The following is a 55186-nucleotide window of genomic DNA, read 5'->3' on the forward strand; positions in this document are numbered from 1 at the left end:
GTCAGTGCGGGCACCTGGTGCTGCTCCCAGATCCGTCCGCCGCCGCCCGCGCCCGCGACCAGCAGCACCGGGAGTTCCCCCGTCCCGTGCAGGGTGTACGCCGTGCCCGCGGGCGTGCGTCCCGTCGTCCGGGCCTCGCATCCCCGGCGGAGCGGGCCCGGCCGATGGGCGGTCACGGCGTCATCCTGCGCAGCGCCGTCTCCACCCAGGCCGGTCGGCCCGTGTCCAGGCCGCGCAGGGCGACGTGGACCCACAGGAAGGATGCGCGTTCCAGGACGTGGGCCCGCATGCCGTCGCGCACCTCGCCGCCCGCCGCCCGGTAGGCCTCCAGCAGCCGATCGAGGACGGTGACGCCGCCCGCGTACAGCATGTCGACGAAGTCGACGGCGGGATCGCCGACCTCGGCGTTGGCCCAGTCCAGTAGGCCGGACAGGGTCGGCGGGCCGGACGGCGGACGCGTCACGAGGGTGTGGCCGGGGTGCACGTCGCCGTGGACGAGCGCGAGTCGCTCGGGCCACAGTCGGTCGTCGTCCAGCCAGGTCCGCCAGCGCCGTAGGCCGGCGGCCGGCAGCGGGAGTTCGGTCCGGGCGCGGGCCAGCCGGTCCGCGATCCGGGCGCGGACCTGATCCGCCGTCGCCGGGCGGTTCGGAAGCGGGTCCGGCGGGGTGGTGTGGATCGCGACCAGGGCCCGGGCGAGCGGCTCCAGGTAGTGGCCGGGGTGGGCCATCGGGTCCAGGGACCAGGCGTAGGCAAGGGTGTCCGGATCCTCGGCGCCGGCCGCCTCGCCGGGCAGCCGCGGGTAGGCGACCAGGTCGGGCGTGTGCAGGCGCCAGTGCGGGACCGGGACGGGCATCCGGTCGCGTACGGCGGCCAGTACGGCACCCTCGAAGGCCAGGCTCGCCGCGGCCTCGGGCCGGCGGGGCCGGCGCAGGATCCACCACGCGCCGTCGACCGCCCGGATGTGCGTGACCCGGAAGTCCCAACCGCTGTCGTCGGCCCGGGCGGTGGCGGGGTCGAGGTCCAGGCCCAGACTCCGGGAGGCGCGCGCGGCGAGGCCGACGGGGTCGGTGAGCTCCGGCGCCCCCGTCGCGGCGCTCATCGGCCCGGCCCGGCGCCGGTCAGGTACCGGTCGCGGGTGGCGGTGCGGTCCACCTTGCCGGTGTGGGTGCGCTCCAGCTCCGTGACCGGCACCAGCAGGCTGGGCACCAGGTGCGGGGCGGCGGTGGCGGCGAGCCGTGCGCGGACGCCCTCGGTCACCCCGCCGGGGTCGTGGTCCGGCAGCGGTACGAAGAAGGCGGCCAGCGTGGTGTGTTCGGCCCGGTCCACCCGGACGGCCGCCACCTCCCGCACTCCCTCGCAGCCGCCGACGAGGGCCTCCACCTCGATCAGGTCCACCCGGTGGCCCCGGATCTTGACCTGGTGGTCGGAGCGGCCCCGGAAGACCAGGGAGCCGCCGGGTGCCACGGACACCAGGTCGCCGGTGCGGTACCAGCGGGTGCCCTCGTGTTCGGTGAAACGGGCCGCCGTCGCCCCCGGGGCGTCGTGGTAGCCGAGCGCCAGTCCGGGCCCGGACACGTACAGCTCGCCCGAGCCGTCGACGCGCTGGCCCACGTGCGGCAGGGGCAGCCCGATGGGCAGGTCGCCGTCGGCGTCCGGCAGTTCGGGGGCGTCCGGGCCGGCCAGTCGCACGGCGTGGGTGACCAGCGCCGTCTCGGTGGACCCGTACGTGTTGAGCAGGCGCACCCCGTCGGCGCCGAGCCGGCGCCAGCGCTCCAGCATGTCCGGGCGCACCGCCTCGCCGCCGATCACCACCGTGCGCAGGGACGGCGGGAGGCCGGCGCCCCGGTGCAGCAGGTCACCGGTCAGGCCGTGCCAGAAGCCGGTCGGCAGGACCGCGACGGTGACCTCCTGGTCCTCGGCGACCTGCGCGAAGCCTTCGCGCGCCGTGTCGTCGACGACGAGGGCGGCGCCGGCCGTCAGGGTGGGCAGGATCTCCTCCAGGCTGGTGTCGCCGCCGGCGCCGTGGAAGTGCAGCACGGTGGCGTCCGGGCCGATGTCGTACAGGGTGCGCAGCGGCGGCACCACCGCGGCCAGGGCGCCGTGCGGCACCACGACCCCCTTGGGCGTGCCGGTGGAGCCCGAGGTGAACAGGACGTACGCCGGATCCTCGGGCCGTACGCCGGAGTCGGGGAGCGGGTCGGCGGCGGGCGCCGCGCCGGCGGGTGCCCAGCGGGGTCGGATCACCTTGGCGACCGGCGGTTGCCAGCCGGTGTCCGCGGTCGCCACGGCCTCGTGGACCCCGAGTCGGCCCAGGATCGACTCCAGTCGGGCCGCCGGGTGTTCCGCCTCCAGCGGCACGTAGGCGCGACCCGCCGCGAGGACGCCGAGCAGGGCCGCCACGTCGCGGGCCGAGTGGTGCACGACGACACCGACCGGCGGCTGGGGGTGGCCGGTACGGGGTGCGACGGAGCGGGCCACGTCCGACACCCAGGCGGCGAGGGTGCCGTAGCCGACGACGAGTCCGTTGTCGACGACGGCCGGGCGGCCCGGATCCGAGCGTGCCGTCCCGAAGAACGGTTCCAGGAAATGGATTCCGGAGGACTGCATTGTGAATTCCCTCGTCCTGATGGAATATGGGCGGGTGCGAATTGTCATGGAACACGATCTGAAAATACCCATGCGCGACGGCACCTTATTGAATGCCGACCTCTATCGGCCGGAAACCGCCGATCCGGTGCCGGTCCTGGTACGCCGGACGCCCTACGGGAAATCCGGCGGCCCGGGGGGCGCCTCCGTCGACGGTCTGCGCATGGTCCGCTCCGGGTACGCGCTGCTGGTGCAGGACGTACGCGGCCGGTTCGACTCCGGCGGGACCTTCGAGCCGTACTGGCGCGAGGCGCGGGACGGCGCGGACACGGTCGCGTGGGCGGTGGAGCAGCCCTGGTGCGACGGCTCGGCCGGGTTGTTCGGCCGGTCGTACGAGGCGATGGCCGCGCTGCTCGCCGCGGCCGAACGACCGCCCGGGCTGGGCGCGATCGCCCCGCACGTGGCCGGTTCCGGCTTCGACGAGGGCTGGACCCGCCAGGGCGGGGCCTTCCAGTTGGGCTTCGTCCTGTACTGGGTGCTGTACGACCTGCTGCTGGAGGGGGCCGGGCTGACCGGGCCGGAGCTGGCCGAGGTGACCCGCGCCGTCGACGGGATCGACGGGCTGTACCGCGATCCGGATGCCGCGGCCGAGCTGCTGGACAGGTTGGCCCCGTACTACCGGCAGTGGCGCGAGCACCCGGGCTGCCACCCGTACTGGCGGCGCGCGTCGCCCCGCGCGTCCTACCCGGCGATCGAGGTCCCGGTACTGCACCTCACGGGCTGGTACGACATATTCCTGGCCGGCGCCCTTGAGAATTACCGCGGAATCAAGGATTGCGGAATCCCGTCCCGACTGGTGATCGGTCCGTGGTCCCATTGCGTGACCGGCGGAATATTTCCGCAGCGTCGTTACGGGATCGCCGCCGACGAACGCAGCATCGATGTCACCGGCCTCCATCTGGAGCATTTCGACCGGTATCTGCGGCGGCTCGGGGAAGGTGGCCCGGAAGTCGATCCGGTGCGGCTGTTCGTGACCGGCGCCGACGAGTGGCGCTCCTTCCCCGACTGGCCCGTCCCCGGCACGCGGGACCTCGCGCTGTACCTCCGGGGCCGGAGTCTGACGTCCGGCCCGGCGCCGCGGGCCCCGGGAGTCGACCGGCTCCGGCACGACCCGGCCGACCCCGTGCCCACCACCGGCGGGGCCACCGCCCTGCCCGGCCAGTTCACCGGCGGCGACTGCGGCCCGCTGGACCAACGCGAGGTCGAGCGGCGCCCCGACGTGCTGTGCTTCACCGGGGAGCCGCTCGCCGCGCCGCTGACCGTCGTCGGCGACACCGCCCTGACGGTGTACGTGACCCCGGACGCGGCGGGCGCGGACGTGACGGGCAAGCTCGTCGACGTCCACCCCGACGGCCGGGCGGAACTGCTGTGCGACGGCGTGCGCCGCCTGGAGCCGGGAGCGGACGCGGAGCCCGCTCCCGACGGGCCGGTCGAGGTCACCGTCGCGTTGGGCGCGCTCTGCCACGTGTTCCGGGCGGGCCACCGGATCCGTCTGGAGGTCGCGGCGAGCAACACCCCGCGCTTCGACGTCCATCCGCGGACCCTCGCCCACCACAGCGTCCACCACGGCGGCGACCATCCCTCACACCTGCTGCTGCTGCGGCGGCTGCCCGGAGGCTGACGGGGCGCCCGGGCCGGCGGCGTCCGGGTGGAAGACCGACAGGTCGGCCACCCTCTCGATCCGCCGGCCCGCCTCCCAGTGCGCCCGCCGCAGCCGGCGCAGTTGGGCACCGGTCAGCCTGGTGCTGTGCTGCGGGATCGACCGGACCATCCGGGCCCGTTTGGCCGGGCCCGGGTAGCGGTCGCGGACCCGGTAGGGGTCGTTCAGCAGGTGGTGGGCGGTGCCGGTGTGGAAGGCCGCCTTCAGCAGGGCGTAGTAGGCCGCCGCGGCCACCCCCTTGTCCCGGGCGCAGTGCACCAGCGTGCGGGAGGCTTCGAACACTCGCCAGACCACCGGTACCGCCGGGGTGGTGAAGACGCCGGTCTCCTGGGCGATGCCCTCGCCGACGCCGTAGCGGAAGTAGCTGCGCATGTTGGCGAAGCCGTGCTGGGCGTCGTGGAAGATCCGCGCCTGCGGCAGGTACACGACGGGGATCCCCGCGAGCTGGAGCCGGAAGTCGAACTCCCGGTCCTCGCACCAGTGGATCAGCTCGTCGAAGTGGTAGCCGCCGATGTGGGCGACGATGTCGCGGTTGTAGATCAGCGGCGGGGACAGCGCGCTGACGTAGTCGCCCTCGTCGAACTCCCTCACGCGTGCGGTGAGTTTGCTGAGGAGTCCGTCCGACTCGCCGTACACCACCTGGCCCTTGACCACCGGCTCGGTGAGCACCGCGCGGACCATGTCGCGGACCACCCCCGGGGCGAAGGTGCAGTCGGAGTCCATGAGCAGCAGGTACTGCCGGTCCGTCGCGGCGGCCCCCGCGTTGTAGGCGGCGCCCAGGTTGCCGACGTCCTCGATCTCGGTGACGGTCAGCGGGCGGGGATGATCGGCGATCAGTTTCAGGACCGCGTCGCTGGGGCCGTTGAGCGCCAGGACGATCTCGACGTCCTCGTCGATCGACGCGATGCAGTCGGCGATCCGCAGGTCGTCGCGCAGGGCGATGACCACGGCGGTCCGGGCGATGCCCTTGTCGACCGCCGCCTCGTCCACCATGTCGGTGGCCATTGCTGTTCTCCCTCGTCAACTCGTGTGCGTTCGGGGTTCCCGCCGCGCCCGCGCGGTCACGGGGACGCGGCCTTGAAGCGCAGGGGCAGGGCGCGCAGGGTGCGTTCGGCGATGGCCTCGGCCTCCGCGGGCTGCTCGGCGTGGGCGATCACCCCGGCCAGTACGTCGGCTCCGCCGCGGTAGGGCGGCACCACGGTGCCGGGGGTCAGGTCGAGTCCCCAGAACACGTCGTGCACGCCGGTCCGGCGGGCGACGTCCCGCGGGTCGCCCACCCACTCGACGACGCCGCCGTCCGCCGGGGCGAACCGCTGCACCACCGCCCGGAGGTGCCGGGGTACGAGTTCGGCCGGCCGCAGCGGCTTGCCCAGGGCCAGCCGGACCACGTTGGGCAGCGGGTCGACCCCGGTGGCCAGCCGCATCACCTCGGTGGCGATGCGGGCACCGGTCAGCCGGCAGGTGATCTCCAGGAGGACGACCCGTCCGTCGTGGGTGCGCAGGACGTCGGTGTTGATGACCGCCGGGTCCAGGCGCAGGGCGCGCGCCCCGCGCCGGACCGTGTCGGTCACCTCCTCGATCTGTGCCGGGGTCAGCCTGCTGGGAAGGGTGTCGCCACCCTCGAAGAAGTGGGGGGCGAACTCCTCCTTGCGGCCGTACTCCCGGTCCGCGAACCCGAACCGGTGCAGTTCGCCGTCGACCATGAAGGCCGCCAGGGTGTGTTCGGTGCCCTCCAGGAACTCCTCGATGACGATCCGACCGCCGGGGCTGAGCCGCAGCGCCTCCTCGGCCAGGGTGCGGACCCGCGCGGCCGACTCCACCTTCAGCACGCCCAGCGACCCGGTCTGGTCGCTGGGTTTGATGACGGCCGGCAGGCCGATGTCGGCGGCCGCGCGGACCGCCTCGCCGACGCTCTCGGCAGTGGCGAACCGGGGCAGGTCGAGCCCGGCGGCGCGCAGGATCCTCAACCGCCGGTCCTTGAGCGTGCAGTCGAGGGCCGTCTCCAGCGGCAGCCCCGGGCAGCCGAAGCGACCGGCGAGCACGCTGATCACCGGCGGGTTGTCCGCGCCCAGCGAGAACACCCCGTCGAGACGGTCGATGCCGGCGGCGGACAGCTCCGCGAGCACCGCCACGGCGTCGTTCGGATCGCATACGAGCAGGAGGTCCGCGGCCGCCCGGGCACGGTCCGTCGGGTGGTCCGTGGCCACGATCAGTTCCCACTGCGGGGACCGCAGTTCGATCAGGGAACGGTCCATGCCGGAGCCGATTCCGCAGACCAGCAGGCGGTCAGTCATGACCGCCTCCCCCGGGGTCGGTGACGGCGGGGACCGTGGCCGGCGGGGCGCCCAGGCTCAGCACCTGGAACACCTCCGCGTGCCCGGATCCGGCCGAGACCGCGCCCCGGTAGCGGGCCAGGCCGCGAATGCCCTCGTCCCACGCGGCGTGGCGCAGCTGGGAGACGTACGCGCGCATCGCCTCGACCTTGGTCTCGATCTGCCCGTCGATCTCCTCGACGTACTGGAAGCGCGCCATCGGAGCCCACACTTCGTAGCCGAGCACCAGCCGGGGTGCGGGGCTGGGCGGGCCGCCCGCCTCGTGGAAGAACTCCGACTGCGCCATCCACAGTGCTTCCAGGGCGAGTTGGTGCACCATGCGGTGCTCGACGTCGTCGTCGTTGTCGTGCGGCAGGTACACCACCTGGGGTCGCACCTCCCGCAGGACCCGTACGAGGTCCAGATGGACCCGGCGGGAGAGGACGAAATCCCGTGAGGGTTCGTCGAAGCGGACGCAGCGGTGCACGCCCAGGGCCTTGGCGGCGGCTTCGGTCTCGGCCGTGAACTCGGCGTCGGTGACCGCGTCGTCGAGGGCGCTGCGCTCGCGGCCGATGACGATGACGACCGTCACCCGGGCCCCGTCCCGCACGTGTTTGGCGATGGAGCCGCCGCAGCCGATCACGTCGTCGTCGGGGTGGGGCGCGACCACGAGGACGTCGGTGACGCCCGTCACGCGCCGGCTCCCGGCAGTTCCCCCGCCCAGCGGGCCCACTCACCGGTCGGCACGGTGGCCCCGGCGAAGGGGGTGCGCGCCGTGAAGCCGAGGATCCGGCGGGCCTTGTCGTAGTCCGCGCGGGCGGTCGAGCGGTACAGCTCCAGCTCCCAGTCGGCGACCGGTTCCGCGGCCGTCGCCGGCTCCCCTGCGGACGCCGCCGCGGGAGCGCCGAGGCCGCGCAGGGTGCGGACCGCGTCGAAGAAGGTGCCCCAGCGCAGCTCCTCGGGGTGGCCGACGAGGAAGCGTTCGCCGGCGGCCGCCCCGGTGTCGACGGCGAGCAGGACGGCTTCGGCGAGGTCGTCGACGTACACGGCGTTGCACACGCCTCCGTCGCCGCCCGCCGGGAGCTGCGTGAAGTCGCTGTCGGGCCTGTGCAGTTGGGCGGTGGTCCATTGACCGCCCCACGGGCCGTGGACGACTCCGGGCTGGAGCACGACCGTCTCCAGGCCGTCGCCGTGGGCGTCCAGGACGAGCCGTTCCGCGGCGAGCTTCTGCTGCTCGTACTCCCGGTCGGCGGGGTCGGCCGGGCGGGCCGGGGAGTCCTCGGTCAGGGCGCCGGTGACGGCCGGGTCGTAGACGTCGATGGTGCTGAGGTGCACGACGCGACGGACGCCGGCGGCGCGGGCGGCCGCCAGGACGTTCGCGGTGCCCTGGACCGAGGCGTCCCAGCGGTCGGACTCGTCGCCGGAGCTGCCGAACGCGCAGTGCACGACGGTGTCGCAGCCCTCGAAGGCGCTCCGGAGCGTGTCGGGGTCCACCAGGTCGCCCCGGCGGAACTCCAGCCGGTCCTGCGGGAGGACGGACAGTCGCGCGGCCCGTCCGAAGCCGCGGACCACGGGTCGGACGCGGGCCTCGGTACCGAGGACCAGCCGCTCCACGAGCCGGCCGCCGATGAAACCGCTCGCGCCGGTCACCGCCACGGTGCGACCGCCGAGGGCGGGGCCCTCGGCGGCGCCGTCACCGTCGCCGCGCGTGGTCCACGGCTGCGCGGACGGCGTGCGGGCGGGGCCGTCGTAGCACTCCTGGATCAGCTCGACGACGCGTACGCCGTCCTGAGCCGTGGAGTGGGCGGGAGCGGCGCCGCGCACGGCGGCGGCGAAGTTGGCGAGCTGCTCGGTGAAGAGCAGCTCCCACTCGTCCTGGGCCGGGGTGACGGCCTCCACGTCGCCGCGGTGCAGTTCCACTCCGTCGGCGGTGATCAGGGTGCACTCCCCCGCCGGGAAGTCCGTGCCGATGGTGACGGTCGCCCTGGTGCCGGTGACCTTGCAGCTGATGCCGAGGTCGCGCACCCGGCTGAACCGGCAGTGCGCGTCGGTGCCGCCGAAGCGCAGGTGGGCGGAGGCGTCCGTCTCCACGCCGCCGAGGGAGTCGTCCTCGTAGCGGACCACCTCCACCTCGGGGCCCAACCACCACAGCAGGGTGTCGAAGACATGGGAGGCGGTGTCGGTGAGGACGCCGCCGCCGGCGAGCCGCCGGTCGAACATCGACCAGGAGACGGGCTCGTGGGCGTAGGGGTGGCCCTCCGACCAGTCGACGCGCACCACCTCGCCGAGTTCGCCGCTGTCGATGAGCCGCTTGACCCAGGCGTAGGCGGGGAAGAGCCTGCGCGGGTGGGCCATGGCCAGGACCGGCGCGCCGTCGGCCGCGGCGGTGGCCGCCAGGCCCTCGGCGTCCTCGACGGTGGTGGTCATCGGCTTCTCCAGCAGGACGTGCTTGCCGGCCGCCAGCAGCGCCCGCACGATCGGCGCGTGCAGCGTGTGCGGGGCCACGACCACGGCGGCGTCGTAGGCGTCGGCGGCCTCGGCCGGATCGGTGGCGAGGACCACCCGGTCGGCGTCGGTGCCGCCGAGTTCCCGGTACAGGGCGAGTGCGGCCTCGGCCTGGTGGGGGTCGCGGTCGATGAGCGCGGTCAGCTGCACGTCGCCCTTGAGCGGGGGCAGGGCGGGCAGGTGGCAGCCGCGGGCGGCGGCGCCGCATCCGACGATCGCGAGGCGTACGGGAGGCATGGGTCTCTCCAGGTTCGTCGAAGGGTTGTGACGCGGGGGCGTCGGGGGTCGTGGGGTCCCGGACCGGCTTACGGGCCGGCGGGGCCGGCTGGGTGGTGGACCCATACGTTGGGCTCGGCGTACGTGCCGTGGCCGTCCTCGGTGACGCGCAGCGGGACCAGGGCGCCGGGCAGCGGGTGGTCTCCCGGGCCGGGCAGCGGATGTCCGAGGAACTCCGCCCACCGGGCCACGGGCTGACGGATCACCAGGGACCTTTCGGCGATGCCCAGTCGGCGGGCCCCGAGGTCGAGGTGGGTGCGCAGCCAGGGGTCGAAGCAGCGTCCGTCGGGCCGGCGCCAGGCCGCGTACTCGGCGATCGGGATCAGCGGGTAGCGCGGCTTTCGGGTGGGCCGGACCGGGATGATCACCCCGCGCGGGGCGTCGGTCGCGGCCCGCCGCCGGACCTCGGTGAGCAGTCGTTCCGCGTGGCCCTCGGCCCGGCGGGCGGGGTCCACGGACACGGACAGCATGCACACGGCGTCCGGCCGGTCCGGCAGGCCGTGGTCGACGCCCTCCACCAGGACCTCGTCGCTGCCGGACGGCAGCGAGGCGGCGCTGCCGTCCCAGCGGACCGGCAGCCCGTTGGCGGCGGCGACCAGTTGCCCGTCCTGGTCCACCAGGCAGAGCTGGTGGGCGGGATAGCGGTCGTACATGCCGTGCCAGCGCCAGTTGCCGGGCGACTCCCAGCTCATGAAGGCGGGCATGTTGGCGCCGATGAGGGCGTCCACCTCGGGCAGCAGCCACGGGTCCCGGGCCAGGTCGGTCAGGGTGAGGGACACCTGCGGGTCAGCCCAGCAGACGGGTGTCGGCCGTGGCCCGCATCTCGCGGGAGCGGCGCAGGTCGGTCGTCACGCAGACCCGCTTCAGCCAGCGGTCGGTGCCGTCGTAGCGGGCCCGGAACGGCAACCGGCCGTGCACGGCCCGGTGGTTGTCGATGAAGAGCACGTCGCCCCGGTCCGCGACGACCTCGCGCATCCCGGCGTCCACCACCTTGAACAGCGCGTCGTAGGCGCGCCGCGCGTCGGTGTCCTCCTCGGGCACGGAGGTGAAGTACGGGTCGAGCCGCATGTACGGGTCCAGGCGCGAGCCGTAGAGCAGCGGGGCGAGCGGCCGCTCGTCGATCATCCGCTGGATGGTGGCGAACCGGGCCGCCTCCTCCGAGGAGGCGATCGTGTTGTTCTTCGGCAGGTGCGACTCGTCGGGCGCGATGTGGAAACGGGGCTCGAAGAGGATGTCGATGTCCTCGACGGACAGGGAGGACAGGTCGAGTTCGCCGACCGTCGTGGGCACGTGGTCGGGGTTGCGCAGCGCTCCGAGGATCAGGTAGTCGCTGCGGTAGGGGTGGAAGGCGTCCTCGGTGTGCCAGGTCAGCAGTTCCTTGCTGCCCATTCCGAGCTGGTCGTTCTCGTGCTGACGGATCGGGAAGATGTCGTGCACGAGGTGGCCGTCCTGCTGGGTGGCCCATCCGAAGGGCTCGCCGAGCAGCGCCGAGTACAGCATCAGCAGCAGTTCCTCGGGGAACTCGGGCCCGGGCCGGCCCCGGCCCCGCCAGTGGTCGGGGGTGGGGCCGATCCGCCGCTGGTCGAAGTCGTGGCCGCGGATCACGGTGTGGCCCCGGCGGTCGGCCAGCTTGAACTCGCGCAGGAAGTGCTGCACGCCTTCGGGGAGCCGGGCCGCGAGCCGCGGCAGGTCGCGCAGCAGCACGGGATCGCCGAAGGACGGGTAGTGGGCGGCCAGTTCGAGACCGAGTTCCGCGATGGCGGAGGCCTCGTCGGCCGTGAGGGTGTAGCCGGGCGTGGACTGGTCGGTGAGGTTCGACATGCCAACTCTCGCTGAGTGGTCGGGATGGGTTGCTGCCCGCGGGGCGGCCGGAGCCGGTTCCGCGGGCCCTCGGGTGGTACGGGCCCTCGGGTGACGGGCCCCTCCGGTGGTGGGGACGGGCAACTGGTGCGGGTGGCCGGTGGGTACGGATTGCGGATGGGTACGGGTTGCGCGTGAGTACGCGTTGCGCGTGAGGAGGGGTTGCCGGGGGCGCGGACGACGGCGACCCGGCGCTGCGGCCACGCGCCGCTGCGGTGACGCGGTCGTCAGGCCCCGGCCGTCGCGCGGTCGGCGAGGGCTCCGGCCAGCCGGCGTGGGGTCGGGTGGGTGAAGAGGGCGCTCGCCCGCAGTCCGGCGGCGCCGGGATGGGACTCCCTCAGCCGCGTGAGCAGGCGCATGGCGAGCAGGGACTGCCCACCGTGGTCGAAGAAGTCGTCGTCGGGGCCGAATCCGGGGGCGTCCAGGACCTCGCGGAAGAGCGCCAGCACGGAGTCAGTCGGCTCCCCCCGACCGGAATCCGCGGCGCCCCGCGCGGGCGCGACCCGCAGGCCCGGTCCGGCCACCGATCCGGTTCCCTCTCCGTCTCCGTCTCCGGCTCCGTCTCCGGCTCCGGACCCGGACCCGGACGGGCCCGTCGCCGCGGGGGCGTCGCCGCGGGTGGTCGTGGCCGCCCACGCGGCCAGCCGCCGCTTGTCGACCTTGCCGTGCGCGTTCTTCGGCAGGACGGACACCCGGTGGAGCACCCGTGGCACGGCCCAGTCCGGCAGTTGCGCCTCCAGCGGGGTCACCAGCGCCTCCCGACCGGCGCCCGTGAGGCGTACGGCCTCGCCGGGCGGTGGCGCCGTCGCCGGATCGGTCGGCACGGTGAACGCCCACAGGACGGTGCCGGTCTGCGGATCGGGGAGGACCACCGCCTGGCCGACGTCGGGCAGCTCGCACAGGGCGCGCTCCACCCGGGCCGGCTCCAGCCGGTACCCGCGGATCTTGACCTGGTCGTCGACCCGACCGAGGAAGACCAACTGTCCGTCGGCGTCGATCCGGCCCAGGTCGCCGGTCACGTACAGGCGCGCGCCGGGCTCGGCGGCGTACGGGTCGGGTACGAAGCGTCGCGCGGTGGCGGCCTCGTCGTCCAGGAAGCCGCGGGCCAGCAACGGGCCACCGATGTGGATCTCCCCGCTCTCGCCGTCCGGCACCGGGCGGCCCTCCCGCCGGATGCTGATGTCCACGTCCCGCAGGGGGGTGCCGAGCGGCACCTCCTCGGCGTCGGCGGACAGCCGCCCGGTGTAGAAGGTGGAACTGACGGTGCATTCGGTGAGCCCGTACACGTGGGCGAGGGCGGCGGGTTGCCGCGCCTGCCAGGCGCGGTAGGGGCGGGGGTCCATCCGTTCGCCGCCCACCACCACCGTGCGCAGCGTGATCGGCGTGGTGGCGCCGCGGGCGTCGAGCCAACGGGCGTACTCCAGCCAGTACTGGGTGGACAGTTCCACCACGGTGGTCCGGGTCCGGGCGAGGGTGAGGTGCAGTTCCTCGGCGTCCAGGGCGTGGGTGTCGTCGCGGCACACGACGGCCGCGCCGGCGGCGAAGGCGGGGAACACCTCCTCGATCAGCACGTCGAAGCCCAGCGAGGCCACCTGGAGCCACCGGTCGCCCGACGTCAGCTCCAACCGCCGCGCGACGGCGTGCGCGAACCGGCGCAGCGCGTCCCGCTCGATGACGGTGCCCTTGGGCCGGCCGGTGGAGCCGGAGGTGAACAGGACGTACGCCACGTCGGACCCGGCGGCCCGTCGCGCCCCGTCCGTGGCGCCGGAACCGGCCGCGTCGAGCGCCGCTTCGTCCGGTGCGTACGCCCCTTCCGGCGCGTGCCGGCCGTCGCCGAGCCACACCTTCGCCGCGGTGCGGGCGACGAGCTCCGCGCGGGCGGTGGGCGGCAGCCGGTCGTCCAGGACGGTGAACCCCGCTCCGGCCTTCAGCGCCGCCAGCATGCCGAGCACGGTGCGCGCGGGGTCGCCGAAGGCCAGCCCCACCAGCTCCCCCGGGGCGGCGCCGCGCCCCGCGAGGGAGGCGGCCCAGGCGTCGGTGAGCCGGTCCGCGTCCCGGTAGGTCAGGACCCGCCGGGGGGTCACGAGGGCGGGCCCGTCGGCGTGGTCGCGCACCGCGAGGTCCCACAGGTCGAGCGGATCGGAGCCGGTCGCAGCGGTCACCGTCCGGCCCCCCGGGTCCGCAGGAAGTCCGACAGGCCGGCGAGGCCGGCGCGGAAGTCCGCCTCGGGGCCGCCGAAGCCGAGCCGGACGCCGTGCGGCATCCCGAACGCGGTGCCCGGCACCAGCAGGGTGCGGTGGCGGGCGAGCAGCTCCAGGCAGAACCGCTCCACCGCTTCCGGTCCGGCCTGTGCGCGCTCGAGTTCGCGAAAGACGGGCAGCGCGCAGACGCCGCCCTCGGGCGGGGTCCAGTGGACCTGGTCCGCGTGCTCGGCCATCCATCGCGTCAGGTGCGCGAGGTTGCGCCGGGCCTCGGCCGCCCGTACGCCGATCAGCTCGTCGGCGTGGCGCATGGCCCGCTCGGCGACCAGCTCGACCAGCGGGGAGAGGAACAGGGTGGTCCGGTCGCGCAGCGGGAAGGTGGCGGTGATCAGTTCCTTCGGCGCAACGGCCCAGCCGACCCGCAGTCCGGGCAGGCCGAACGTCTTGGAGAAGGTGCCGTAGGACACCGTGTCGCCGCCCTCGGCGCCGGGGTCGGGGAGGACCTCCCAGCGGTGGGCGATCTCGGCGGTGGCGGCGTCCCACACGAGCACCGCGCCGGTCTCCGCGGTCCGTTCCGTCAGCGCCTTGAGGCCCTGGACGGAGAGGGTGACGCCGGTGGGGTTGTGCGGGAAGTTGACGATCACGGCCGCGGTGCCGGGGGTGATCACGTCCGTCAGCACGTCGGGGTCGATCGCGCCGTCGCGGACCGCCCGCGCCGGCAGTTCGACCAGGTCGCAACCGGCCGCCCGCGGGTAGTGGCCCAGGGAGTGGTAGATGCCCTCCTGGACGACGACCCGGTCGCCGGGGTGCAGCAGTGTGCCCAGTGTCAGTGCGATGGCCTCGCTGGACCCGTGGGTGACGAGCACCCGGTCGGCGTCGCCGCCCGCGTACCGGTCGGCGACGGCCCGGCGGACGCCGGCGCCGCCCTGGGAGACGCTGTCGTCCATGACGATCCCGTCGAGGTCGTCGACCGGGATCCGGCACAGGTCGCGTATCTCCGCGAAGGTGTACGGGTGGACGCCGCTGGAACTGATGTCGTGGATGTCCGGGCCGAGGTGGCGGCGGTACCACTCCTCCAGCACCGGCGGGTCTTCACGCCGTGGACGCAGACTGCTCATGACTGTGCAACTTTCCCTTCTCTACCCCTGACGGGCTTCCCGCCACCAGCGCTGCCCGGAGAGCGGGAGCGTGTCGATGGGGTCGTAGTAGTGGTAGGAGCCGCTGTGGGCGTCCGGGTCGGCCGCCTCCAACGGGGTGAGGTAGCTCTTGCTCCAGTGCGAGACCCCGAGGTCACGGTCGTAGGAGTCGACCTGGTCCACCCACCGTTTGCCGGCCAGCGGTACGTCGCACACCAGGCGGGGGGTGGAGAACCCCGGCAGGTAGCCCATGATCTGACGCTGAATCAATTGGGCCCGGTGCAGGGGAACCCGCCAGTGCTCGGCGTTCGGGATCATGTCGCACATGTAGAAGTAGTACGGAGTGATGCCGGCGTGGTCGACGAGCGCGAAGCAGAGGTCGAGCAGGTCGTGCGCGCTGTCGTTGATCCCGCGCATCAACACGCCCTGGTTGCGGACGTCGTGCAGGCCGGCGCCCAACAGGGCCCAGGACGCCCGCGCCACCGAGGGCGTCACCTGCTGCGCGGCGTTGGCGTGGGTGTGCAGCGCGACGCGCACCCCGCGGGCGCGGGCCTTTCGGGACAGGCGCTCGATCCCTTCCAGCACCGGAGCGGAGTTCCAGTACTGGGGCAGTCCGATCAGCCCCTTGCTGGCGAGCCGGATGTCGCGGATCGAGTCGATGTCCAACAGGCTGTCCACGAAGCGTTCGAGCCGGGGCCAGGGCAGGTTGGCGAGGTCTCCCCCGGACACCACCACGTCCCGGATGCCGGGAGAGGCGCGCAGGTGCCCCAGGATCCGCTCGGCCCGGTCGACCGGCTTGAGTTGGAGTTTGTTCTTGGTGACCTGGGGGGTGGAGGTGCCCACCAGGTCCATGCGGGTGCAGTGCCCGCAGTACTGGGGGCAGGTCGACAACAGTTCCGCCAGCACCTTGGTGGGGTAGCGGTGGGTGAGCCCCTCCACGACCCACATGTCCTGCTCGTGCAACGAGTCCCGGTCGGCCATCGGGTGCGAGGGCCATTGGGGATGCCGGTCGGAGAACACCGGCAGCATGTAGCGCCGTACGGGGTCGTCGTAGAAGGCCTTGGTCAACTCGCCCGGACGGGCCGCCGCGGTGTCGGGTGCGATGGTGTTGAGCATCTGGGGCGGTAGCAGCACCGACATGGTGGCCCGGTGCAGCCGGTCCTGTTCCCAGTCCTCGTAGAACCGCTCGTCGAGCAGGTCGCCGACGACCGCGCGCAGTCCCTTCGCATCCTTGACGCAGTGGGCCCGCTGCCACTGCGGGTCCGCCCATTCGGCCTCGGTGACCGCCCGCCAGCCGGGCAGACGCCGCCAGTCCGGCTCCACGAGCGGACTGTTCCGGTACTCGTAGACCCCTTCGAGTCGCGCCGGCTCCGTCTGGCCGTGTGCTGTGTCCACCAGCCCGCCACCCATTCCCGTCGGTTTCGGCCGTATCGGCTTACGGGAACCGATCTTGCAGAGCCCCGGCGTTGTACACGAGGGCGTGTTGTACGGGGTGCTCGGGCCCTGTGCCCCTGTACAACACGGCGCCGAAGGCGGATGGTTGTACGACCAACGAACGGCGTCGAGCCTTTGCGGCACAACGCGTCCCGACGAGAAGCGGAACGTTCGGGGAACGCGCCGGCGCGGGCTGTTCGCCGAAGCGGGTCCGCCCGGTCCGATCAGGACGAACCCGCCCGTCGAGTGGCCGGATCCATCGGCTGCCGATTGATGGAAATGTCAGTGGCATGTACCAATGTCCGAGAGGTCCGGTGCGGTGTCTTTCGGTTGCCTCCGGGCCCCCGAATCGGTCCTCGTCACGGATCCGTGCGCCACTGACCAGGTTGTACGGCACCACAGAACGTGCGCTTCGCTCGACACCACTTCACCACCAGGGGAGAAGCATGCCCAGGCCAGAGCGGTTGTTAGACCCCACAGCCGGACCGCTGGAGGAGTTCGCCCACACGCTGCGCGGTCTGCGCAAGCAGGCCGGCAATCCGTCCTACCGGACCATGGCGAAACGCGCCCACTACTCCGTGGCCACCCTCTCGGAGGCGGCCCGCGGACTGCACAAGCCCTCGCTGAAGGTGACGCTCGCCTACGTGGCCGCCTGCGGGGGCGATCCGGAGCCGTGGACCCGCCGCTGGTACCGACTCAGCAGCGAACTGGAGGCGCGCGACAACCCCGCCCGGGGCCAGCCGCGCGTCCCCGGCCGGCCCGCGACCTCCCCACCGGCCGCAGGCCGCCGCCCCGGGCCCGGCGAATCCCCCACCTCGGCGCGGCGGGCCGAGCCCCGCGCCGCCGCCCGGGCCGTCGCACCGCCCGTCGCCGCGGCGCGCCGGCCGGCCGGGGACGCGTTGAGCGCCGGCGAGCGGGCGGAACTGCGGCGGCTGCGCAGCGAGGTCGAGCAACTCCGGCACGCCAACGCGGTGCTGAAGGCGGCATCGGCGATCTTCGCCGCGGATCTCCGCACAAACTCACAGGTCGTGTACAACCCGGACGGCCGCCAAGATCCGTAGGCGAGACCGGACGCCGAGCGCCCTGCGGGCCCGAGGCGGAACCGGCGGATCCCGACCGACCTTTGGGGACTGACATGCGTGTGCTCGGAGTCAACGGCTGGCCCGGCGCCAGCCACGACGGTGCGGCCTGCCTCGTCGTGGACGGCGAAGTCATCGCCCTGGCCGAGGAGGAACGCTTCACCCGTCACAAGCACGCCTACGGGGAGGCCCCTCTCAACGCCGCCGCCCACTGCCTCGCCGAGGGCGGTCTCACCCTGGACGACATCGACGTCGTCGCCCACGGGTGGGACCTGCCCACCCTCTTCGCGGACCGCGGCCTGGACTGGTTCGACAACGACGCCGACTGCCTGGAACACCTGCTGCCCAAGGCCCTGTTCCCGCGCTCCCGCGACCCGCGGTTGACCTTCGTCGGCCACCACGTCGCCCACGCCGCCAGCGCCTACCTCCTCTCCGGGCGCGATCGCGGCGCGATCCTCGTCCTCGACGGACAGGGCGAGAACGAGAGCACCACCCTGGCCGTCGGCATCGACGGCGAGATCAAGACGCTGCGCGCCCATTCCCCCGGCTGGTCGCTCGGCTACTTCTACGCCGCCGTCTGCGAGTACGCCGGACTCGGGGCGGACGCCGCGGGCAAGATGATGGGCCTGGCCTCCTACGGCACCCCCGGCGACCTCACCTTCGGTGGCGCCTTCGCCTTCGCCGACGATGACTTCACCATCGGCGTCGTCCCGCCCGACCTGCGCTCCACGGGCACCACGGACGAGGAGACGGCCACCATCCGGTACTGGCTGGAGCACTTGGAGAAGACCCTCCCCGACGCGCCCAACCGCGCCGTGCGCCGCTTCGACGCCCGCGCCGGCCGGTACGCCAAGGTCACCGACCGGGACCCCTTCGAGTACCGCGACGTCGCCGCCACCGCGCAGGCCGCTCTGGAGCGGGCCGTCATGGGCCTGGTACGCGGGCTGCTGCGGGAGACCGGTGAGACCACGCTGCTGATCGCCGGCGGCGTCGGCTTCAACGCCACCCTCAACGGCAAGATCATGCGGATGCCCGAGGTGCGGGACCTCTTCGTCCAGCCCCTCGCCGGCGACCAGGGCGTCTCGCTCGGCGCCGCCGTCTGGGTCGCCGCCCAGGAGGGCGACCGCATCCGGCCCATGACGGGGACGGTCGCCTGGGGCCCGCAATGGTCCCCCGACGAGATCCGGCACGTCCTGGACGCCTCGGGCACCGCGTACACCGAGCCCGCCGACATCGCCGCAGCCACCGCCGACGTACTGGCCGCGGGCGGGGTCTCCGGCTGGTTCCAGGGCCGGGCCGAGGCCGGCCCCCGGGCACTGGGCCACCGCAGCATGGTCGCCGTGCCCGATCCCGAGGCCACGCGCGACCGGGTCAACGTGCGCATCAAGGACCGCGAGGCGTGGCGCCCGTTCGCCCCGAGCATGCAGGAGGAGGTCGCCGAGGCCCTCATCGGCACCGCCACCCCGCTGCCGTACATGATCGTCACCACCCCGGTGACCGAGGCCGGGGCCGCGGCCATGCCCGCCGTCGTGCACAGCGACCGCACCACGCGCCCGCAGACCGTCTCCGCCGCGGTCGACCCGCTCTACCACCGCCTCATGGGCGAGGTCGGCCGGCACACCGGCACCGCCGTCATCATGAACACCTCCTTCAACGGGCGTGACGAACCGGTCGTGTGCAGCCCCCGCGACGCCCTCGCCACCTTCCACCGGTTGCCGCTGGACGCCCTCGCCCTCGGGCCGTTCCTGGTGCGCCGCCCCTCCGGTCCGCTCGGGGAGGCCGGCGCGTGAGCGCCCCGGTCCGTCCGCGCACCGCCGAACCGGCCCCGGCGGCAGGGCGGTCGGCTCCGCCCGGCCCGTCCGCCGAGGAGGTCCGCGTCAAGCTGGTGGACTGGCTCGCCGAGGCGGTCCTGACCCCCGACGCCGACCCCGACGCACCGCTGCGCGACCTCGGCGTGGATTCGCTCGACCTGATCCGCACCGCCCGCCGCGTCGAGTCGGCCTTCGGCGTACGGGTGCAGCTGCGCGAGCTGTTCACCCCCGGGCTGACCACGGCCGGCCTCGCCGGGATCGTCGCCGAACGGGCCGCCCTGCGCGGCGCGACCGAGGCGGTGCCACCCGGCACCGCGCACGACCCGGTCGTCCTCACCCCCTCCCAGGAACAGGCCTGGGAGGAGCAGACGGGCGAGCGCAGCCAGTGGAACCAGGCCCTCCTGTTCACCACCCGGCCGGACGTCGACCCCGAACGGTTCGCCGAGGCCGTGCGCCGACTGGTCGCCGGCCACGCGTCGCTGCGCCTCGCCGTCGAGGAGCGCCCGGCCCGCCGGCCCCGCCAGCAGGCGTCGGCGCTGGACACCGACGGCCCCGCGGCCACCGCCCTCGGCCCGGTGCTCGACACCGTCGACGTCCGCGCCCTCTCCGACGCGGACCTGACGGCCGCCGTCACCCTGCGGTGCGCGGCCGAGCAGCTCTCCCTGGACCCGCACGCCGGACGCGTGGCCCGCTTCGTGCGCTTCGACGCCGGCCCGTCGCGGCCGGGCCGGCTGCTGATCGTCGTCCACCAGCTGGCGATCGACATGGTCTCGTGGTCGGTGCTGCTCGCCGATCTGGAGGAGGTGTACACGGCGCTGGAGGAGGGCCGGTCCGACGTGTGGCCGACCGAGGGCACCTCCTACCCGGAGTGGGCGCGGGCCCTCGCGGCCCACGCCCGCACCCCCGAGGCGCAGGAGCAGGCGCAGTGGTGGACGGATGTGGCCCGCACTCCCGCCGCCCTGCCCCCGGACCGCCCCGTGGCGGACGCCCGGGCCGTGAACACCGCCGCGTCCGCCGCCACCCACCGCGAGGAGTTCCCCGCCGAGCTCACCGCCCGGCTCCACGCGGTGGCCCGCGCCCACCGCGCCCACCCGGGCGACCTCGTCCTGCACGCCCTGGGCGAGGTACTGGCCGAACGGCTCGGCGAGCCCGCGGTCCGCGTGGACGTACTGCGCCACGGCCGCGAGGAGACCATCGGCGACACCCAACTGGCGCGCACCACCGGGTGGTTCACCACCACGGTCCCCGTACGTCTGGACCTGGCCCCCGGCGCCCCCGCCGAGCGCCTCGCCCGGACCGTGGGCCACCTGGCGGCCCTGCCCGGCGGCGGCGTGGGCCACGGAGCGCTCGCCCGGCACGGCCGGCCCCGGATCGCCGCGGCGCTGCGCGCCGCTCCACCCGGCAACGTCTCCTTCGACTTCGAGGGCGACGACGCCGACGCGCTGCCCCTGGGCACCCTCCTGCCCGACATCGCCCCGGAACCGGTCGGCGACATCACGGCCCCGCACTGGACCCGCCCGCACCCGGTCGAGGTCATCGCCACCACCGACGACGGAGCGCTGCGCGTCGAGTGGTGGTACTCCACCGCCCTGTACGGGGAAACGACCGTGCGGGCGCTCGCCACCCGCCACCGGGAGGCCCTCACCGCTCTCCTCCACGCCCTGACCGGTTCGGACGCCGCCTGGGCCGTCCCTTTCGGATCGTCCTGACCGGCAAGATCCGAGAGAGACGACCCAGGGCGTGCGCGCAGCCGCCAACAACCCCACGGACGGACCGGAAGACGCCTGCCATGAGCCTGCCCAGCGTGCTGGACCCCTTCTTCGCCATCGCCCACGCGGACCCGGACCGACCCGCGGTGGTCGACAACGGTGTGACCGTCGGATACGGCCAACTCGCGCGCTGGGCAGGGGCGGTGGCCGACCTGGTGGCCACCCGCGCCGCGGCCGGGGCGCCGCCGGTGGCCATCCACACGCACCACAGCGTCCGCGACATCGCGGCGGTCCTCGGCACGCTCGCCGCCGGCCGGGGATACGTCCCGGTCGGTGACGGGCCGGCCGGCCATGCCGACCGGGCCCTGAAGGCCCTCGGTTGCCGGGAGATCATCACCACCGCCGGGACCGATCGGATACCGGCCGTCGACCGCGTGCTCCGGCCCAACTGGGCCCGCTCGCAAGGCCCGCCGCGCCCGGCCGGCGAGCCCGTACGGCCGCAGGACCCCGCGTACGTGCTGTTCACCTCGGGCTCCACCGGCGCCCCCAAGGCGGCCGTGGTCCCGCACGGCGCGCTGCACGCGGTCCTGCCGCACCTGAGCCGGCAGTACGGCGTCGGGCCCGGCACCGTCGCACTCAACTTCCACCGGGTGGACGGCGACACGAGCCTGGAGGAGATCCTGCCGACCCTGCTGGCCGGTGGTCTCGTCGTCCTCGACGAGGACAGCGAGGCGGACCTCGACCGGGTCCTGACCGATCACGAGGTCACCCTCGTCAACCTGCCCGTCGACTACTGGCACCTCCACACCCGCCACCTGCTGGACACCGGCCGCTCCCTGCCCGAGTCCGTCGAGACCGTCGTGATCGGCGGCGAGGCCGTCCGGCCCGACATGCTGGAGCGCTGGCGACTGCTCGGCGCCGACCACGTCGTCCTGCTCAACACCTACGGGTCCACGGAGACCGCGCTGGTCACCCACAGCGCGGTCCTCGCCGGACCGGGCGCGCCCGCGGACTTCCCCGACGGGCTACCGATCGGCCGCCCGTTGCCCTCCGTACGGCAGCGCGTCGAGCCCGGGCCGGACGCACCGGACGGGCCGGGCGAACTCCTCGTCGCCGGACCCCAGTTGGCCACGGGTTACGTCGACGACCCGGAACGCACCGCCGCCCGGTTCGTCGAGTCGGGTCCCGACGGCGCGGCCGAGCGGTGGTACCGCACCGGGGACCTCGTCACCGAGGGCGCCGACGGCTCTCTCGTCTTCCACGGCCGCGTCGACCACCAGGTCAAGATCCGCGGCCACCGGGTGGACCTGCTGGACGTCGAGGGGGCCGTGGGCGCCCTGCCGGGCGTGACGGCCGTCGCCGCCGCGGCGCACGACAAGGGCGAACACACGGTCCTGGTCGCCTTCGTGGTGCTGGCGACGGAGCCGCAGGACGTACGGGCGCCGGCCGCGGGCGGGGCGCCCCCGGACGCCGCGGCCACCGCGGCGGCCCTGCGCGAGCGGCTGCGGGCCACCGTCCCCGGCCCCTTCGTCCCCGACCGGATCTTCGCGGTGCCCGAACTGCTGCACACCCGCACCGGCAAGGTCGACCGCGCGGGCACCCGGGACCGGTACCTGTGAGCAACCGACTCTTCGACGCCTCGGTCGACCCCGCCGACGTTCCCGAGGCGGATGCCCGCGGCCCCTGGGCCTACCTGTGGTGGCTGGCCCGGATCCGCCCCTGGCCGCTCGTCCTCGCCGCCGTGCTCGGCGCCCTCTGGATGGTCCCCCTCGCCCTGATCCCGCTGGTCATCGGGCGGGCCATCGACGAGGCGGGCCGGGCCGACGGGCAGGCCGGGCTGTACCTGTGGTCGCTGGTCACCCTCGGCCTCGGCTTCCTCCAGGCCGCCGCGGGCGCGGGCCTCATCCAGGCCGCCGTCGGCGCCGAGGCGCACGCCCTGTCCCTCACGCACCGGGTGCTGATGCGGCAGGTCGTACGCCTCGGCGCGGCCCTGCGCGGCAAGGCCCGCTCGGGGGACGTGGCCGCCTCCGCGACCGCCGACGTGGAGAGCATCGGCAACGCCTTCGAGGTCGTCGGCCGCACCATCGGGGCGGTCGTCGCCGCCGTCCTGGTGGCGGTGGCCCTCACGGTCACCTCACCCGTCCTGGGACTCGCCGTGCTCATCGGGGTCCCCGCCGCCGTCCTCGGCATCGGCCCCCTGTTGCGACCGCTCCAGGAGCGCGACGAGGCGCAGCGCGAACAGATGGGCATCGCCACCTCCCAGGCCGGCGACATCGTGGCCGGCCTGCGCATCCTGCGCGGCATCGGCGGCGAGGCCGGTTTCGCCGAGGGGTTCCGGCGCACCAGTCAGCAGGTGCGGCGGGCCGGTGAGTCGGCGGGCCGGATGGAGGCCTGGCTCCAGGCGGCCGGCGTGCTCCTTCCCGGGCTGGTCACCGTCGGCATCGTCTGGCTCGGGGCCCGCCTCGCGTTGGAGGGGACCATCACCGCCGGAGAACTCGTCGCGTTCTACGGCGCTTCCGCCTTCCTCACCCTTCCCGTCAGTACGGCCACCGAGGCCGCCGAGACCCTCAGCCTCGCCAAGGTCGCGGCCGGTCGCGTCTGCGCCCTGCTGCGGCTGACCCCCGAGGCCGTCCGTCCCGCCCGGCCCGCACCGTTGCCGGCCGGCGCCCTCGCGGTGGTCGACGCGGACACCGGCATCACCGCCGCCGCCGGTCACCTCACCGTGGTCACCGCGCCCGCCGACCGCACCGGCGAGCTGGCCGACCGGCTGAGCCGCCCCGGCGTCGGCGGCGCGGGCTCCGCGCAGGCCGTCCGGCTGGGCGGCGTACCCCTGGAGCGGGTCGATCCCGATGAGCTGGCCGCCCGGCTGCTGCGTTCGGGCCCCGCCGACGTCCTGTTCAGCGGCACGGTTCGGGAGGAGCTGACGGCCGGGTCCGCCCGGTCCCGGGAGGCCTTGGCCCGGGCGCTGTTCGCGGCCGATGCCGCCGATGTCGTCGACTCGTTGCCCGGGGGCCTGGACGCCTGGTTGGACGAGGGGGGCCGCACCCTGTCCGGCGGGCAGCGCCAGCGGTTGGTCCTCGCCCGCGCCCTGCTCGCGGCCACCGATCTGCTGATCCTGGAGGATCCCACCGCCTCCGTGGACGCCCACACCGAGGCCCGGATCGTCGACCGGGTCGCCGCCCTGCGCGCCGGCCGGACCACGGTGGTCCTCAGCGACAGCCCGCTGTGGCGGGGCGCCGCCGACCACGTGGTCCGCCTCGACGCCCAGCCCGCCCCCGGCGGCCCCGACCGCTCCTCAGGAGTGCCCTCATGACCACCACCCCCGTCCGGGCACCCGCTCCGGGTTCCGACACCGACGAGGAGCCCCTCGCCGCACCCGGTGGCGCCGACCGGCTACCGCTCGCCGACCGCGCCGAGGTCCGCGCCTGGATCCGCGTGTTCCTCCGGGGCGAGGCCCGCCGACTGGCCGTGACCTTCGGGTTGTTCGCCGCCGCCCTGGTGGCCGGCCTGGTCGGCCCCCGCCTGCTCGGCCACCTCGTCGAGTCCGTCAAGAACGGCACCACCACCGGCCGGGTCGACGTACTGGCCCTCGCCTTCGTCGCCGTCCTCGTCGGACACGCGCTGCTCGCCCGCGCCGCCCGCACCCGGGCCACCCTGCTCGGCGAACGCGTCCTCGCCCGCACCCGCGAGAACTTCGTCGGCCGGATCCTCGGGCTGCCGCTGTCCGAGGTGGAGGCGGTCGGTACGGGCGACCTGCTGAGCCGCGCCACCACCGACGCCGACCGGCTGAACGAGAGCATCCGGCAGGCGGTGCCGCGCATCGTGCTGGCCGCCGTCACCCTGGTCTTCACCTTCGCGGCCATCCTGCTCACCTCGCCACTGCTCGCCCTCGGCCTGCTGGCCGGCGTACCGTTCGCCGCGCTGTCGACGTGGTGGTACCGGCCGCGCGCGACCCGCGCGTACGAACGCCTCCTCGCGCAGGAGGCCGACGTCCTGGCCGTCACCCACGAGAGCGCGCGCGGCGCCGCCACCGTCGAGGCCCTCGGGCTCGGCGCGCGCCAGGTCCGGCGCCACGGCAAGGCCGTGGACCGGGTGGTGCGCACCCGGCAACGCACCACCTGGCTGCAGACCATCTGGTTCCCGAGCCTGGACCTGGCCACGATGGTCCCGATGGCGCTCACCCTCCTCATCGGCGGGCTCGCCTACCAGCGGGGCGAGGTGGGGCTGGCGGAGCTGACCGCCGTCGTGCTCTGGGTCCAGGCCCTGGGCGAGCCCCTGAACGACCTGCTGACCTGGACCGACGAACTCCAGATCGGCAACGCCGCGCTCCGCCGCATCCTCGGCGTCGAGCGCCTGCCCCGCGAGCTGCCGCAGCCGCCGGCGGCCACCGATGGTCACGCCATCAGCCTGGAAGGGGTCGACTTCGGCTACGGACCGGGCCGTCAGGTCCTCACCGGCATCGACCTGGAAGTCGCCGCCGGTGAACGCCTGGTGGTCGTGGGGGCCTCCGGTGCGGGCAAGTCCACCCTCGGCAAGGTGCTCGCGGGCGTGCACCACGCCACCCGCGGGACGGTACGGATCGGTTGCGCCGACGTCACCACCCTGCCGGTGGAGCAGCTTCGGCGGGAGATCGTGCTGGTCACCCAGGAGCAGCACGTGTTCACCGGGACGGTACGGGACAATCTGCTGCTGGCCCACGAGGGCGCCGCGGACCCCGGGGCCCCCGGGCGCGGCGCGGCGGACGCGCGGCTGTGGTGGGCGCTGGAGACCGTGCTCCTCGCGGACTGGGTCCGCTCCCTGCCGGAGGACCTGGACAGCGACATCGGGCCGGGCGCGGCCCTGGTGTCCCCGTCACACGCCCAACAACTGGCCCTGGCACGGCTGCTGTTGTCGGACCCGTACGCGTTGGTCCTCGACGAGGCCACCGCGCTCCTGGACTCCTCGGCCTCGCGCCGGGTCGAGCGCTCGCTCGCCGCGCTGATCGAGGGGCGTACCGTCATCTCGATCGTGCATCGCCTGGAGTCGGTGCGCGACGCCGACCGCATCGCGGTCATGGACGGCGGCCGCATCGTCGAGCTGGGCAGCCACGACGAACTCCTTTCGGCCGACGGCGCCTACGCCGCGCTGTGGCGCTCCTGGGACTCGGCACGCCGCACCTGAGGTCGGCCGGCAGGGGCGCGGTCAGCTCGCGGCAGCGGCGGCCCACTGTTCCAGCAGCTCGTCGGTGGTGACCACGGACGCGACGAGGACGAGCGAGTTGCGGATCACCTCGGCGGTGCAGGAGGCGGGTACGCCCGCGATGGCGTCCGCCGGTACGACCACCCGGTAGCCGAGGTTCACGGCGTCGAAGACGGTGTTGGGGATCGCGATGTTGGAGGAGACCCCGGTCACGACCAGGGTGCGGACGCCGAGGTTGCGCAGCAGCGCGTCCAGGTCGGTGCCGGACATCGGGGAGAGCCCGTGCAGCCGGCGCACCACCAGGTCCTGTTCGGCCACCACGATCGGGGTCGCGATCTCCACCGCCCGACTCCCGGACAGTTGGCGTACGGGGAGTTTCCCGGCGGCGCGGAACAGCCGCGCGTTGGCGTTGGCCCCGCGCCCGTCCGGCCGCCGTTCGGCGACCGCGTGCACCACCTGTACGCCGGCCGGGCGTGCGGCGTCGACCAGCGCGGCCACCCGGGCCAGCATCCCGGAGTCCCGTGCCTCCTTGGCCAGTTCGGGCAGGGCGCTCTCCTCGCCGACGACGCCGTTCTGACATTCGACGGTGAGCAGCGCGGTGGTGGCGGGATCGAGATCCGGCATGGCTCCCCCTGGTGCGGCGACGGATGAGCCCCCATGATTCCTGACACGTAGTCAGATGTGAAGGGACGTGGGCGGATGGACGGCACCCAACGGCGGGGACGCCGGATCATGATGACGGACGGGGAGGTCGACGCCTTCCTGCGCGAGCAGCGGACCTGCCGGGTGGCCACGGTCTCCCCCGACGGGCGCCCGCACGTGGGCGCGCTGTGGTTCGTCTGGGACGGCACGTCGCTGTGGCTGTACTCGATCACGCGCAGTCGGCGCTGGTCCGACCTGCGGGCGGATCCGCGGATCTCGGTGGTCGTCGACTCCGGGGAGTCCTACGACGAGCTGCGCGGGGTGGAGCTGTCCGGCAGCGTCACCTTCGTCGGCGAGGCGCCCCGCACCGGGGAACCCTGTCCGGAGCTGACCGAGGCGGAGCGGCTCTTCCCGGTGAAGAATTTCGGGATCGAGGAGATGCCGCACGACGGCCGGCACGCGTGGATCCGGCTCACCCCGGAGTCGGTGGTGTCCTGGGACTTCCGCAAGATCTGACGGCGCCCGGGGCCGCCGGGCCACTACCCGACGCCGGCCGCCGCCTCGTGCAGCGCCTCGACCGCGGCCCTGATCGAGGGCCTGCGGCCGGCGTCGGCCCGCCAGACGGCGTACACGTGGCGGCGTACGGTGTCGCAGACGGGGAGCAGCCTGACGCCGGGCGGGACGGGGCCGCGGCCCAGCCGGGGGGTCACGCACACGCCCAATCCGGCTTCCACGAAGGCCAACTGGGTGTGGTGTTCCTCGGCGATGTGCGGGATGCGCGGTTCGACGCCGGTGCCCCGCAGCGTGAAGACCAGCCACTCGTGGCAGAACTGCCCCTCGTTCCAGGAGATCCAGTCGTCGTCGGCGAACTCGGCCAGCGAGATGTCGGCCCGGTCGGCGAGCGGGTGTCCGGCGGGGACCGCGATGTCGACGCCGTCGTCCATGAGATGGGTGCGGGTCAGCTCGCCGGGCACCGGCATGCGCTTGTTGTGCCAGTCGATGGCCAGGGCCATGTCGAGGTCCCCGCGCACGACGGCGGCCATGCTGTCCTCGGGCTCCCGCTCCCGCACGAGGACCCGCAGTTCTGGATGGCCCTCGCGCAGGGAGGTCAAGGTGCGGGGCAGCAGTCCGCGCATGGCCGTGGGGAAGGCCCCGATCCGCAACTCCCCGACGGCGCAGCCACGTTGGGCTTCGACATCGGCCTGGGCGAGCTCGACCTGGGAGATGATCCGGGCCGCGTGGCCCGCGAGCAGCCGCCCGGCGTCCGTGAGCCGGACCCCGCGCCCGTTCTTGGTCAGCAGGGGCTGACCGACCTCCCGCTCCAACTTGGCCATCTGCTGGGAGACGGCGGAGGTGGTGACATGGAGGCCGCCGGCGGCCCCGCTGACGGAACCGTGGCGAGCGAGGGCGTCGAGGGTGCGCAGGCGCTCCAGGTTCAACATGTAAGCGATGCTACGCCGTCACTCGCAAGAAGTCTCGCTTGTCCTACGAGGTCGCGCGCAGGAGAGTAAGCCGCATGAGCGCACCCGCCCCCTCCCGCCCCGCCCCTTCGCCCTCCCCCGCCGCAGCGCCGGCCGCGCCCCCTCCCGGCCGGCCCCGCACCGCCGGATCCCGGCTGGACTGGCGGCTGCGCTTCGCGCTCCTCTCCGTGATCTGGGGCTTCAGCTTCCTCCTGATCAAGGTGGGCACGCAGGCCTACGCCCCCTTCCAAGTCGCCCTGGGTCGGGTCTTCTTCGGGGCGCTGGCCCTGCTCGCGGTGCTGCTGGTGCGCCGCGAGCCGCTGCCCCGCACCGCGCGCACCTGGGCCCACCTGACGGTGGCGGCGCTGCTGCTGAACTCCGTCCCGTTCTCGCTCTTCGCCTACGCGGAGCTCAGCATCCCGTCGAGCCTGGCCGGGATCTGCAACGCCACTTCCCCGCTGTGGGGCATGGCCCTGTCCCTGGTCGCCCTCTCCGAGGACCGTCCGACGCGACGCCGGTTCGCCGGGCTGGGCCTGGGCTTCCTCGGCGTCCTGACCGTGCTCGGCGCCTGGCAGGGCTTCGCCGGGGTCGACGCCAAGGGCACCGCGCTCGCCCTGCTGGCCGCCCTCTGCTACCCGATCGGCTGGATCTACGTACGCCGGACGCTGGCCGGCGCCCCCGGTTCCCCGGTGGCACTCACCGGTGCCCAGCTGCTGATCTCGACCGTCCAACTGACCGCCGTCAGCGCGGCGTTCACCTCGGCGCCCGTCTCGTTCCCGCTGTGGCCGACCCTCTCGGTGATCGCCCTGGGCGCCCTGGGCACGGGCATGGCCCTGCAGATGCAGTACCAGCTGGTGACGGAGGTCGGCCCGACCACCGCCCAGATGGTCACCTACTTCATCCCGGTGATCGCGACCACGGCGGGCGTCCTGGTCCTCGGGGAGCAACTCCACTGGAACACCCCGGTCGGCGCGGCCGTCGTCCTGGCCGGAGCCGCACTCACCCAGGCCCGCCCGAGGACCCGCGACCCGAAGGCCCCCCGCCCGGAGCGGGCCCGTCGGGCGGCCCTACCCTGGCGGCGATGATCACCGTACGTCTCTCCGGGGGGACACCTTGAGCCCAGCCCTCGCCCTGTTCGTCCTCGGCTCCGCCGCACTCGTCTGCGGAACCTGGGTGGCCACGAACCTGCGCGGCTCCGCCGACGCCCTGGAGCGGCGCGCGGCGGCCGCCGGCGAGCTGACGGCGCACGCGCGCGGGGACCTCGGCCCGCCCCGGCAGATCATGTCCGCCGGGGTCTACCGGTTCCTGGGCGGGGTCATCGGCTCCGCCGGCTTCGTCCTCCTCCTGGTGTCCCTGGTCGAATACGCGAGCTGAGGGGTCGGCGCCGCGCGGGGCCGACCCCGCGCGTCAGTCCCGGCGTCCGCCGAGTACGGGACGCACCGCCGACGCCACCGCGTCGGCCAGTACGGGAACTTCGGCCGGTGCGAGCCCGGAGACGGTGATCCGCACCGCCGGCCCCGAGTTCACCCGGAACCGGGCTCCCGCCGTCACCGCCCAGCCCGCCGTCAGCAGCCGCGTCACCACGGCCGTCTCGTCGGACACCGGCACCCAGACGTTCATCCCGCTGCGCCCGTGCGCCCGTACCCCCCGCTCGGCGAGTGCGGCGACCAGCGCGTCACGCCGGGCAGCGTACGAGCGGGCCACCACCGCCGGGTCGACGGCGCCGGTGGTCCACAGTTCCACCACGGCGTACTGGAGCAGCCGGCTCACCCACCCCGGGCCCAGCCCCTGCCGGCCCCGGACCCGGTCCATCGTCACCGCGTCTCCGGTCAGTACGGCCAACCGCAGGTCCGGGCCGTACGCCTTGGCCGTCGAGCGGATCAGCGCCCAGTGCCGGGTGGCACCGCTGAGCGCGCACAGCGGCAGGTCCACGATCCCGTGACCGTGGTCGTCGTCGATGACCAGCACGTCGGGCCGACCCGCCAGCAGCTCCCGCAGGACGGCGGCCCGCCCCGGGCCGACGACCGCGCCCGTCGGGTTCTGCGCGCGGGCCGTCACCACCAGGGCGCGGGCCCCTTCCGCCAGCGCCCGGGCCACCGCGTCCGGCAGCGGGCCGTCGTCGTCGACGGCGACGGGGAGCACCCGCAGCCCCAGCGCGGGGGCGAGGTCGAGCACGCTCCCCCACCCCGGGTCCTCCACGGCGACCGCGTCGCCGGGCCGCAGGTGGGCGGCCAGCACCCGCTCGATGCCGTCCAGCGCACCCGAGGTCACGGCCATGGCCCCGACCGGAATGCCGTCCGCCGCGAACCCGGCCCGGGCGAGGTCGGCGAGTTCGGGGACCACGGGGTCCTGCCCGTACAGGGTCGGGGCCCGCGCGTACCGACGGGCGGCCGCCGCGAGCGGCCCGTCCAGCGCGGGCAGCAGGGACACGTCCGGGTTGCCCTGGGCCGCGTCCCGCACCCCCTCGGGCACGGCCGTCCGCAGCGAGCTCCGGGGAGCGGTCGCCGGCCGACGGCGCACCCGGCTGCCGCGCCGACCGTCCGTTTCGATGACTCCGCGCTCGCGCAGGGTCCGGTACGCGGCGGCCACGGTGTTGGGGTTCACCCCCAACTCGCCGGCCAACTCCCGCATCGCCGGCAACAGCGCTCCCGGCTCCAGGGCGCCCGATCCGACGCCCTCTTCGACACTGGCCGCGATGTCCGATGCGCGACGCCCACTGATCCGATACTCTCCTAGCACAAACATCATTATGCACTAGTGCAACGGAGTTCGCACCATGACCACCACGCCCGCCGCCTACGAGCCCACCGACCGCACCGTCCCGAGCCGCTCCCGCGACCGGGCGCGCTACGACCGCGAGACCGTGTACTCGATACTCGACCAGGCCTACGTCTGCCACCTCGGGTTCGTCCGGGACGGCGCGCCGGTGGTCCTCCCCACCCTCTTCGGGCGGGTCGGCGACACCCTGTACGTCCACGGCTCCACCGGCTCCCGCCCGCTGCTCGCCGCGGGCAAGTCCGACCCGGGGTTGCCGGTCTGCCTGACGGTGACCCACGTCGACGGCCTGGTGCTGGCCCGCTCGGCCTTCCACCACTCCCTCAACTACCGCTCGGTGGTCGTCCACGGCACCGCCCACCAGGTCACCGACGAGGCCGAGTGCCGGATGGCGCTGGACGCCCTGGTCGACCACGTCGTACCCGGCCGCTCCGCCGACTCGCGGCCCGCGAACGCCCGGGAACTCGCCGCCACGGCCGTGATCCGGCTGGACCTGGAGGAGGTCTCCGCGAAGCTGCGCACCGGCGGCCCGAACGACGACGCCGAGGACCTGGACCTGCCGTTCTGGTCGGGAGTGGTCCCGGTCGCCCCGGCGTACGGGGCGCCGGTCCCGGCCGCCGATCTGGCCCCGGGCATCGCCACGCCGGACTACATCGCCGCGCTCTGAACCTCGGGGGTGGGCCGGTCCTCCACCGGCCCGCCGTCAGGCCGACCTTCCTCCGCGACCTCGCCCGCCGGCCTGTCCGCCCCGTCCGCCGGCCTGCGCGCCTCGGCGCCGATCAGCGCGCCGACGGCCGCGAGCAGCAGTACGGTGCCCAGCACCACGGCCCCGGTCAGCCGCTCCCCGAGCACCCCGACCGCGATCGCGGCGGCGCTCACCGGCTCGATCAGCATGATCACCGACACGGTCGCGGCACGCACCGCCGCGGCCCCGGTGAAGTAGAGCGCGTACGCCAGCGCCGTCGGCACGGTGGCGACGTACAGCAGCAGCCACACCACCCGCGCCAGGTCGGCCGTGTGCGGCACCAGTCCCTCCAGCACGGCGAGCGGCAGCAGGCACACCGTGCCCACCCCGACCGACCACGCGGTGGTGACGAGCGGGTCCCCGCCCTCCCCCCGACGCCCGAGCCCGCGCGTTCGCAGCGTCATCGCCGCGTAGCCGGCGGCCGAGAGCAGCGCCCAGAACACCCCGAGCGGCCGCACCTGCGCGCCGCCGGAGCCCAGCACGAGCACGGCCAACCCGGCGAGGGCGCCGCCGACGGCGGCCGCTCCGCCCCGACCCAGTCGCTCGCCCATCCAGTACCGGCCGCCGAGCGCGATCAGCACGGGCCCCGCGCCCAGGGTCACGACGGTGCCGACGGCGAGGCCGGTCTCCCGCACGGCGCCGAAGTACGCGGCCTGGAACAGGGTGAACAACAGGCCGGTCCCGATGAGCGAGGCGACGGACGGCCGGCCCACCCGCTCCCGGCCGCCTCCGGAACGGCGCGGGACTCCGGGGCGCGGGACTCCGGGGCGCCGTACGGCGAGCACCCCCAGCAGCACGACGAGCCCGCCCGCGCACCGCCAGAAGGACAGGGCGAGCGGGCCGAGGTCACTGGCCAGGAAGAGGAGGGAGGCGGCGGCCCCGGCGGTGCCCCAGGCAACTCCCGCGACGACGAGGTACAGCAGATCGCGCCCGGCAGCGGGCGAATGGTTCGACACGTGGTTCTCCGCGCATGCGTGAAGGATGAGAAAAGCGGGTCATCACTTCGCGGGCAGCACGAACCCGCCCCGGGCGGCCGAAGGGCGGCCGGGACGGGTGGTCCTCGAGGGAGCAGCCACCCGCGCCTGATCCTGCGCGGGAATCTCCGCGGGCACCCGCACGACGGGCGGGACCGCGAGAGCGTCCGGACAGGACCTAGGCGGCGGGAGGCGGAAGTACGGTCGAAGGCATGGTTCGCACCTTACGTGCTCCACCGCCGGCCCGACCAGGCCCGCGGCTCGGCAACCGCGTCACACCCGAGTGCGTTCCAGGTCCAGCACGGCGGGATCGACCGCGGCCGGCGGCGTCGGCCGGGAGGACTGCGCGATGAAGGCGCCGCTCAGCACCAGCGCGCCGCCGACGATCTGCGGGAGGGAGAGGTGTTCGCCCAGCAGGATCCACGCGAGGACGGTGGCGATGACGGCCTCCAGGCACGCCACCACGCCCGCCACCTGCGGGGAGAGCTTGCGCACCGACACCACTCCGGTGACGTACGCGAAGACGGTGGCGACCAGCACCACCCAGCCGAGCAACGCGTACGCGGGCACCACCAGGTCGTCAAGGGCCGCGTACCCGCTCAGCACCCGCCAGTCCATCTGCCACGGTCGGGCGATCACGGTCATCACCAGCGTGCCGATGATCATTCCGTACGCGATCACACCCATCGGGTCGGGTGCGTCCTCCCCGTCCGCGCCCTGGTCGGCGAAGACGAAGTAGAAGGCCTGACAGCAGGCGGCGGCGAGGCCGAGCAGCACGCCGAGCGGGTCCAGGCTCAGACCGGCCCAGATCTCGACGACGCAGGCCAGGCCGACGACGGCCACCGCCGCCCCCGCCGCCGCCGCCCGGGTCACGGGCTTGCGCTGGACGAAGCGGATCCAGCCGAGCAGCAGGGCCGGCCCCAGGTACTCCAGGAGGAGGGCCACGCCGACGGGAATCCGGGACAGGGAGGCGAAGTAGAACGCCTGCACACCGGCGACGGCGATGAGCCCGAAGCCGGCGAGGAGCAGCGGCTTGCGCCGTACCAGATCGCGGTGCCGCCAGGCCAGCGGGGACAGCACCAGCGCTGCCCCGGCGACCCTGAGCCACACGACGTGCAGCGGGTCCAGGCCCGCCTCGATCAGCGGCTTCGCCGCGACCCCCGAACCACCGAACGCGCACGCCGAGACGAGGGCGAGGCCCAGTCCGGCGTTCTTCCCTGACGCTTGCATCGGGCCATCATGGCAGGGCCGGTCAGCACCGTCACGCCCGTGACGCCTGTTGAGACGCAGCCGAGACCAGGGCACCGACGAACCTCCAGATCTGACAGGTCGTCAGTATTGAATGTTGAGGTCGCCGGGACTACCTTCCGCCGCACGTACCGGACGAGAAGGGGTGGACGCATGGCTGAGGTCACCGCGGAATCACGCATCGAGGCGCCCGCCGCGCAGCTGTGGGCCCAGCTGACGGACTGGGACGCGTACGGGCAGTGGAGCATGACCCACACCAACTTCCCGAAGGGCGGTCCCGAAACCCTCGCGCTCGGGGCCACCTTCGCCGAGAACATGAAGATGATGGGCTTCCCGGCCGAGGTCCTGTGGACCGTCTCGGAACTGGAGGACGAGCGCCTCTTCGCCATCACCGGCAAGGGCCCCATGGGCGTGGCCGTCCTGACGCGCTACACGCTGACCCCGAACGGCGACGCCACCACGGTCCGCATCGACGGCGAGTTCACGGGCGCCGCCGTGTCCCTGATGGCGGGCAAGCTCAAGGACTCGGCCACCGCGGCGCTGAACGAGTCGCTGCGCAAGCTGGCCGGACTGGTCGTCTGACGGCGGCGCCCGGCAACCGCGACCGGATTCGCCCCGCACGCATGACGGAGCGCCCCGCGAGAAACCTCGCGGGGCGCTCCGTCATACGGCCATTTCGTCACACCTGCGTACGGCGACCCTCGGGCCCGGGCGCCGGGCCGTTCAGTGCTCGTCCGCCAGGATCAGGTAGAGCTTCTTGCGGGCGTCGTTGATCACGGTGAGGGCCTTCTCGCGCTGCTCGGGCGAGCCGGTCTTGAAGACCTGACCGAAGGCCTCCATCAGGCCGACCCCGGCCGTACGGACCTCGTGCATCGCCTCGAAGTCGAAGCCCCGCCCGGCGTCCGCCCAGGGGGCGTCCGGACCGGACTCGGCCTCGCCGCGGCCGGCGTCGGTGAGGGTGAACAGCTTCTTGCCGCCCTCGCTCTCACTGACGATGAGCCCCTCGTCCTCCAGGAGCTGGAGGGTCGGGTAGACCGAGCCGGGGCTGGGCTTCCACGCCCCGCCGCTACGCTCGCCGATCTCCTGGATCATCTCGTAGCCGTGCATCGGCCGGTCGGTGAGCAGCGCCAGGATCGAGGCGCGCACGTCACCGCGCCGCGCCCGCCCCCGGGGCCCCCCGCGCCCGCCGCGCCCCCCGAACGGTCCACCGCCGAAGGGCGGCCCGAACGGCCCGAACGCGGCCCGGCGCTCCTGGAACTCCTCCCGACGGTCGGGCCCGCAGTGGCCGTGCCCCCGCCCGTGCTCGTGCCCATGTCCATGGTCGTGCTGTCCACGTGAACGCATCACTGCGCTCCTTTCGTCATCACTCGTCATCGCTGTCTTCGTCTCTCGACTCCTCTACTATCGCTGACCCATCGCGATGCGTCAACGATATATCGGAAACTATCGCCGACACTCGCCCTCACCAGCGGTTCGCCCCCTTCCGTCCCGGAGAGGAGCACCCCCGACGGCTTCGGCCTCCGGCCGGTCACCGATACCGACCGGTTCGGTTTCCGGGCCCCGGTCGTGTCGGTCGGCTGTCGGCGGGGCGGCGGGGCGACGGGCTGTCGGCGGGGACCGCGGGACCGGGCGTGGCCGGCCGCGAAGGCGCCGTCCCGCCGGCGTCCTGACCGTTGCGAGCCTCAGGGAGCCACCAAGTCCTCCGCATCCCAGGTCCCGTCGTGGGACGTCCACCGGCTGCCCACCGCCGAGGGGAAGAACTTCCTGGGTCACCGGCGGCAACGCGGGCATCGGGTGCTTCGTCGCCGAGCGACTCGCCGCCACCGGGGCCCTGGTCGCCGTCGCGCCCGCCCGTGCACGTCCGGACCACCGGGCAGCGACTGCGGCGGCCACCGCTCGGCCTGCTCCTCCAGGCCAAGGACGCCGCCGCCCGGCTGTTCGGGCCGTGCTCGACCCGGGCGCCCGCGGCGGCCGGCTGCGACCTGACCCGGCCACGCCCCGACGTTCACCACACCGACGCGGTGGGGTGGGAAGCCGCCGCCTTGGCCGTGTTCCGCCTTCCGACCACCACCCCGCAGCCGGCGCCGGCCGATCCCGAGGCCACCGCGAAAGCGCGACCCTCCCCCGCGACCAGGCCAGTCGGCCCGGATTGGCCTTTGTCCGCGCCCGGAGCACCGCCCTACCGTCGAACCCATGCGCATCCGAATCGTCGACGCCTTCACCGACCGCCCCTTCCACGGGAACCCCGCCGGAGTCCTGCTCCTCGACGGCCCCTTCCCCCCGGACGCCTGGCTCCAGCAGGTCGCGGCCGAGCTGAACCTCTCCGAGACCGCCTTCGCCCACCCCTTGCCGCCCGGCGGGGACGCCGACTGGGCGCTGCGCTGGTTCACCCCGGCCGCCGAGGTCGACATGTGCGGACACGCCACCCTCGCGACCGCCCACGTCCTCGCCTCGGGGGGGCTCGCGGAGGGCCTGATCCGCTTCGCGGCGCGCTGCGGCGTCCTCACCGCCCGGACCACCGGGGACGGCTCGATCACCATGGACTTCCCGACGTCCGCGCTGACGCCGCTCGACCCGGGCCCCGAGGTCGCCCGCGCGCTGGGCGCCGGGATCAAGTCGGTGCACGACACCTCCGACCACGTGGGCGACCTGCTGGTCGAGCTGGCCGACGAGCGCGCCGTACGCGAGCTCACCCCCGACCACGCCGCCCTGCGTGCCCACTCCCGCCGCGGGGTGATCGTCACCGCGGCGGCCGAGGACCCCTCCCGCGGCTACGACTTCGTCTCGCGCGGCTTCTTCCCCGCCCTCGGCATCGACGAGGACCCGGTCACGGGCAGCGCGCACACCGCGCTCGCCCCCTTCTGGGGCGCCCGCCTGGGCCGCACCGAGATGACCGGCCGGCAGGGCGGAGCCCGTACGGGTCTGGTCCGCGTCACCCTCGCCGGCGAGCGGACCCTCCTGACCGGGCACGCCGTCACCGTCCTGGACGGCGAGCTGCTCACCGCGCCCTGAGTCGGGGCCCGAACGCCGGCTCCGGGCTCCGGCCGGAGCCGGACGGGACGACCTACGGGGTGGGCAGCCAGTCCACCTTGCCCGCGAGCAGGGCGTATCCGCCGAAGGCGACGATGTCGAGCAGCGCGTGCGCGACGACGAGCGGCCCCACCCGGCCCCAACGCCGGTACGCGATGACGAAGACGACGCCCATCACCATGTTGCCGATGAACCCGCCGATGCCCTGGTAGAGGTGGTACGAGCCGCGCAGCACGGAGCTGGCCAGCAGCGCCGCCATCGGCGACCAGCCCAGCTGGTCGAGCCGGCGCAGCAGGTAGGCCAGCACGATGACCTCCTCCACGACGGAATTCTGCAACGCGGAGAGGATCAGTACGGGGAACTTCCACCACACGTCGGGCAGCGCCTCGGGCACGACCGTCAAGTTGAAGCCGGTCGCGCGGGCGGCCAGGTAGAAGGCCAGTCCGGCGCTTCCGATCCCGGCGGCCACGAGCGCCCCGCGGCCCAGGTCCTGCCAGGGTCGGGACCGGTCGAAGCCCAGGACGCGCAAACCGGGCGCCCCCTCGCGGGTCAGCAGGTGCGCCACCAGCAGTACGGGGACCAGCGCCGACGCGATGCCGAACAGCTGCCAGGCGAGGTCCAGCCAGGGCCGGCCGGGCGCGTACGAGCCGTTGAGCGTGGCGGCCTGGTCCTTCAGACCGCCCGGTTTGGTGAGCGAGCCGATGAAGCTGATCAGCGCCGAGACCCCGCTGGCGCCGAGCGACAGCGCGAGCACGAGCAGCGTCTCGGTGCGCAGGACCCCCCGCCGTCGCCCGTCATCGCCCAGCTCCACCACCACCGGCTCCGCGCGCACGCCCGACTCCCGTCCCGCCGTCCCGCTGCGAGCCATCCCGCCGCGACGTCCTGTTCCGACCACCCATACTGCCTCCTCGGTGGCCGAAGGGGATCATCACGGCGGGATCGGGGTGCCCGACCGACGCGGGGCGCGGACCGGCGGCGGACCGGCGGCGGACCGGCCCGACGCCCCGATCAGCGGCCGGCCACCGTGGCGGGGTCCACCTCCCGTTCCGATATGCCGACGGGCCAGGTGTGCACGGGGTCGCCCCGGTGCATCAGCTCGCTGTACCGGCGCGTGGTGGCGGCGAGCGCGGCGTCCCGCTCCAATCCGCCGGCGCGGGCCCGGTGGTAGGTGTCCACCTGCCAGGTCGCCCCGTTCACCCGCCGCCGACATCGCTCCTCGATGATCCCGAGGTAGTGGTCCCGGTCCGCGGCCGCGATCCCCCACGCGTCGAGCCCGGCGGCGGCCATCGGCAGCAGTTCGTCGAGCACCAGCCTCACCGCCGGTACGCTCACCAGCCCCCCGGCCCGCCCCCGCCGGGGCCAACGCAGCCGGGCGTCGATCCCGTACCGGCAGGCCGCGTCGAAGTTCGCCTCGGCCTCGGCGAACGGCATCCTGGTCCACACCGGGCGCTGTTCGTCGGCGAGGGTGCGCACGAGCCCGTAGTAGAAGGCCGCGTTGGCGACGACGTCGGTGACGGTCGGCCCGGCCGGCAGCACCCGGTTCTCCACGCGCAGGTGCGGCACCCCGTCGGCGACCCCGTAGACGGGCCGGTTCCAGCGGTAGACCGTGCCGTTGTGCAGGACCAGTTCCTGCAGGCCGGGCACCCCGCCGTCGGCCAGTACCCGCAGCGGTTCCTCCTCGTCGCAGATCGGCAGCAGCGCCGGGAAGTAGCGGAGGTTCTCGGCGAACAGTTCGTACGCCGAGTCCACCCACCGCTCCCCGAACCAGGTCCGCGGCCGCACCCCCTGGGCCTGGAGCTCCGGCGGCCGGGTGTCGGTGGCCTGCGTGAAGAGCGGTGGCCGCGACTCGCGCCACAGCTCGCGCCCGAACAGGAAGGGCGAGTTGGCGCCCACCGCTATCTGTACGGCGGTCACCGCCTGCGCCGCGTTCCACACGTCCGCGAACCGCGCCGGAGTCACCTGCAGGTGCAGCTGTACGGAGGTGCAGGCGGCCTCCGGCACGATCGACCCGGTGCTCCAGGTCAGTCGCTCCACCCCGTCGATGTCGAGGGTGAAGTCCTCCCCCCGCATCATCAGGATCTGCTCGTTCAGCAGCGAGTACCGGTCCACCGCCGAGAGGTTGGCCGGTGCCAGGTCCGCGCGGGACAGGGTCGGCAGGATGCCGATCATCACCACCCCCGCGTCGATCTCCGCGGCCTGCCGGTGGGCGTAGTGGAGCCCCGCACTCAGTTCCTCCGCGAGCTGGTCGAATACCCGGCCTTCGAGGCGGTGCGGAAGTACGTTGACCTCCAGGTTGAACAATCCGAGTTCGGTCTGGAAATCGGGGCTCGCAATCCGCTCCAACACCTGGGCATTCACCATTCGCGGCAATCCGTCGGCACCCGCGAGATTCAATTCGATCTCCAGCCCCATCATGTTCTTGGGGCGATCGAACCTCTTCTCCGCCAGAAGGCGCTCCAGTCCCTCCAGGCACTCGTGAAGCTTCCTCCGATACCGTTGCCGATCGGACAGGTCGAATCCGCCTGCCACGACCTTCTCCCCCATCGAAGCTTCCCTCCTCGACTGGCCCGGCCTTGTGCCCCCAGGCGCGCATGTACGGTCGATGATGCCCAGGCACCGTGATCGATAACGCCGATGACCACCCCTCGGACAGGAGCGCGCGCCGGTATGGCCGGATGGGCGCTTCGGCACATTCACCTGGCAAGTCTTCGTATGCACATTCCGCGTCGACTTTGCCGGTTCCGGATAACCGACGCTTTCCAGCCGAGCCCCCTTCCGGTAGCCTCCGAGGTCAGCGCGGCAGGTCTGCGCTCAGGCGTCATGAATGGCTTCGCAGCAGGGCCGGTAAGCGACTTGTCGGCAATAGCCGGGACAGCTAGCCGAAACACTGCGTGAACACGTGTCGTATAAACTCCGCAATCGAGGCAGAGAGTTGGCGCGCGGTCATTGCCCCTCAGCCCCCCTCTGGCCCCAGAATGCGACAGCGCCGTCCCGTTCCTTCCCCCGCACCCCAGGTCTCCCAAGTGAGAGGCGACCCACCATGCCGCTGCATGTCCCTCCGGCTCCCGCGCCCGCCCTGCGCAGCGTCCTCGCGGCACTCGGTTCCCCCACCGCCGTCCACGAGGCGCACACTCCGGCCCTGCGCACGGTCCAGGGCCCGTTGACCGCCGAACTGCCCCTTCCGGTGCACGTGATCGACCGGCTCCACACGTCCAACCTCGCTGCCGGCGGCAGGCCCCCGCGCACCCGGCTCACCGCGTGGCGGTTCCTCATCCGCAGCGGGGACCGCTTCGTCGCCGCGGCCGACACCCGCCTCACGGCGGACGGATGGACCTTCTCCCACTTCTTCGAGGGGCCCTACGTCACCGCCACCGAACGCGCCCTGCGCCAGGCCGAGTCACTGGGGACCGGCTACCAGCCGCGCCTGCTGTCCGTACCGGAGCTGTACATGTTGACCCTGTGGCTGCACGGCGCGGTCGGCGCCGACGCCGCGGCCGGCCTGCCGGCCGCCGCCGACCTGCTGGTTCCGCTCGCCCCGGCACCTCCCGGCATCGCGGCGTTCCGGCCGCACACCGTGTCCGAACTCCTGCCCGTACTGACGCACCGGCTGACTCGGCAGGCCCCTCCGGTGCCGCCCCCCGTAGCCGCACCGGCGGCCTGAACACAGCCACCCGGACGACCCATTCGGCCTAGTCCGCTGGGACCATTCGCGAACCATCCGAAATGACAGGGGAGTTGGCCTGAACCGCCCGCACGGGTGATGCGTCCTCAATCCATGAGGACAGCTGCCGGGAAATACCTGCGAAGCAGCCGTCCTGGGGGAAGACTGAGCCCATCCTCCCCGCAGGTGCGGGGACGACCCAGGGGGACGGCCATGAATCACGCATCGAGCCGTAGCGAACAGACCACACCGCAGCGAAAGAACGCATCCATGTGCCAGCACCAGCCTGCCTGCCCGTCATCAGAGTCCGCCGACCGGGAGGCCGCGCGCCCGGTGGCCAACCACCCGGAGCAGGGCTGGAGCCTGCTGTGCAACGGCGTCCTGCTCTTCGAGGACACCGGTGAACTCCTGCCGGACGGACAGATCATCGCGCCGCACCGCCCGCTCGCGGCGGCCTGAGCGGACCTGACGGAACGGAAGAAGGGGCCGTTCCCGGAGCATGTGCTCCGGGAACGGCCCCTTCAACGCGTCGGCCCGACGGGTCCGCGCCCCGTCACCGCGTCACGCGGGATCAGTTGTCGTACTCGTCCAGCGGCGGGCAGGAGCACACCAGGTTCCGGTCGCCGAACGCGCCGTCGATCCGGCGCACCGGCGGCCAGTACTTCTCGGCGGGCGTGACACCGGCCGGGAAGACGGCCTCGTCCCGGGTGTACGGGTGGTTCCACTCGCCGCCCAGCGAAGCCGCGGTGTGCGGGGAGTTGGCGAGCGGGTTGTCGTCGGCCGGCCACTCGCCGCCCGCGACCCGCTCGATCTCGCCGCGGATCGCGATCATCGCGTCACAGAAGCGGTCGATCTCGGCGAGGTCCTCGGACTCCGTCGGTTCGATCATCAGCGTGCCGGCGACCGGGAAGGACATCGTCGGCGCGTGGAAGCCGTAGTCGATCAGACGCTTGGCGATGTCGTCCACGCTCACGCCCGTCGACTTCGACAGCGGACGCAGGTCGATGATGCACTCGTGCGCGACCAGGTTGCCCGGGCCGGTGTACAGCACCGGGTAGTGCGGCTCCAGACGCTTGGCGATGTAGTTGGCGCCCAGTACCGCCACCTGGGTGGCGCGCTTGAGCCCCTCACCACCCATCAGGCGTACGTACGACCAGGAGATCGGCAGGATGCCCGCCGAGCCCCACGGCGCGGCCGAGATCGGGCCGACGCCCGTCTCCGGACCGGCCGTCGGCTGGAGCGGGTGGTTCGGCAGGTACGGGGCCAGGTGCGCCCGGACGCCGACCGGGCCCACGCCGGGGCCGCCGCCGCCGTGCGGGATGCAGAAGGTCTTGTGCAGGTTCAGGTGCGAGACGTCGCCGCCGAAGTGACCCGGCTTGGCCAGGCCCACCAGGGCGTTCAGGTTGGCGCCGTCGACGTACACCTGGCCGCCGGCCTCGTGCACCTGGGCGCAGATGTCGGCGACGTGCTCCTCGAACACACCGTGCGTCGACGGGTAGGTGATCATCAGCACGGCGAGCTCGTCGCGGTACTGCTCGATCTTGGCGCGCAGGTCGGCCGCGTCCACCTCGCCGTCGTCCGCCGTCTTGACGACGACGACCTTCATGCCGGCCATCACGGCGCTCGCCGCGTTGGTGCCGTGCGCGGAGGACGGGATGAGGCAGATGGTGCGCTGCTCGTCGCCGTTCGCCCGGTGGTAGGCGCGGACGGCCAGCAGGCCGGCGAGCTCGCCCTGGGAGCCGGCGTTCGGCTGGATGGAGACCTTGTCGTAGCCGGTCACCTCGCAGAGACGTTCCTCCAGCTCGGTGATGAGCGTGAGGTACCCCTGCGCCTGCTCGACCGGGGCGAACGGGTGCAGCTGGCCGAATTCGGGCCAGGTCACCGGCTCCATCTCGGTCGTCGCGTTGAGCTTCATCGTGCAGGAACCCAGCGGGATCATGCCGCGGTCCAGCGCGTAGTCCTTGTCCGACAGCTTGCGCAGGTAGCGCAGCATCGCGGTCTCGGAGCGGTGCTGGTGGAACACCGGGTGGGTGAGGACCTCGTCCGAGCGCTGCAGGGCCTCGGGCAGGGTCTCGGCCGTGGTGGCGTCCAGGGCCTCGAGGTCGGCGGCGACCCCGAAGGCGCCCCAGACGGCCTCGACGTCGGCGCGCAGGGTGGTCTCGTCACAGGCGACGGAGACCAGGTCGGCGTCGACCTGGAAGAGGTTGACGCCCGCGGCGCGGGCGGCCGCGACGACCTCGGCCGCCTTGCCGGGGACGCGGGCGGTGATCGTGTCGAAGTACGAGCCGTGCACGACCTCGACCCCGCCGGCCGTCAGGCCCGCGGCGAGCAGGGCGGCGTAGCGGTGGGTGCGGCGGGCGATCGTCCGCAGCCCGTCCGGGCCGTGGTAGACGGCGTACATGCCGGCCATGACGGCGAGCAGCACCTGCGCGGTACAGATGTTGCTGGTGGCCTTCTCGCGGCGGATGTGCTGCTCGCGGGTCTGCAGCGCCAGCCGGTACGCCTTGTTGCCGTCCGCGTCGACGGAGACGCCGACGAGGCGGCCCGGCAGGGAGCGGGCGTGCTTGGCCTGAACGGCCATGTAGCCGGCGTGGGGTCCGCCGAAGCCCATCGGGACGCCGAAGCGCTGGGTGGTGCCGACGGCGATGTCCGCGCCCAGCTCGCCCGGGGAGGTCAGCAGGGTCAGGGCGAGCAGGTCGGCGGAGACGGTGACGACGGCGCCGAGCTCGTGCGCCTGGTCGATGACCGGCTTGATCTCCCGTACGGCGCCGGAGGCACCGGGGTACTGGAGCAGCACGCCGAAGACGCCGCGCTCGGCGATCTCGGCGGGGATGCCGTCCGACAGGTCGGCGACGACGACCTCCACGCCCGTGGGCTCGGCGCGGGTCTCGATCACCGCGATGGTCTGCGGCAGCGCGTCGGCGTCGATCAGGAAGACACCGCCCTTGACCTTGCCGACACGGCGGGCCAGCGACATGGCCTCGGCGGCGGCGGTGCCCTCGTCGAGGAGGGAGGCGCCGGAGGTCGGCAGACCGGTCAGGTCGGCGACGACGGTCTGGAAGTTCAGCAGGGCTTCCAGCCGGCCCTGCGAGATCTCCGGCTGGTAGGGCGTGTACGCCGTGTACCAGGCCGGGTTCTCCATGACGTTGCGCAGGATGACCGGCGGGGTGAAGGTGCCGTAGTAGCCGAGGCCGATCATCGAGGAGAGGACCTGGTTGCGGTCGGCGAGCGAGCGGAGCTCGGCGAGCACCTCCGCCTCGGTCCGTGCCTCGGGCAGGTTCAGCGCCGCGGCGGTCTTGATCACATCCGGTACCGCGGCGGCGGTGAGCTCGTCCAGGGAGCCGTAGCCCACCTGGGCGAGCATCTTCGCCTGCGCCTCGGCGTCCGGGCCGATGTGGCGCTGCTCGAAGGGGATGCCTCGCTCCAGCTGGGAGAGCGGAATGCGGTTGGCGGTCATGACGGAGGCCTCCTGGTCGTATGACCTGCGAGGGGCACCACGGCGCGGGCACCCGGACGGCCTCCCCCTCTGTCATCTCAACCTGAGAGCTTCACCGGGCCACGAGGGGATCGCCCACGGGGTCCGGCTTTCACCGTCGGTGAGGAGAGGAGCCGGTACTGCGTCCCGGCACCGCTCCTGCTTTCCAGAGTGGCCTCTTCACGTGCGGTACGTATGCCTGAGAGATTCCGGGGAGGATTTGCTCCTTCGGCGCCTCCGTCGAACTCAATCGGAGGACTCTCCCGCACAGGGTCAACAGCCGTCACCCAGCCTACCAGCGAGGATCTGGACCCTCCCTCGAGTGGCCCCGTCTGCGGATATGCACTTTTGTAGTGATTACGGATGGAGTTGCGACCCAGTGGAGGGACCGTGCAGACCGACATCGATCCGCGCAGCCTGATCGGCCGCAAGGCATTCGACCGGAACGGCGCCAAGATCGGCACCGTGGACGAGGTCTACCTCGACGACGCCACGGGCGTTCCGGAGTGGGCCGCCGTACGGACCGGCCTCTTCGGCCGGGACGCCTTCGTCCCCCTGGAGCCCAGCGAGGTGGTGGACGACACCCTGCGCGTGCCGTTCGAACGTTCCCTCATCAGGGACGCCCCCGATTTCGGGGTCGGCCGTCACCTCTCCCCCGAGCAGGAGCTCCAGCTCTACCACCACTACGGCCTCGACGTGGTCCTCCCCTCGGAGTTCCAGCACGCCCCGCCCCCACCCGCCAAGAAGCGCCGCCGCGACGCCGGCCGGCCGGCCGGTTAGGCGGACACGCCCCCGGCCGGACCCACCAGGGGCAGCGGATCGGACGGCTCCAGCTCGGGGTCGTCCACCCGGAAGGTACGGGCCCGGCCCGGCGCGGAGCCGGGCCGCTCGAACCGTACGGTCACCCGGCCGACCCCACTGCCCTGGACCCAGCCGGGCCCGTACACCGCATGCCGTACGTCGCTCCCGGCCGCCCAGTACCGCACCACGCCCCCGCCCGGGTCCCCGGGCGCTCCTCCACCCTCCACGCTCCCTACGGCCCCTGCGGCCCCTCCAGGCGCCTCCACCTCACCGGCCCCGGACGGCACGTCCACCCGCTCCGCCCCATCCGGCGCAACGGTCCCGCTCTCCTGCGCGACGCCCGGGTCGCCGTCCGCCTCGGCGGCGCGCACCTGGGCGAAGAGGTCCTCCTGCGTGTAGTCCGCGAGGCCCGTCACCCCGACCCCCAGGAGGCGTACTCCTCCCGTGGTGTCCACGCCCTCCAGCAGCCGCGCGGCCGCCTCCCGCACCACGGCCGGGTCGTCCGTCGGGCCGCGCAGGGTCTCGGAGCGGGTCAGCGTCGAGAAGTCGTAGCGCCGCACCTTGAGGACGATGGTCCGGCCCGAGTGGCCGGAGGCCCGCAGCCGGCCCACGCACCGGTCGGCGAGCCGCTGCACCTCGTTGCGGATCCGTACCCGGTCGTGCAGGTCCACGTCGAAGGTGTCCTCGACCGAAACGGACTTCGCGTCGCGCTCCGCGACCACGGGCCGGTCGTCCAGCCCCAGCGCCATCCGGTACAGCCCCGCCCCGTGCGCCTTGCCGACCATCCGGACCAGCTCGTCCTCACCGGCTTCGGCGAGCTCCCCGACGGTGGTGATCCCGGCCCGGCGCAGGTGCTCCCCGGTGGCCGGCCCCACCCCGGGCAGGGTCCGCACCGACATGGGCGCGAGCAGTTCCCGTTCGGTGCCGGGTTCGATGAGCAGCAGCCCGTCCGGCTTGGCCTCCTCGGAGGCCACTTTGGCGAGCATCTTCGACCCGGCCAGCCCCACCGAGCCACTGAGCCCCGTGGCGGCCGTGATGTCGGCCCGCAGCCGCTCCCCCACCGCCCGGGCCCCGGCCGCGTCGAATGCGGCCCCGCCCGCCTCCAGGTCCACGAAGGCCTCGTCCAGGCTGAGCGGCTCGACCAGCGGCGACAGCGCCCTCAGCATGCCCATGACCAGCTCGCTGACCTCGCGGTAGAGGGTGAAGCGGGGGATCAGGCAGGCCCCGTTCGGGCAGAGCCGACGGGCCTGGGCCATCGGCATCGCCGAGTGGACCCCGAACCGGCGGGCTTCGTAGGAGGCGGTGGCCACCACACCGCGCGGTCCCAGCCCGCCGACGATCACGGCCTTACCGCGCAGGCTGGGCTTCGACGCCTGCTCCGCCGAGGCGTAGAAGGCGTCCATGTCCAGGTGCAGGATGGTCGGGGCGGATCTCACAGCCCGATGCTCCCCTACGGCACTGACAACGCCGCGGCCACCGCGACGGAGGCGGCGCCCTCGCGGTCCGCGAGGAGGCCGCGCCTCACCGGACCCGATCAGCCGGGCCGCATCGCCCGGCTGCGATGGGAGAGTCGCGATCGGAGAGCCGCGATCAGACGGCCCGGTTGCGGCGCGCGGCCAGTTCGTCGGCCGGATTCTGGCCCACCAGGGTCTCCCCGGTGTCCACGCGCTCCCCGTGCAGCTGCGACAGGGCGTTCTCCACGTCCCGCCAGACCACGCCCACCGCGATGCCGAAGACGCCCTGCCCGCCCTGGAGGAGGCTCACCACCTGGTCCGGTGAGGTGCACTCGTACACGGTCGCGCCGTCGCTCATCAGCGTCATGCGCTCCAGGTCGTGGAAACCGCGGTCCCGCAGGTGCTGCACGGCGGTGCGGATGTTCTGCAACGCCACCCCGGTGTCCAGGAAGCGCTTGACGATCTTGAGGACCACCACGTCGCGAAAGCTGTACAGCCGCTGCGTGCCGGATCCGTACGCGGGCCGGACGCTCGGCTCCACCAGCCCCGTCCGCGCCCAGTAGTCGAGCTGCCGGTACGTGATGCCGGCCGCGGCACATGCCGTCGGGCCGCGGTAGCCGACCTGCTCGGGCGCCGGGGCGTCGCTCACCGGTCCGACCGGCGTGGACGCCGGCTGACGGTGCGCGGACCCGGCCGCGCCGCCGTGCAGCGGGTACGGCCCACCATCACTCCGTGCGGGGGTGCCCCCGGTCGTACCGTCGCCCGTGATCCTCACGCCGACCCTCCGTCCTTGACCTGCCCACCTCGAAGGTAGGCAGTGACCAGGGGTGCGTCAACGATCGCCACACTCGGCACGCCGAGTGATAATCACCCTGAGAGTGGTTTCCCGTACCCCATTGCGGGGAAAGGCTACTCGAATGGGCTGAAAGTTCCCGGTGGGCGACGCGGCCGCGTTTCACGGCGCCCGCCCCCGCGACTCCCCTTCGCACCCCTCACTGCGGGCCGGTACCGAAGTCCTCCGGTGAGATCTGGTCGAGGAACTCGCGGAACTTCTCCACCTCGTCCTCCTGTTCGTCGGGAATGGCGATTCCGGCGTCGTCGAGCACACCGTCACTGCCGTAGATCGGCGTCCCCGTCCGCAGGGCCAGCGCTATGGCATCGGAAGGCCGCGCGCTCACCTCGACCCCGCTGGCGAAGACCAGCTCCGCATAGAAGACACCCTCGCGCAGATCCGTGATCCGGACCTCGGAGAGCTCCTCACCGACCGCTTCCAGCACGTCCTTGAACAGGTCGTGCGTCAGCGGCCGGGCAGGGGCCATTCCCTGCTGGGCGAAGGCAATGGCGGTAGCCTCCCCAGGACCGATCCAGATGGGGAGGTACCGGTCGCCTCCCACTTCACGTAGGAGCACGATCGGCTGGTTGGAGGGCATTTCCACCCGGACACCCACAACGTCGAGCTCGTTCACACAGCAACCCTAGGACCTGCCCGGCCGGTTTGGGTAGTCGGGGCCCCACGCCGACCAGCGCCGTCAGCGCAACCGGACGCCCAGAGCGGTCTGCACGAGGGCCTCGTGAAGCCGTACGGACAGCCCCGCGAGCTCCTTCAACGTCGCCTCGGCGTGCGCCCTGGTCTGCGGATTGCGGTGCCTGCGCAGGGGCGCGACGACCTGTTCCACCAGACCCGCCTCACGGTCGGCGGCGGCCTTCATGGCACGCAGGTGGCGCGGTTCCAGGCCGAACCGGCCGAGATCGGCGATCAGCCGGGCGACGGTGACCGTCTCCGCGTCGAACCCACCGCCGGGCGCCTCGGAGATGAGGCCGTACGACTCCCACTCCACGAGCTGGACCTCGTCCACCTCGGCGGCGGCGATCAACTCGGCCCGCCCCACCCGGGGCACGGTCGGCCGCTCCCGGCCCACCTCGCCGTACAGGGCGGACGGGCTCGCGGGATCCACGGACTCCCCGTGGGCGGTGGGCCCGGGGATGCGGATCTGCTCGCCCCGGTCGAGCGCGTCGAGCTGCTCCCGGATGACCTTCAGCGGCAGGTAGTGGTCCCGCTGGAGGCGCAGGATGTGCCCGAGCCGTTCCACGTCGCCGGTGCTGAACTTGCGGTATCCGGAAGGCGTGCGCCGGGGCTCGACGAGCCCCTCCGCCTCCAGGAAGCGGATCTTCGAGATGGTGACTTCGGGGAACTCGTCGCGCAGCGTGGTCAGCACCGTGCCGATGCTCACCAGCCGCCCGGTCTGGCCGACGGTGCCGGCGGTGCCGCTCTTCGGGGCACCGCCGGTGGGGGTACGCAGCATGGAACCTTCCCTGTGGTTCCCCCGGACCGGGTCCGGGGGAAGGGTCAGATGCCCCGCAGGCTCGCGTAGAAGACCAGCCGGTACTTGCCGATCTGCACTTCGTCGCCGTTGTGCAGGGCGACCGAGTCGATCGGCTCGCGGTTCACGTACGTGCCGTTGAGGCTGCCCACGTCGGAGACGGTGAAGCCGCCCTCCTGGCCCCTGCGGAACTCGACATGACGCCGGGAGACGGTGACGTCGTCCAGGAAGATGTCGCTCTGCGGGTGCCGGCCCGCCGTGGTCAGCTCACCGTCGAGGAGGAAGCGGCTGCCCGAGTTGGGGCCGCGTCGCACGATCAACAGAGCGGAACCGGGCGGCAGCGCTTCCACCGCGGCCTGGGCCTCGGGAGAGAGCGACGACGACGCGTGCGGCTGTCCCGACACCTCGGCCTCGTAGGCCTCGAGGCCCGAGATCGAGATCGTGGACGTGGTCTCCGAGGCACGCTCCGGCGTCAGGCCCGCCCGCAGCGGCGCTCCGCAGTTGGAGCAGAAGCGGCTGGCCGCATCGCTGCGGTGCCCACACCTGCTGCAAACCTGCTCGGCCGACATGGACGGCTCCTCGCGCCGCGGCTGCCCCGCGGAGGCATTGGTGGCATACGGGTCGGGCGCAAACCCTCCACCCGCACTTGAGGTTGATGGTTCACCGAAACCTATGCGTCCGGAACCGGCGGGGTCAACGTTCGACGCGCCCTGCGCGCCCGAATTGTCACCCTGGCCGGCCACCTCATCGCGGAAGAGCGGCCGGTCGCCCTGCCCTTCCCCGTCACCGTGTCCCGCACGGTGACGCGCGGCACCGCTGTCCTCGCGGTTCTTCTTGCCGAACAACTTCTCAAACAACTTCACGGGCGATTCCCCTTGACCGAAACAGACCCGCCCGTGGGGCAGGACGAACTCTGCATGCACACACCTGCCGACCCGGACATTCTCACAACGTCCGTAACCACCAGACAGTTTCCACCACGCACCGCGACTTCGGTGCGTCGACCCCCCGCAGGCATCCGCCCGCGTGAGCCGGTCCACGTTCCGCCCGACATCACGGCGATGACGACCGAGCGTAGTCAGGCTGCTTCGCAGCCCGCAAGGCATCCACAACGATCTTCGCCGACCGCGTGACGGCGACCGTCGCCTGTTCCTTCTCCAACGTCTGCACCACACCACCGGGGATGTTGAGCGCCGGCTCCAGATCCTGCGGCCTGCCGATCACCTTGAACTCATAAGGCTGTGTGATCTTCTTACCGTCGATCGCCACTCCACCGGCCTCGTCCGAGAAGAACGAGCTCGCCACCACGCGCACACCGTTGATCTGGATCGCCTCGGCCCCGGCCGCCCGCAGCTCCTGCAACGTGTCCAGGAGCTGGTCGGACTGCACCTGACCCTGCGGATCGGTGATGCGCAGGGTGATGCCGGGTCCCTGCGCTGCCACCGTACCGGCCAGGATGCCCAGTTGGCGTTCCTTCTCCACGGTCTGCCGGCGGGCCTCCTCCGCCTGGTTGGAGCTGCTCTCCAGCTCCTTGCGCTGGTCGTCGAGGCGCTGCTTCTCGTCCTCGAGGCGCGTGGTCCGCCCGTCGAGCTCGTCGAGGATCCGTACGAGGTCCTCCTGACGGGCGCCGCGCAGCGGGGCGCTGGAGTCGTTGTTCGACCGTACCTGGATCGCGAGACCCAGACCGAGGACGAACAACAGCAGCGCGACGATCAGTTGGGCCCGACTCACGCGGGGCGGCCACAGCCCGGCCGCGAGGCGCTGGCGACCGGTCTGCTCCCCGGCGGTCCCGGGGCCGCCGGAAGGTCCCGCGGAGGGCTCTGGCGCGGCCTGCGCGGCCGGTTCGTCCTTCGGGGGCCGCACCGGCTCCCCGGGCTCCCCCAGTGGGGTGTTGTCGCTGCTCATCGGCCTCACGCCCGGAAGACGTGCCGGCGGATGGCCGCGGCGTTGGAGAAGATCCGGATGCCGAGGACGACGACCACGCCCGTCGACAGCTGCGCGCCCACGCCCAGCTTGTCGCCGAGGAAGACGATCAGCGCGGCCACGACCACGTTCGACAGGAACGACACCACGAAGACCTTGTCGACGAAGATGCCGTCCAGCATCGCGCGCAGGCCGCCGAACACCGCGTCCAGCGCGGCCACCACCGCGATCGGCAGATACGGCTCGACGACGGCCGGCACTTCGGGCCGGACCAGAAGCCCGACCACCACTCCGGCCACCAGGCCCAGTACCGCGATCACGATGCACCCTTCTTCGGCTCTTCTGCTGTGGCTGTACGCACGGTCAGGCTCGATGCGGCCGGCACCTTCACCTCGTCCACGGCGGACAGGGTGTAGCGGATCCCGTAGCTCTCCTGCAACACGTGCAGGTACTGGCCGTCCACGGAGTCCTGGAAGGTGGTGCCGAGCCGCTTCTTGTCCCCCACGGCGAGGACCTCGTAGGGCGGCACCAGCGGCTTGTTGTCGACCAGTATCGCGTCACCGGCGGCCCTGATCGCCGACAGCGCCGTCAGCCGCTGTCCGTTGATCGAAACGGCCTCCGCGCCGGCCTGCCACAGTCCGTTCACGATGCGTTGCATGTCCCGGTCACGGACCCGACCGGTGTCGGAGAAGCCCGCGCTCTCGCGCGGTGCGCCGCCGCCGGCCGCCGCGCCCTTGGCGTCGTCCACGACCAGCTTGACGCCGGGACCCCGCACCTCGGTCGCGCCCGACAGCAGGGCCACGAGCCGGCCCTGGTCCCCGCCGTGCTGATTGAGCGCCGCGCCCTGCCGGTCGGCGACCTCGGTCCGCAACCGCTCGATGTCGCGCTCCAGCCCGTTCGCCCGACCGTCGGCACGCTCCACGCGGTCGATCAGCTCCTGGCGCTCCTTGGCCAGCACCGGCGCCGCTATGCGCGCCTGGGCGGCGCCGAGCGTGACGACCATGGCGGCGATGACCAGGCCGGCGGCCAGCGCCAGCTTCGCCCTGAGGGTCCGCGGCAGCCCTGCGGTACCGTCCGCCTCGCTCCGCGCCGCCGCTTCCGCATAGCCCTCGTCGAGGCTGTGGTCCATCACGTGCGTCAGCAGCGACATGGAGGCGTCCGGACGCGCGGGCGGTGTGGCCGAACTCCGGTTGTTGGGCGGCTGCGACATGCCCCACATCGTCGCATGTCGCCCCCGCTCCCACCGAATGCGGTCGTACGGCGGGGGGGGGGGGGGGGCCCGCCCGGCGGGGGGGGCCCCCCCCCCCCCCGGCCCGCCCCCCGGGGGGGGGGGCGGGCCCGCCCCCCGGGGGGGGGCGCGCCCCCCCCGGGGGGGGGGCGGCCCGGCTCGGCGCGGCCTCGCGCGAGCTCCGCCGGGGGGGCGGGGCCCCGGGGGGGGGCGGGGGCGGGCGCGGCCCCCCCCCCCCCCCCCCCCCCCCGCCGTACGCCCTGCCGAGCGTGAGCCCTCAGTGCTGTCCGGCGCCGTCCACGACTTCTGCCCACTCGTCGAGGAGTGCCTGCGCGGACGCGTCGTCGGGGCCTTCCGCCCACAGGTGGGTGACCGCTTCCGCCGGGTCCGGCAGCACGAGGGCCCACCGTCCGTCGGCCTCGACCACCCGCACCCCGTCGGTGGTGTCCACCTGACGGTCTCCGGCCACCTCCACGACCCGTCGCATGACGAGCCCCTTGACGGCCCACGGCGTCGGCACGTCCCGCTTGAGGACGTGCGCCCGCGGAATCCGGGCGTCGATCTGGCTCAGTGTGAGCTGCGTCCGCGCCACCAGCCCGATGAGCTGCACGAACGCCGCCGAACCGTCGAAGACGCTGCCGAACTCGGGGATGATGAAGCCGCCCCGGCCGTCACCGCCGAAGATGGTGCTCTCGGCCCGTCCCACGCGGGTCAGGTCGTCGGGCGAGGTCGTCGTCCACTCCACCTGCGTCCCGTGGTACGCCGCCACCTGCTCGGCGACCCGGGTGGTGGTCACGGGCAGCGCCACCTTGCCGCTGCGCTTCTCCGCGGCGACCAGGTCGAGGAGCACGAGCAGCGCCCGGTCGTCCTCGATGATCCGCCCGCGCTCGTCGACCAGCGAGATCCGCTCGCCCACCGGGTCGAAGCGGATGCCGAACGCAGCCCGCGCCGAGGCCACGATCTCCCCGAGCCGTACCAGCCCGGCCCGCCGGGACTCCACGGTCTCGGTCGGTCGGGACTCGTCCAGGCCGGGATTGATCGTCAGCGCGTCGACCCCGAGCCGGCCCAGCAGGCTGGGCAGCACCAGACCGGCACTTCCGTTCGAAGCGTCCACGACGACCTTGAGGCCGGAATCGGCGATCCCGGTGATGTCGACGCGCCGCAGCAGGGAGCCCGTGTACGAGTCGAACACGCTCGACGGGAACTGCAGGTCGCCGATCTCCCCCGGGAAGGCGCGCCGGTACTCCTGGCGCGCGTAGACCCGGTCCAGCTTCCGCTGGCCCGCCTGCGAGAGGTCCGCTCCCCGCTCGTCGAGGAACATGATGTCCACCGAGTCCGGCACGCCGGGCGAGGTTCTGATCATGATGCCGCCGGCGGCGCCTCGGGCCGTCTGCTGCCGCGCCACCGGCAGCGGTACGTTCTCCAGGTCGCGCACGTTGATGGCACTGGCCTGGAGCGCCGAGATCACGGCCCGCTTGAGCGCTCTCGCGCCTCGGGAGTGGTCTCGGGCGGTGGTGACGATCGCACCCTTCTTCAGGGTGGTGGCGTAGGCGCCCGCGAGCTTGACGACCAGCTCGGGGGTGATCTCCACGTTCAGGATCCCGGAGACGCCGCGGGCACCGAACAGGTGGGCCTGCCCGCGCGACTCCCAGATCACCGACGTGTTGACGAAGGCACCGGCCTCGATCGTCTTGAACGGGTAGACGCGGACGTTGCCCTGGATGATGGATTCCTCGCCGACGAGGCACTCGTCGCCGATGACGGCTCCGTCCTCGATCCGCGCGGCCCGCATGATGTCGGTGTTCTTGCCGATGACGCATCCGCGCAGGTTGCTGTGCGGGCCGATGTACACGTTGTCGTGGACGACTGCCTTGTGCAGGAAGGCGCCGCTCTTCACGACGACGTTCGAGCCGATGACCGTGTGTTCCCGGATCTCGACGCCGGCTTCGACCTTGGCGTAGTCCCCGATGTACAGGGGCCCCCGCAGGACGGCGTCGGGGCTGACCTCGGCGCCTTCGGCGATCCACACTCCTGGGGAGATCTCGAAGCCCTCCATGTCGACCTGGACCTTGCCCTCGAGGACGTCGGCCTGCGCCTTGACGTAGCTCTCGTGGGTGCCCACGTCCTCCCAGTAGCCCTCGGCCACGTAGCCGTAGATCGGCCGGCCTTCCTTCATGAGCTGGGGGAAGACGTCACCGGACCAGTCGACGGACACGTCGGCGTCGACGTAGTCGAAGATCTCGGGTTCCATCACGTAGATGCCGGTGTTGATGGTGTCCGAGAACACCTGGCCCCACGTGGGCTTCTCCAGGAAGCGCTCGACCTTCCCTTCCTCGTCCACGATCGTGATGCCGAATTCCAACGGATTCGGCACCCGCGTCAGGCACACCGTGACCAGTGCGCCCTTCTCCTTGTGGAAGCTGATGAGATCGGTGAGGTCGAAGTCGGTGAGCGCGTCGCCGGAGATGACGAGGAAGGTGTCGTCCTTCAACGCCTCCTCGGCGTTCTTCACGCTGCCGGCAGTGCCGAGTGGCTTCTCCTCGTTGGCATAGGTGAGCTCCATTCCGAGCTCCTCGCCGTCCCCGAAATAGTTCTTGACGAGCGACGCCAGGAACTGCACGGTGACGACGGTCTCGCTGAGCCCATGCCGCTTGAGCAACCTGAGCACATGCTCCATGATCGGCCGGTTCGCCACCGGCAGGAGCGGCTTGGGCATGCTTGAGGTCATGGGGCGAAGCCGCGTACCTTCGCCACCGGCCATCACGACGGCCTTCATGTCGGAAGAGTCCTCCTAGAGAGATGACGGTCTGGCCGACCTCACCCGCCCCGGACGGTGACTCCGCTACTCCTCCGCGTCAGTTACCGGCGCCGAGCGAGCTCAATCGGCCGTGGCATCCGCCTTCACGAGACGGCGGACTTGCACCACGTAAAGGATTCCTGCCCACCAATAGAGCGTTGTACCCCATCCCGCGAACGCCCATCCGAAAACGGACCCCGTCCAGGCCAACCAGCCGGTCCCGTCACTGAGCAACAGCAAGGGGAACGCGTACATCAGGTTGAAGGTCGCGGCCTTGCCGAGGAAGTTCACCTGGGGCGGCGGATAGCCGTGCCGGCGCAGGATCCACACCATGACCAGCAGCATTGCCTCACGGGCGAGGAGCGCGGCGGTGAGCCACAGCGGCAGGATCTCGCGCCAGGTCAGTCCGAAGAGCGTGGTCAGGACGTAGAGCCGGTCCGCGGCCGGGTCCAGCAGCCGGCCCAGTTTGCTGATCTGATTCCAGCGCCGCGCGAGTTTTCCGTCGAGGTAGTCACTGATCCCGCTGAGCATGAGCACCGCGAGTGCCCACCCGTCGTACTCGGCCAGGATCAGCCAGAGGAACAGCGGTACGCCGGCGAGGCGAGCCATGCTCAGGATGTTCGGAATGGTGAAAATTCGGTCAGTCTGGACCCGAGTCTCCTGGACCTCCACCCGGGGGCCTCCACTGTGACTGTAGAAAATGTCGAATCGATGCCCCCTGACCCTACAGGAGTCCCTGACCAGGCCCGGAACGCAGAAAAGCCCCGCACCAGTTACCTGGTGCGGGGCTTTCCCACAATGATTGTTCGGCGGCGTCCTACTCTCCCACAGGGTCCCCCCTGCAG

At 73.0% G+C, this 55186-nt stretch carries 47 protein-coding genes and 1 riboswitch (1 of these 48 cut by a window edge); of the genes, 16 read left to right on the forward strand and 31 right to left on the reverse strand.

What is annotated here, in order from left to right; all coding sequences use genetic code 11:
• The 3 genes in view from ACFY0I_RS28950 to ACFY0I_RS28960 are tightly spaced (each overlapping or abutting the next) and all read right to left on the reverse strand, a layout consistent with a single transcriptional unit that may run on beyond the window.
• On the reverse strand, positions 1-176 hold the 5' end (the start) of the coding sequence (locus tag ACFY0I_RS28950; protein ID WP_388901337.1) for an alpha/beta fold hydrolase. 679 nt of this gene lie to the left of the window's left edge; the window shows 176 of its 855 coding nt (coding positions 1-176); its start codon is at positions 174-176; its stop codon lies off the left edge, out of view.
• Entirely contained in the window at positions 173-1099 is a 927-nt protein-coding gene (locus tag ACFY0I_RS28955) for a macrolide 2'-phosphotransferase (RefSeq protein WP_388901338.1), read from the reverse strand. Before ACFY0I_RS28955 ends, ACFY0I_RS28950 begins: the two co-directional genes overlap by 4 nt.
• Positions 1096-2607 (reverse strand): amino acid adenylation domain-containing protein, encoded by a 1512-nt coding sequence (locus tag ACFY0I_RS28960; RefSeq protein WP_388901340.1) that lies wholly within the window; start codon positions 2605-2607, stop codon positions 1096-1098. The genes ACFY0I_RS28955 and ACFY0I_RS28960 overlap by 4 nt, the downstream gene beginning before the upstream one ends.
• A gap of 46 nt (positions 2608-2653) precedes the next feature.
• Between ACFY0I_RS28960 and ACFY0I_RS28965 the strand changes: the two genes are divergently transcribed.
• Positions 2654-4267, forward strand: a complete 1614-nt coding sequence (locus ACFY0I_RS28965; protein WP_388901342.1) for a CocE/NonD family hydrolase — start codon at positions 2654-2656, stop codon at positions 4265-4267.
• Here ACFY0I_RS28965 and ACFY0I_RS28970 read toward each other — a convergent pair.
• The 9 genes from ACFY0I_RS28970 to ACFY0I_RS29010 all read right to left on the reverse strand — a co-directional run bounded on the left by ACFY0I_RS28970 (position 4229) and on the right by ACFY0I_RS29010 (position 15991).
• Positions 4229-5311, reverse strand: a complete 1083-nt coding sequence (locus ACFY0I_RS28970; protein WP_388901343.1) for a glycosyltransferase — start codon at positions 5309-5311, stop codon at positions 4229-4231. The two genes, ACFY0I_RS28965 and ACFY0I_RS28970, sit on opposite strands and share 39 nt — an antisense overlap.
• 56 nt (positions 5312-5367) lie before the next feature.
• Positions 5368-6600 carry an ATP-grasp domain-containing protein gene (locus ACFY0I_RS28975; protein ID WP_388901345.1) on the reverse strand — a complete coding sequence of 411 codons (1233 nt, stop codon included), beginning with the start codon at positions 6598-6600 and terminating at the stop codon, positions 5368-5370.
• Positions 6593-7312, reverse strand: coding sequence for a PIG-L deacetylase family protein (locus tag ACFY0I_RS28980; protein ID WP_388901347.1), 720 nt, complete (start codon positions 7310-7312; stop codon positions 6593-6595). Before ACFY0I_RS28980 ends, ACFY0I_RS28975 begins: the two co-directional genes overlap by 8 nt.
• Positions 7309-9360 carry an NAD-dependent epimerase/dehydratase family protein gene (locus tag ACFY0I_RS28985; RefSeq protein ID WP_388901348.1) on the reverse strand — a complete coding sequence of 684 codons (2052 nt, stop codon included), beginning with the start codon at positions 9358-9360 and terminating at the stop codon, positions 7309-7311. The genes ACFY0I_RS28980 and ACFY0I_RS28985 overlap by 4 nt, the downstream gene beginning before the upstream one ends.
• A 68-nt stretch (positions 9361-9428) precedes the next feature.
• On the reverse strand, positions 9429-10178 hold the full coding sequence (locus tag ACFY0I_RS28990) for a hypothetical protein (RefSeq protein WP_388901350.1): 750 nt from the start codon (positions 10176-10178) through the stop codon (positions 9429-9431).
• Between the two features lie 7 nt (positions 10179-10185).
• On the reverse strand, positions 10186-11220 hold the full coding sequence (vioC, locus tag ACFY0I_RS28995; protein WP_388901351.1) for an arginine beta-hydroxylase, Fe(II)/alpha-ketoglutarate-dependent: 1035 nt from the start codon (positions 11218-11220) through the stop codon (positions 10186-10188).
• Positions 11221-11486: 266 nt separating this feature from the next.
• On the reverse strand, positions 11487-13421 hold the full coding sequence (locus tag ACFY0I_RS29000; protein ID WP_388901352.1) for a non-ribosomal peptide synthetase: 1935 nt from the start codon (positions 13419-13421) through the stop codon (positions 11487-11489).
• Complete coding sequence (gene vioD / locus ACFY0I_RS29005) at positions 13418-14578, reverse strand: capreomycidine synthase (RefSeq protein WP_388901353.1); 1161 nt, start codon at positions 14576-14578, stop codon at positions 13418-13420. Before vioD ends, ACFY0I_RS29000 begins: the two co-directional genes overlap by 4 nt.
• Before the next feature lie 21 nt (positions 14579-14599).
• Positions 14600-15991 (reverse strand): KamA family radical SAM protein, encoded by a 1392-nt coding sequence (locus tag ACFY0I_RS29010; RefSeq protein WP_388901354.1) that lies wholly within the window; start codon positions 15989-15991, stop codon positions 14600-14602.
• A gap of 485 nt (positions 15992-16476) precedes the next feature.
• Between ACFY0I_RS29010 and ACFY0I_RS29015 the strand changes: the two genes are divergently transcribed.
• The 6 genes from ACFY0I_RS29015 to ACFY0I_RS29040 all read left to right on the forward strand — a co-directional run bounded on the left by ACFY0I_RS29015 (position 16477) and on the right by ACFY0I_RS29040 (position 25789).
• A complete protein-coding gene (locus ACFY0I_RS29015; RefSeq protein ID WP_388901355.1) occupies positions 16477-17091 on the forward strand; it encodes a helix-turn-helix domain-containing protein in 615 nt (204 codons plus the stop codon).
• Positions 17092-17165: 74 nt separating this feature from the next.
• A complete protein-coding gene (locus ACFY0I_RS29020; protein ID WP_388901356.1) occupies positions 17166-18899 on the forward strand; it encodes a carbamoyltransferase in 1734 nt (577 codons plus the stop codon).
• Positions 18896-20629 (forward strand): condensation domain-containing protein, encoded by a 1734-nt coding sequence (locus ACFY0I_RS29025; protein ID WP_388901358.1) that lies wholly within the window; start codon positions 18896-18898, stop codon positions 20627-20629. The genes ACFY0I_RS29020 and ACFY0I_RS29025 overlap by 4 nt, the downstream gene beginning before the upstream one ends.
• 80 nt (positions 20630-20709) lie before the next feature.
• A complete protein-coding gene (locus ACFY0I_RS29030) occupies positions 20710-22248 on the forward strand; it encodes an AMP-binding protein (RefSeq protein WP_388901360.1) in 1539 nt (512 codons plus the stop codon).
• A complete protein-coding gene (locus ACFY0I_RS29035; protein ID WP_388901361.1) occupies positions 22245-23942 on the forward strand; it encodes an ABC transporter transmembrane domain-containing protein in 1698 nt (565 codons plus the stop codon). Before ACFY0I_RS29030 ends, ACFY0I_RS29035 begins: the two co-directional genes overlap by 4 nt.
• A complete protein-coding gene (locus ACFY0I_RS29040; RefSeq protein ID WP_388901363.1) occupies positions 23939-25789 on the forward strand; it encodes an ABC transporter ATP-binding protein in 1851 nt (616 codons plus the stop codon). Before ACFY0I_RS29035 ends, ACFY0I_RS29040 begins: the two co-directional genes overlap by 4 nt.
• A gap of 21 nt (positions 25790-25810) precedes the next feature.
• Here the strand turns inward: ACFY0I_RS29040 and ACFY0I_RS29045 are convergent, their stop codons facing one another.
• Positions 25811-26431 (reverse strand): cysteine hydrolase, encoded by a 621-nt coding sequence (locus ACFY0I_RS29045; RefSeq protein WP_388901365.1) that lies wholly within the window; start codon positions 26429-26431, stop codon positions 25811-25813.
• Positions 26432-26506: 75 nt separating this feature from the next.
• On the opposite strand from ACFY0I_RS29045, the gene ACFY0I_RS29050 reads away from it, so the two are divergent.
• Positions 26507-26965, forward strand: a complete 459-nt coding sequence (locus tag ACFY0I_RS29050; protein ID WP_388901366.1) for a pyridoxamine 5'-phosphate oxidase family protein — start codon at positions 26507-26509, stop codon at positions 26963-26965.
• Between the two features lie 23 nt (positions 26966-26988).
• Here ACFY0I_RS29050 and ACFY0I_RS29055 read toward each other — a convergent pair whose 3' ends face one another.
• Positions 26989-27891, reverse strand: a complete 903-nt coding sequence (locus tag ACFY0I_RS29055; RefSeq protein WP_388901367.1) for a LysR substrate-binding domain-containing protein — start codon at positions 27889-27891, stop codon at positions 26989-26991.
• Positions 27892-27965: 74 nt separating this feature from the next.
• Here ACFY0I_RS29055 and ACFY0I_RS29060 point away from each other — a divergent pair, with 74 nt between their 5' ends.
• Both ACFY0I_RS29060 and ACFY0I_RS29065 read left to right on the forward strand, forming a co-directional pair.
• Positions 27966-28994, forward strand: coding sequence for a DMT family transporter (locus ACFY0I_RS29060; RefSeq protein WP_388901369.1), 1029 nt, complete (start codon positions 27966-27968; stop codon positions 28992-28994).
• A 28-nt stretch (positions 28995-29022) separates the two neighbouring features.
• A complete protein-coding gene (locus ACFY0I_RS29065; RefSeq protein ID WP_388901371.1) occupies positions 29023-29283 on the forward strand; it encodes a hypothetical protein in 261 nt (86 codons plus the stop codon).
• A 33-nt stretch (positions 29284-29316) separates the two neighbouring features.
• Here ACFY0I_RS29065 and ACFY0I_RS29070 read toward each other — a convergent pair whose 3' ends face one another.
• Entirely contained in the window at positions 29317-30657 is a 1341-nt protein-coding gene (locus tag ACFY0I_RS29070; RefSeq protein WP_388901373.1) for an aminotransferase class I/II-fold pyridoxal phosphate-dependent enzyme, read from the reverse strand.
• A gap of 28 nt (positions 30658-30685) precedes the next feature.
• Here ACFY0I_RS29070 and ACFY0I_RS29075 point away from each other — a divergent pair, with 28 nt between their 5' ends.
• On the forward strand, positions 30686-31351 hold the full coding sequence (locus ACFY0I_RS29075; protein ID WP_388901375.1) for a pyridoxamine 5'-phosphate oxidase family protein: 666 nt from the start codon (positions 30686-30688) through the stop codon (positions 31349-31351).
• Here the strand turns inward: ACFY0I_RS29075 and ACFY0I_RS29080 are convergent.
• A complete protein-coding gene (locus ACFY0I_RS29080; protein ID WP_388901377.1) occupies positions 31333-32385 on the reverse strand; it encodes a DMT family transporter in 1053 nt (350 codons plus the stop codon). The two genes, ACFY0I_RS29075 and ACFY0I_RS29080, sit on opposite strands and share 19 nt — an antisense overlap.
• 291 nt (positions 32386-32676) lie before the next feature.
• Entirely contained in the window at positions 32677-33633 is a 957-nt protein-coding gene (locus tag ACFY0I_RS29085) for a DMT family transporter (RefSeq protein ID WP_388901378.1), read from the reverse strand.
• Between the two features lie 171 nt (positions 33634-33804).
• On the opposite strand from ACFY0I_RS29085, the gene ACFY0I_RS29090 reads away from it, so the two are divergent.
• On the forward strand, positions 33805-34233 hold the full coding sequence (locus ACFY0I_RS29090; RefSeq protein WP_388901380.1) for an SRPBCC family protein: 429 nt from the start codon (positions 33805-33807) through the stop codon (positions 34231-34233).
• 141 nt (positions 34234-34374) lie between these two features.
• On the opposite strand, the gene ACFY0I_RS29095 is transcribed toward ACFY0I_RS29090, so the two are convergent.
• Positions 34375-34995, reverse strand: a complete 621-nt coding sequence (locus tag ACFY0I_RS29095) for a PadR family transcriptional regulator (protein ID WP_388901381.1) — start codon at positions 34993-34995, stop codon at positions 34375-34377.
• Between the two features lie 849 nt (positions 34996-35844).
• Between ACFY0I_RS29095 and ACFY0I_RS29100 the strand changes: the two genes are divergently transcribed.
• Entirely contained in the window at positions 35845-36663 is an 819-nt protein-coding gene (locus ACFY0I_RS29100) for a PhzF family phenazine biosynthesis protein (protein WP_388901383.1), read from the forward strand.
• A 52-nt stretch (positions 36664-36715) separates the two neighbouring features.
• Here ACFY0I_RS29100 and ACFY0I_RS29105 read toward each other — a convergent pair whose 3' ends face one another.
• Positions 36716-37549, reverse strand: a complete 834-nt coding sequence (locus ACFY0I_RS29105) for a CPBP family intramembrane glutamic endopeptidase (protein ID WP_388901385.1) — start codon at positions 37547-37549, stop codon at positions 36716-36718.
• A gap of 140 nt (positions 37550-37689) precedes the next feature.
• Entirely contained in the window at positions 37690-39225 is a 1536-nt protein-coding gene (locus ACFY0I_RS29110; RefSeq protein WP_388901387.1) for a glutamate-cysteine ligase family protein, read from the reverse strand.
• A 496-nt stretch (positions 39226-39721) separates the two neighbouring features.
• Between ACFY0I_RS29110 and ACFY0I_RS29115 the strand changes: the two genes are divergently transcribed.
• Both ACFY0I_RS29115 and ACFY0I_RS29120 read left to right on the forward strand, forming a co-directional pair.
• Positions 39722-40342 carry a hypothetical protein gene (locus tag ACFY0I_RS29115; RefSeq protein ID WP_388901389.1) on the forward strand — a complete coding sequence of 207 codons (621 nt, stop codon included), beginning with the start codon at positions 39722-39724 and terminating at the stop codon, positions 40340-40342.
• A gap of 270 nt (positions 40343-40612) precedes the next feature.
• Complete coding sequence (locus ACFY0I_RS29120; RefSeq protein ID WP_007262885.1) at positions 40613-40801, forward strand: DUF5999 family protein; 189 nt, start codon at positions 40613-40615, stop codon at positions 40799-40801.
• Between the two features lie 112 nt (positions 40802-40913).
• On the opposite strand, the gene gcvP is transcribed toward ACFY0I_RS29120, so the two are convergent.
• Positions 40914-43799, reverse strand: a complete 2886-nt coding sequence (gene gcvP / locus ACFY0I_RS29125; protein ID WP_388901390.1) for an aminomethyl-transferring glycine dehydrogenase — start codon at positions 43797-43799, stop codon at positions 40914-40916.
• A gap of 195 nt (positions 43800-43994) precedes the next feature.
• A riboswitch (glycine riboswitch) is annotated at positions 43995-44093 on the reverse strand.
• Between the two features lie 114 nt (positions 44094-44207).
• On the opposite strand from gcvP, the gene ACFY0I_RS29130 reads away from it, so the two are divergent.
• A complete protein-coding gene (locus tag ACFY0I_RS29130; protein WP_388901392.1) occupies positions 44208-44597 on the forward strand; it encodes a PRC-barrel domain-containing protein in 390 nt (129 codons plus the stop codon).
• Here ACFY0I_RS29130 and ACFY0I_RS29135 read toward each other — a convergent pair.
• The 10 genes from ACFY0I_RS29135 to ACFY0I_RS29180 form a co-directional block, all read right to left on the reverse strand.
• A complete protein-coding gene (locus ACFY0I_RS29135; protein ID WP_388901393.1) occupies positions 44594-46054 on the reverse strand; it encodes a DNA polymerase IV in 1461 nt (486 codons plus the stop codon). The genes ACFY0I_RS29130 and ACFY0I_RS29135 overlap by 4 nt on opposite strands.
• Positions 46055-46208: 154 nt before the next feature.
• Complete coding sequence (locus ACFY0I_RS29140) at positions 46209-46847, reverse strand: MerR family transcriptional regulator (protein WP_388901395.1); 639 nt, start codon at positions 46845-46847, stop codon at positions 46209-46211.
• 217 nt (positions 46848-47064) lie between these two features.
• On the reverse strand, positions 47065-47538 hold the full coding sequence (locus ACFY0I_RS29145; protein WP_350916703.1) for a bifunctional nuclease family protein: 474 nt from the start codon (positions 47536-47538) through the stop codon (positions 47065-47067).
• Positions 47539-47601: 63 nt separating this feature from the next.
• The gene (locus ACFY0I_RS29150; protein WP_388901397.1) at positions 47602-48375 is read right to left on the reverse strand and encodes a MerR family transcriptional regulator; all 774 of its coding nucleotides are present in this window, start codon (positions 48373-48375) and stop codon (positions 47602-47604) included.
• Positions 48376-48419: 44 nt separating this feature from the next.
• A complete protein-coding gene (locus ACFY0I_RS29155) occupies positions 48420-49364 on the reverse strand; it encodes an FHA domain-containing protein (RefSeq protein ID WP_388901421.1) in 945 nt (314 codons plus the stop codon).
• An 82-nt stretch (positions 49365-49446) separates the two neighbouring features.
• Entirely contained in the window at positions 49447-50298 is an 852-nt protein-coding gene (locus ACFY0I_RS29160) for a DUF881 domain-containing protein (protein WP_388901398.1), read from the reverse strand.
• A gap of 5 nt (positions 50299-50303) precedes the next feature.
• Positions 50304-50636 (reverse strand): small basic family protein, encoded by a 333-nt coding sequence (locus ACFY0I_RS29165; protein WP_281207173.1) that lies wholly within the window; start codon positions 50634-50636, stop codon positions 50304-50306.
• Positions 50633-51535 (reverse strand): DUF881 domain-containing protein, encoded by a 903-nt coding sequence (locus ACFY0I_RS29170; protein WP_388901400.1) that lies wholly within the window; start codon positions 51533-51535, stop codon positions 50633-50635. Before ACFY0I_RS29170 ends, ACFY0I_RS29165 begins: the two co-directional genes overlap by 4 nt.
• A 286-nt stretch (positions 51536-51821) precedes the next feature.
• Positions 51822-54320 carry a sugar phosphate nucleotidyltransferase gene (locus ACFY0I_RS29175; protein ID WP_388901402.1) on the reverse strand — a complete coding sequence of 833 codons (2499 nt, stop codon included), beginning with the start codon at positions 54318-54320 and terminating at the stop codon, positions 51822-51824.
• Between the two features lie 102 nt (positions 54321-54422).
• Positions 54423-55013, reverse strand: a complete 591-nt coding sequence (locus ACFY0I_RS29180) for a CDP-alcohol phosphatidyltransferase family protein (RefSeq protein ID WP_388901404.1) — start codon at positions 55011-55013, stop codon at positions 54423-54425.
• Between the last annotated feature and the right edge of the window lie 173 nt (positions 55014-55186).

Source organism: Streptomyces sp. NPDC001568 (assembly GCF_042893755.1).
Lineage (GTDB): Bacteria > Actinomycetota > Actinomycetes > Streptomycetales > Streptomycetaceae > Streptomyces.

What these genes read in the sequence shown, in the direction of transcription:
- ACFY0I_RS28955 (WP_388901338.1), bottom strand. Translation starts at nt 1,099, where the DNA reads ATGAGCGCCGCGACGGGGGCGCCGGAGCTCACCGACCCCGTCGGCCTC.
- ACFY0I_RS28960 (WP_388901340.1), bottom strand. Translation starts at nt 2,607, where the DNA reads ATGCAGTCCTCCGGAATCCATTTCCTGGAACCGTTCTTCGGGACGGCA.
- ACFY0I_RS28965 (WP_388901342.1), top strand. Translation starts at nt 2,654, where the DNA reads ATGGAACACGATCTGAAAATACCCATGCGCGACGGCACCTTATTGAAT.
- ACFY0I_RS28970 (WP_388901343.1), bottom strand. Translation starts at nt 5,311, where the DNA reads ATGGCCACCGACATGGTGGACGAGGCGGCGGTCGACAAGGGCATCGCC.
- ACFY0I_RS28975 (WP_388901345.1), bottom strand. Translation starts at nt 6,600, where the DNA reads ATGACTGACCGCCTGCTGGTCTGCGGAATCGGCTCCGGCATGGACCGT.
- ACFY0I_RS28985 (WP_388901348.1), bottom strand. Translation starts at nt 9,360, where the DNA reads ATGCCTCCCGTACGCCTCGCGATCGTCGGATGCGGCGCCGCCGCCCGC.
- vioC (WP_388901351.1), bottom strand. Translation starts at nt 11,220, where the DNA reads ATGTCGAACCTCACCGACCAGTCCACGCCCGGCTACACCCTCACGGCC.
- vioD (WP_388901353.1), bottom strand. Translation starts at nt 14,578, where the DNA reads ATGAGCAGTCTGCGTCCACGGCGTGAAGACCCGCCGGTGCTGGAGGAG.
- ACFY0I_RS29015 (WP_388901355.1), top strand. Translation starts at nt 16,477, where the DNA reads ATGCCCAGGCCAGAGCGGTTGTTAGACCCCACAGCCGGACCGCTGGAG.
- ACFY0I_RS29020 (WP_388901356.1), top strand. Translation starts at nt 17,166, where the DNA reads ATGCGTGTGCTCGGAGTCAACGGCTGGCCCGGCGCCAGCCACGACGGT.
- ACFY0I_RS29030 (WP_388901360.1), top strand. Translation starts at nt 20,710, where the DNA reads ATGAGCCTGCCCAGCGTGCTGGACCCCTTCTTCGCCATCGCCCACGCG.
- ACFY0I_RS29040 (WP_388901363.1), top strand. Translation starts at nt 23,939, where the DNA reads ATGACCACCACCCCCGTCCGGGCACCCGCTCCGGGTTCCGACACCGAC.
- ACFY0I_RS29045 (WP_388901365.1), bottom strand. Translation starts at nt 26,431, where the DNA reads ATGCCGGATCTCGATCCCGCCACCACCGCGCTGCTCACCGTCGAATGT.
- ACFY0I_RS29050 (WP_388901366.1), top strand. Translation starts at nt 26,507, where the DNA reads ATGGACGGCACCCAACGGCGGGGACGCCGGATCATGATGACGGACGGG.
- ACFY0I_RS29055 (WP_388901367.1), bottom strand. Translation starts at nt 27,891, where the DNA reads ATGTTGAACCTGGAGCGCCTGCGCACCCTCGACGCCCTCGCTCGCCAC.
- ACFY0I_RS29060 (WP_388901369.1), top strand. Translation starts at nt 27,966, where the DNA reads ATGAGCGCACCCGCCCCCTCCCGCCCCGCCCCTTCGCCCTCCCCCGCC.
- ACFY0I_RS29070 (WP_388901373.1), bottom strand. Translation starts at nt 30,657, where the DNA reads ATGATGTTTGTGCTAGGAGAGTATCGGATCAGTGGGCGTCGCGCATCG.
- ACFY0I_RS29075 (WP_388901375.1), top strand. Translation starts at nt 30,686, where the DNA reads ATGACCACCACGCCCGCCGCCTACGAGCCCACCGACCGCACCGTCCCG.
- ACFY0I_RS29085 (WP_388901378.1), bottom strand. Translation starts at nt 33,633, where the DNA reads ATGCAAGCGTCAGGGAAGAACGCCGGACTGGGCCTCGCCCTCGTCTCG.
- ACFY0I_RS29090 (WP_388901380.1), top strand. Translation starts at nt 33,805, where the DNA reads ATGGCTGAGGTCACCGCGGAATCACGCATCGAGGCGCCCGCCGCGCAG.
- ACFY0I_RS29095 (WP_388901381.1), bottom strand. Translation starts at nt 34,995, where the DNA reads ATGCGTTCACGTGGACAGCACGACCATGGACATGGGCACGAGCACGGG.
- ACFY0I_RS29100 (WP_388901383.1), top strand. Translation starts at nt 35,845, where the DNA reads ATGCGCATCCGAATCGTCGACGCCTTCACCGACCGCCCCTTCCACGGG.
- ACFY0I_RS29105 (WP_388901385.1), bottom strand. Translation starts at nt 37,549, where the DNA reads ATGGCTCGCAGCGGGACGGCGGGACGGGAGTCGGGCGTGCGCGCGGAG.
- ACFY0I_RS29110 (WP_388901387.1), bottom strand. Translation starts at nt 39,225, where the DNA reads ATGGGGGAGAAGGTCGTGGCAGGCGGATTCGACCTGTCCGATCGGCAA.
- ACFY0I_RS29115 (WP_388901389.1), top strand. Translation starts at nt 39,722, where the DNA reads ATGCCGCTGCATGTCCCTCCGGCTCCCGCGCCCGCCCTGCGCAGCGTC.
- ACFY0I_RS29120 (WP_007262885.1), top strand. Translation starts at nt 40,613, where the DNA reads ATGTGCCAGCACCAGCCTGCCTGCCCGTCATCAGAGTCCGCCGACCGG.
- gcvP (WP_388901390.1), bottom strand. Translation starts at nt 43,799, where the DNA reads ATGACCGCCAACCGCATTCCGCTCTCCCAGCTGGAGCGAGGCATCCCC.
- ACFY0I_RS29150 (WP_388901397.1), bottom strand. Translation starts at nt 48,375, where the DNA reads ATGCTGCGTACCCCCACCGGCGGTGCCCCGAAGAGCGGCACCGCCGGC.
- ACFY0I_RS29160 (WP_388901398.1), bottom strand. Translation starts at nt 50,298, where the DNA reads ATGAGCAGCGACAACACCCCACTGGGGGAGCCCGGGGAGCCGGTGCGG.
- ACFY0I_RS29170 (WP_388901400.1), bottom strand. Translation starts at nt 51,535, where the DNA reads ATGTGGGGCATGTCGCAGCCGCCCAACAACCGGAGTTCGGCCACACCG.
- ACFY0I_RS29175 (WP_388901402.1), bottom strand. Translation starts at nt 54,320, where the DNA reads ATGAAGGCCGTCGTGATGGCCGGTGGCGAAGGTACGCGGCTTCGCCCC.